Annotated in this window: 49 protein-coding genes, 1 pseudogene and 1 riboswitch (1 of these 51 running past the window's edge); of the genes and pseudogenes, 18 read left to right on the top strand and 32 right to left on the bottom strand. The window is 70.7% G+C overall.

What is annotated here, in order from left to right:
• The 4 genes from nhaA to AB0B72_RS35530 all read right to left on the bottom strand — a co-directional run.
• Positions 1–1695 carry the 5' portion of a Na+/H+ antiporter NhaA gene (gene nhaA / locus AB0B72_RS35545; protein WP_367743871.1) on the bottom strand. The gene continues 189 nt to the left of window position 1, outside the view, so 1695 of the gene's 1884 nt are visible here — the first part of the coding sequence; it begins with the start codon at positions 1693–1695; the stop codon falls past the left edge of the window.
• 43 nt (positions 1696–1738) lie between these two features.
• Positions 1739–2902, bottom strand: coding sequence for an FAD-dependent monooxygenase (locus AB0B72_RS35540; protein ID WP_367743869.1), 1164 nt, complete (start codon positions 2900–2902; stop codon positions 1739–1741).
• Positions 2903–2954: 52 nt separating this feature from the next.
• Positions 2955–6161, bottom strand: coding sequence for a BTAD domain-containing putative transcriptional regulator (locus AB0B72_RS35535; RefSeq protein ID WP_367743868.1), 3207 nt, complete (start codon positions 6159–6161; stop codon positions 2955–2957).
• A gap of 85 nt (positions 6162–6246) precedes the next feature.
• Positions 6247–6753, bottom strand: a complete 507-nt coding sequence (locus tag AB0B72_RS35530) for a DinB family protein (RefSeq protein ID WP_367743867.1) — start codon at positions 6751–6753, stop codon at positions 6247–6249.
• Positions 6754–6782: 29 nt separating this feature from the next.
• Between AB0B72_RS35530 and AB0B72_RS35525 the strand changes: the two genes are divergently transcribed.
• From AB0B72_RS35525 to AB0B72_RS35510, 4 genes are all read left to right on the top strand, one after another.
• Complete coding sequence (locus AB0B72_RS35525) at positions 6783–7613, top strand: aminoglycoside adenylyltransferase domain-containing protein (protein WP_367743866.1); 831 nt, start codon at positions 6783–6785, stop codon at positions 7611–7613.
• A 199-nt stretch (positions 7614–7812) separates the two neighbouring features.
• Positions 7813–9777, top strand: coding sequence for a GTP-binding protein (locus AB0B72_RS35520; RefSeq protein WP_367743865.1), 1965 nt, complete (start codon positions 7813–7815; stop codon positions 9775–9777).
• 3 nt (positions 9778–9780) lie between these two features.
• Complete coding sequence (locus AB0B72_RS35515; protein WP_367743864.1) at positions 9781–11547, top strand: ABC transporter ATP-binding protein; 1767 nt, start codon at positions 9781–9783, stop codon at positions 11545–11547.
• Positions 11544–13373, top strand: a complete 1830-nt coding sequence (locus AB0B72_RS35510; RefSeq protein ID WP_367743862.1) for an ATP-binding cassette domain-containing protein — start codon at positions 11544–11546, stop codon at positions 13371–13373. Before AB0B72_RS35515 ends, AB0B72_RS35510 begins: the two co-directional genes overlap by 4 nt.
• Before the next feature lie 87 nt (positions 13374–13460).
• On the opposite strand, the gene AB0B72_RS35505 is transcribed toward AB0B72_RS35510, so the two are convergent.
• From AB0B72_RS35505 to AB0B72_RS35480, 6 genes are all read right to left on the bottom strand, one after another.
• Positions 13461–14222, bottom strand: coding sequence for a MerR family transcriptional regulator (locus AB0B72_RS35505; RefSeq protein WP_367743861.1), 762 nt, complete (start codon positions 14220–14222; stop codon positions 13461–13463).
• Between the two features lie 139 nt (positions 14223–14361).
• Complete coding sequence (locus AB0B72_RS35500) at positions 14362–15177, bottom strand: hypothetical protein (protein ID WP_367743860.1); 816 nt, start codon at positions 15175–15177, stop codon at positions 14362–14364.
• Positions 15178–15242: 65 nt separating this feature from the next.
• On the bottom strand, positions 15243–16481 hold the full coding sequence (locus tag AB0B72_RS35495) for an RNA polymerase sigma factor (RefSeq protein ID WP_367743859.1): 1239 nt from the start codon (positions 16479–16481) through the stop codon (positions 15243–15245).
• Positions 16482–16489: 8 nt separating this feature from the next.
• Positions 16490–16843: a YciI family protein gene (locus AB0B72_RS35490; protein ID WP_367743857.1), complete on the bottom strand. Its 354-nt coding sequence runs from the start codon at positions 16841–16843 to the stop codon at positions 16490–16492.
• Positions 16843–17739, bottom strand: a complete 897-nt coding sequence (locus tag AB0B72_RS35485; protein ID WP_367743856.1) for an SMP-30/gluconolactonase/LRE family protein — start codon at positions 17737–17739, stop codon at positions 16843–16845. The genes AB0B72_RS35490 and AB0B72_RS35485 overlap by 1 nt, the downstream gene beginning before the upstream one ends.
• A 273-nt stretch (positions 17740–18012) precedes the next feature.
• Entirely contained in the window at positions 18013–20868 is a 2856-nt protein-coding gene (locus AB0B72_RS35480) for a CARDB domain-containing protein (RefSeq protein ID WP_367743855.1), read from the bottom strand.
• 313 nt (positions 20869–21181) lie between these two features.
• On the opposite strand from AB0B72_RS35480, the gene AB0B72_RS35475 reads away from it, so the two are divergent.
• Entirely contained in the window at positions 21182–23017 is a 1836-nt protein-coding gene (locus AB0B72_RS35475; protein WP_367743853.1) for a glycoside hydrolase family 6 protein, read from the top strand.
• 64 nt (positions 23018–23081) lie between these two features.
• Here AB0B72_RS35475 and AB0B72_RS35470 read toward each other — a convergent pair whose 3' ends face one another.
• The 3 genes from AB0B72_RS35470 to AB0B72_RS35460 form a co-directional block, all read right to left on the bottom strand.
• A complete protein-coding gene (locus tag AB0B72_RS35470) occupies positions 23082–23426 on the bottom strand; it encodes a hypothetical protein (protein WP_367743852.1) in 345 nt (114 codons plus the stop codon).
• A gap of 19 nt (positions 23427–23445) precedes the next feature.
• Positions 23446–24018, bottom strand: coding sequence for a DUF6232 family protein (locus AB0B72_RS35465; RefSeq protein ID WP_367743851.1), 573 nt, complete (start codon positions 24016–24018; stop codon positions 23446–23448).
• Between the two features lie 121 nt (positions 24019–24139).
• Positions 24140–24892, bottom strand: coding sequence for a helix-turn-helix domain-containing protein (locus AB0B72_RS35460; protein ID WP_367743850.1), 753 nt, complete (start codon positions 24890–24892; stop codon positions 24140–24142).
• Positions 24893–24963: 71 nt separating this feature from the next.
• On the opposite strand from AB0B72_RS35460, the gene AB0B72_RS35455 reads away from it, so the two are divergent.
• Positions 24964–25821, top strand: a complete 858-nt coding sequence (locus tag AB0B72_RS35455; RefSeq protein ID WP_367743849.1) for an SDR family oxidoreductase — start codon at positions 24964–24966, stop codon at positions 25819–25821.
• Positions 25822–25829: 8 nt separating this feature from the next.
• Here the strand turns inward: AB0B72_RS35455 and AB0B72_RS35450 are convergent, their stop codons facing one another.
• Together AB0B72_RS35450 and AB0B72_RS35445 are read right to left on the bottom strand one after the other, a co-directional pair.
• On the bottom strand, positions 25830–27296 hold the full coding sequence (locus tag AB0B72_RS35450; RefSeq protein WP_367743848.1) for an MFS transporter: 1467 nt from the start codon (positions 27294–27296) through the stop codon (positions 25830–25832).
• Between the two features lie 73 nt (positions 27297–27369).
• Positions 27370–27858 carry a MarR family winged helix-turn-helix transcriptional regulator gene (locus AB0B72_RS35445; RefSeq protein ID WP_367743847.1) on the bottom strand — a complete coding sequence of 163 codons (489 nt, stop codon included), beginning with the start codon at positions 27856–27858 and terminating at the stop codon, positions 27370–27372.
• A 201-nt stretch (positions 27859–28059) separates the two neighbouring features.
• Here AB0B72_RS35445 and AB0B72_RS35440 point away from each other — a divergent pair, with 201 nt between their 5' ends.
• Complete coding sequence (locus AB0B72_RS35440) at positions 28060–28797, top strand: hypothetical protein (RefSeq protein WP_367743846.1); 738 nt, start codon at positions 28060–28062, stop codon at positions 28795–28797.
• 107 nt (positions 28798–28904) lie between these two features.
• On the opposite strand, the gene AB0B72_RS35435 is transcribed toward AB0B72_RS35440, so the two are convergent.
• On the bottom strand, positions 28905–29354 hold the full coding sequence (locus tag AB0B72_RS35435; protein WP_367743845.1) for a MarR family winged helix-turn-helix transcriptional regulator: 450 nt from the start codon (positions 29352–29354) through the stop codon (positions 28905–28907).
• A gap of 87 nt (positions 29355–29441) precedes the next feature.
• Here AB0B72_RS35435 and AB0B72_RS35430 point away from each other — a divergent pair, with 87 nt between their 5' ends.
• Positions 29442–30107, top strand: coding sequence for a maleylpyruvate isomerase family mycothiol-dependent enzyme (locus AB0B72_RS35430; RefSeq protein WP_367743844.1), 666 nt, complete (start codon positions 29442–29444; stop codon positions 30105–30107).
• 78 nt (positions 30108–30185) lie between these two features.
• On the opposite strand, the gene AB0B72_RS35425 is transcribed toward AB0B72_RS35430, so the two are convergent.
• Positions 30186–30827, bottom strand: coding sequence for a class I SAM-dependent methyltransferase (locus AB0B72_RS35425; protein ID WP_367743843.1), 642 nt, complete (start codon positions 30825–30827; stop codon positions 30186–30188).
• A gap of 111 nt (positions 30828–30938) precedes the next feature.
• On the opposite strand from AB0B72_RS35425, the gene AB0B72_RS35420 reads away from it, so the two are divergent.
• Positions 30939–31334: an ACT domain-containing protein gene (locus AB0B72_RS35420; protein WP_367743842.1), complete on the top strand. Its 396-nt coding sequence runs from the start codon at positions 30939–30941 to the stop codon at positions 31332–31334.
• Positions 31335–31361: 27 nt separating this feature from the next.
• Here the strand turns inward: AB0B72_RS35420 and AB0B72_RS35415 are convergent, their stop codons facing one another.
• The gene (locus tag AB0B72_RS35415) at positions 31362–31550 is read right to left on the bottom strand and encodes a hypothetical protein (RefSeq protein WP_367743841.1); all 189 of its coding nucleotides are present in this window, start codon (positions 31548–31550) and stop codon (positions 31362–31364) included.
• A 431-nt stretch (positions 31551–31981) separates the two neighbouring features.
• Here AB0B72_RS35415 and AB0B72_RS35410 point away from each other — a divergent pair, with 431 nt between their 5' ends.
• Positions 31982–32524, top strand: a complete 543-nt coding sequence (locus tag AB0B72_RS35410) for a hypothetical protein (protein WP_367743840.1) — start codon at positions 31982–31984, stop codon at positions 32522–32524.
• 476 nt (positions 32525–33000) lie between these two features.
• Positions 33001–36525 carry a S8 family serine peptidase gene (locus tag AB0B72_RS35405; protein WP_367743839.1) on the top strand — a complete coding sequence of 1175 codons (3525 nt, stop codon included), beginning with the start codon at positions 33001–33003 and terminating at the stop codon, positions 36523–36525.
• 93 nt (positions 36526–36618) lie between these two features.
• Here the strand turns inward: AB0B72_RS35405 and AB0B72_RS35400 are convergent, their stop codons facing one another.
• From AB0B72_RS35400 to AB0B72_RS35380, 5 genes are read right to left on the bottom strand one after another with little or no spacing between them, the layout of a single operon-like run.
• Entirely contained in the window at positions 36619–37704 is a 1086-nt protein-coding gene (locus AB0B72_RS35400) for a transglycosylase SLT domain-containing protein (protein ID WP_367743838.1), read from the bottom strand.
• Positions 37705–37729: 25 nt separating this feature from the next.
• On the bottom strand, positions 37730–38371 hold the full coding sequence (locus AB0B72_RS35395) for a response regulator (protein WP_367743837.1): 642 nt from the start codon (positions 38369–38371) through the stop codon (positions 37730–37732).
• Positions 38364–39539: a sensor histidine kinase gene (locus tag AB0B72_RS35390; RefSeq protein ID WP_367743836.1), complete on the bottom strand. Its 1176-nt coding sequence runs from the start codon at positions 39537–39539 to the stop codon at positions 38364–38366. The genes AB0B72_RS35395 and AB0B72_RS35390 overlap by 8 nt, the downstream gene beginning before the upstream one ends.
• A gap of 3 nt (positions 39540–39542) precedes the next feature.
• Positions 39543–40247 carry an ABC transporter permease gene (locus AB0B72_RS35385; RefSeq protein ID WP_367743835.1) on the bottom strand — a complete coding sequence of 235 codons (705 nt, stop codon included), beginning with the start codon at positions 40245–40247 and terminating at the stop codon, positions 39543–39545.
• Between the two features lie 13 nt (positions 40248–40260).
• Positions 40261–41169, bottom strand: coding sequence for an ABC transporter ATP-binding protein (locus AB0B72_RS35380; RefSeq protein WP_367743833.1), 909 nt, complete (start codon positions 41167–41169; stop codon positions 40261–40263).
• Between the two features lie 310 nt (positions 41170–41479).
• Here AB0B72_RS35380 and AB0B72_RS35375 point away from each other — a divergent pair, with 310 nt between their 5' ends.
• Entirely contained in the window at positions 41480–42580 is a 1101-nt protein-coding gene (locus AB0B72_RS35375) for a hypothetical protein (RefSeq protein WP_367743832.1), read from the top strand.
• A 78-nt stretch (positions 42581–42658) separates the two neighbouring features.
• A complete protein-coding gene (locus AB0B72_RS35370; RefSeq protein WP_367743831.1) occupies positions 42659–43474 on the top strand; it encodes a cyclopropane-fatty-acyl-phospholipid synthase family protein in 816 nt (271 codons plus the stop codon).
• Positions 43475–43570: 96 nt separating this feature from the next.
• On the opposite strand, the gene AB0B72_RS35365 is transcribed toward AB0B72_RS35370, so the two are convergent.
• The 3 genes from AB0B72_RS35365 to AB0B72_RS35355 form a co-directional block, all read right to left on the bottom strand.
• Positions 43571–44302, bottom strand: a complete 732-nt coding sequence (locus tag AB0B72_RS35365) for a hypothetical protein (RefSeq protein WP_367743830.1) — start codon at positions 44300–44302, stop codon at positions 43571–43573.
• 97 nt (positions 44303–44399) lie between these two features.
• Positions 44400–45161: a GNAT family N-acetyltransferase gene (locus AB0B72_RS35360; RefSeq protein ID WP_367743829.1), complete on the bottom strand. Its 762-nt coding sequence runs from the start codon at positions 45159–45161 to the stop codon at positions 44400–44402.
• A gap of 144 nt (positions 45162–45305) precedes the next feature.
• Complete coding sequence (locus AB0B72_RS35355; RefSeq protein WP_367743828.1) at positions 45306–45830, bottom strand: MarR family winged helix-turn-helix transcriptional regulator; 525 nt, start codon at positions 45828–45830, stop codon at positions 45306–45308.
• A gap of 97 nt (positions 45831–45927) precedes the next feature.
• Here AB0B72_RS35355 and AB0B72_RS35350 point away from each other — a divergent pair, with 97 nt between their 5' ends.
• From AB0B72_RS35350 to AB0B72_RS35340, 3 genes are all read left to right on the top strand, one after another.
• On the top strand, positions 45928–46788 hold the full coding sequence (locus tag AB0B72_RS35350; RefSeq protein ID WP_367743827.1) for an alpha/beta fold hydrolase: 861 nt from the start codon (positions 45928–45930) through the stop codon (positions 46786–46788).
• A 109-nt stretch (positions 46789–46897) separates the two neighbouring features.
• Entirely contained in the window at positions 46898–47626 is a 729-nt protein-coding gene (locus tag AB0B72_RS35345) for a glyoxalase (protein ID WP_367743826.1), read from the top strand.
• Between the two features lie 431 nt (positions 47627–48057).
• Positions 48058–48215, top strand: a riboswitch (cyclic di-AMP (ydaO/yuaA leader).
• 226 nt (positions 48216–48441) lie between these two features.
• The gene (locus AB0B72_RS35340; RefSeq protein WP_367743824.1) at positions 48442–48861 is read left to right on the top strand and encodes a C40 family peptidase; all 420 of its coding nucleotides are present in this window, start codon (positions 48442–48444) and stop codon (positions 48859–48861) included.
• A gap of 104 nt (positions 48862–48965) precedes the next feature.
• Here AB0B72_RS35340 and AB0B72_RS35335 read toward each other — a convergent pair whose 3' ends face one another.
• Positions 48966–50078 (bottom strand): winged helix DNA-binding domain-containing protein, encoded by a 1113-nt coding sequence (locus AB0B72_RS35335; RefSeq protein ID WP_367743823.1) that lies wholly within the window; start codon positions 50076–50078, stop codon positions 48966–48968.
• Positions 50079–50900: 822 nt separating this feature from the next.
• On the opposite strand from AB0B72_RS35335, the gene AB0B72_RS35330 reads away from it, so the two are divergent.
• Positions 50901–51467: a hypothetical protein gene (locus tag AB0B72_RS35330; RefSeq protein ID WP_367743822.1), complete on the top strand. Its 567-nt coding sequence runs from the start codon at positions 50901–50903 to the stop codon at positions 51465–51467.
• 100 nt (positions 51468–51567) lie between these two features.
• On the opposite strand, the gene AB0B72_RS35325 is transcribed toward AB0B72_RS35330, so the two are convergent.
• Positions 51568–52506 (bottom strand): SDR family NAD(P)-dependent oxidoreductase, encoded by a 939-nt coding sequence (locus tag AB0B72_RS35325; RefSeq protein ID WP_367743821.1) that lies wholly within the window; start codon positions 52504–52506, stop codon positions 51568–51570.
• A gap of 56 nt (positions 52507–52562) precedes the next feature.
• Between AB0B72_RS35325 and AB0B72_RS35320 the strand changes: the two genes are divergently transcribed.
• A complete protein-coding gene (locus tag AB0B72_RS35320) occupies positions 52563–52958 on the top strand; it encodes a MerR family transcriptional regulator (protein WP_367743820.1) in 396 nt (131 codons plus the stop codon).
• Between the two features lie 65 nt (positions 52959–53023).
• On the opposite strand, the gene AB0B72_RS35315 is transcribed toward AB0B72_RS35320, so the two are convergent.
• The 4 genes and pseudogenes from AB0B72_RS35315 to AB0B72_RS35300 all read right to left on the bottom strand — a co-directional run.
• Entirely contained in the window at positions 53024–54040 is a 1017-nt protein-coding gene (locus tag AB0B72_RS35315; RefSeq protein WP_367743880.1) for a TolB family protein, read from the bottom strand.
• A gap of 5 nt (positions 54041–54045) precedes the next feature.
• Complete coding sequence (locus AB0B72_RS35310; protein WP_367743819.1) at positions 54046–55365, bottom strand: MFS transporter; 1320 nt, start codon at positions 55363–55365, stop codon at positions 54046–54048.
• A 2-nt stretch (positions 55366–55367) separates the two neighbouring features.
• Positions 55368–56249 carry an alkaline phosphatase family protein gene (locus tag AB0B72_RS35305; protein WP_367743818.1) on the bottom strand — a complete coding sequence of 294 codons (882 nt, stop codon included), beginning with the start codon at positions 56247–56249 and terminating at the stop codon, positions 55368–55370.
• Between the two features lie 368 nt (positions 56250–56617).
• A pseudogene (locus AB0B72_RS35300) lies at positions 56618–56786 on the bottom strand (IS5/IS1182 family transposase); the annotation flags it as partial.

Below are 56786 nucleotides of genomic sequence, written 5' to 3'. Positions count from 1 at the left end.
GAACCGATCCGCGTTCAGCCCGATCTGCTCGGCGTAGGCGACGAGGTCGGGGACCCGGAGGTCGCCCTGGTGCTCGAGCAGCATGTCGTGCATCTCCCAGAACGCCCCCTGCTCGGCCGCCGCCTCCGCCGCCTCCGCGGCGAGCTGGGCGTGGGGGTGGACGTCGTGCAGGGGAAGGTGCCGCCAGACGTAGCGGAGGTCGCCGAAGCCGGCGAGGAGCTCCCGTACGACCGGCTCGGCCTGGCCGCAGTAGGGGCATTCGAAGTCGCCGTACTCCACCAGGGTCACGAGCGCGCTCTCGGGGCCGCGCAGGTGGTCGCGGTCGGGGTCCACGGGGGCGGCCAGGTCGATGATGCTCTCCGCGGTGCCGAACAGCGCCCGCGCCCTGCGCTGCGGCGAGAGCACGCTGGTCACGCGTGCGACCACCCAGGTGAGGATCGACGCGCACACGGCGGCGGCCAGGATGCCGAACTTGGCCTCCTCCAGCTGCTGCCCGCGGAACGCGAGGGTGGCGATCAGCAGCGAGACGGTGAAGCCGATGCCGGCGATCGTGCCTCCTGCGGTGACCGCCCCCCAGCCGATGGGCGGCCGGACCCGCCCGCGGCTCAGCCGGGTGACCAGCCACGTCGCCCCGACGATGCCGATGGGCTTGCCGGCGACGTAGGCCAGCACGATGCCGAGGGTGATCGGCGAGGTGACCGCCCGCGCCAGGAAGTCGCCGTTGATCGCGATTCCCGCGTTCGACAGGGCGAACAGCGGCACGATCACGTAGCTGGTCCACGGGTGGTAGATCTGCAGGAGCCGGTGGTTGGGCGAGATGGCGCGGGCGAGCCCCACGCTGGCCGACCGGGCCAGCTCGGCCGTCGGCTGCTCCCGGAAGAGCCGGAAGAGATCGGTCGCCCGCTCCAGATCCCCGCGCGCCGCCGGGGACGCGTAGGTCAGCAACCCCAGGGCTAGGCCGATGACGACCGGTTCGACTCCGGACTTCAGCAGCGCGACCCAGGCCGCCGCCCCGAAGACCACGTAGACGAGGCCCTGCCGTACGCCGGCGGACTTGACCAGCAGGATCACCGCGAAGAACGCGGCGGCGGCCAGCAGGGCCGGGAACCTGACGTGCTCGCTGTAGAAGGCGGCGATGACGAGCAGTGCGACGAGGTCGTCGACCACGGTGACGGTCAGCATGTACGTGTGCACGCGGGACGGGAAGCGGGAGGCGATCAGGGCGAGCATCCCGAGGGCGAACGCCGTGTCCGTGGACATCGCGGCGCCCCAGCCTTTCGCCGACGGATCTCCCCCGTTGAGCAGCAGGTAGATCGCGATGGGCACGATCATGCCGCCGACGCCGGCCACGACCGGCAGCAGGAGCCTGCGCCGCTCCCGCAGCTCCCCCATGTCGAACTCGCGCCTCGCCTCCATCCCCACGACGAGGAAGAAGAACGTCATCAGCCCCGAGTTGACCCAGTGCCGCAGGTCCATGGCGACGCCTGAGTCGGCGAGCCGCACGGACAGCCGCGTTCCCCACAGGGCCTCGTACGACCGCAGGTCGACGTTGGCCCACACGAGCGCGGCGATCGTCGCCACGAGGAGGATCGCGGCGCTGCCGGTCTCCGTGCGCAGGAACTCACGAAGCGGCGTCTCGACGCGACGCGCCCAGGCGGTGCGTCCGGCGAAGGAGGAGTCGCGGGGTTCCGTCACGTCTCATGTGACATCGCGCGACGGTCTGGCATTCCCGCTTTCCTCAACGGGGCGTCGGGGCCGGATAGTCCTTGAGCGTGATGTTGGTCGCGAACCTGTCGGTCATCTTCAGCATCGCCCTCAGGATGAAGCCGTACCTGAACATGGCGTTGCGCGCCCGGATCCGGAGCCGCGTGCGCGGAGCGAGGAAGGGGCCCGCGTTGGCGTTCCTGGCGATCTTCGCGTACCCGCGGAACGCCTCCTCGTAGCGCTGGAACGCGACGCGATGGTCCCCGCCCGCCTCGGCGAGCTCTCCCGCCAGGACGTACGCGCCGACCACGGCCAGGCCGGTGCCGAAACCTCCCAGCGTGTTGCCGTACGCGGCGTCGCCGAGCAGCACGACGCGGCCGCTGGAGTAGCGATCGATCCGGACCTGGCTGATCGAGTCGAGGTAGAAGTCGTCCGCGTCACGGATCGCGTCGATGACGGCCTGGGTCTGCCAGCCCATCCCGGCGTACGCGTCGATCACGGCCTTCTTCATCCCCTCGGTGTCGTAGCGGTCGTAGTCGAGCGGCGGCGAGGCGAAGACGAAGAACGCGGAGGCCTTGGAGCCTCCGGCGGAGACCATCCTGCCGGGCTCGTTGTACATCTTCGCGACCTGCCAGAACGTCCCGGGGACGTCGGCGAGGGCGTAGTGGTAGCCGAGGAAGCGGACGTAGTCGGCCTCGGGGCCGAAGGCGAGGCGGCGGACGTTGGAGTGAATCCCGTCGGCGCCCACCACCAGGTCGAAGGTGCGGGGGGCGCCGCGCTCGAAGGTGACGTGCACGCCGCCCGCCGTCTCCGTGAGCGAGGTGATGGAGTCGCCGAAGACGTACTCGCATCCGGCGGCGGCGCTGCGGTCGTACAGCAGCCGGGCAAGGTCGCCGCGCAGGATCTCGATCTCCCCGCCGGTGAACTCGCCGGGGATCACCGTCAGCCTTCGGCCGCCGGCGTCGACGACCTCGATGTCGGTCCCCCCGGTCTGGAGCCGCCGGACGTCGTCGAGGATGCCCATGCGCCGCAGCACGGTGCGGTGGGTCTCGCCCTTGAAGTCGACGGCCTGCCCGCCCGGACGCAGGTGAGGGGCCTTCTCGACGACGGTCACGGCGAAGCCGTAGCGGGCGAGCCAGTAGGCGAGGGCCGGGCCGCCGATGCTCGCGCCGGAGATCAGGACGCTGGTGTTCTTCATGTCCACGAGCCTCGCCGGGGCCGCTGACAGGCCGTGGACAGCCGGCTGACAGTCAGAACAGCGCTGTCAGCGCCTCCTTCCGGCTCAGCGCGGCACCTGCGGCGTACGCCGCGGCGAAGCGCTCCGCGCCGATGAGCCGCGTGGCGTCGGCTGCGACCCGGGCGACGTCACGGTCACCGGTGACGGCCGTGCCGCGCAACGCCACCCCCACGCCGAGCAGGAACGCGGCCCGCTCCCCCTGGCCTTCGAGCATGGCCGGCCCGGCCTGCCCCTCCGCGACACCGGCGAGATCCATCGCCGTCGCCTCCGGCCTCCGGATCAGCGCGAGGGCCTCGCCGTGGTGGCGCCGCGCCTCGGAAAGGTCCCCTTCGGCTTCGGCCAGCCGTCCCAGCGCGGTGGACACGAGCGGCCTGATGCCGTCCGTCGCGTAGTCGCCGGGGAAGACGGCGTCCAGCGCCGCCATGTAGTGCTCGCGTGCCTCGCCGTGGTCGCCGCTCAGCCGGGCGAGCTCGCCCCTTCCCAGCTCGACCAGGGCCGATCGGTGCGACGCGCTCGTCCTGCGGGCCAGCTCGGCGGCACGGCGCAGGTCGGCCCGGGCGGCGGGAAGGTCGCCCTCGCACAGCAGCCCGCCGGCCCTGCGGCACAGCAGGTCGACCATCTCGTCCAGGGCGCCGAGCTCCTCGTGCAGGCCCAGGGACTGCCCCCACAGCCGCCTTGCCCGTGCCCAGTCGCCCCGCCAGCTGGAGAGCAATCCGAGCCATTCGAGAGCCTGCGCCGTCCCCCAGCGTTCCCCGACGGAGCGGAAGCTCGACAGTGTCGTCTCAAGCACCTGCTCGGCCTCGGCCGTCCTGCCGTCGAGCAGCAGCACCAGCGAGACCCCGAGCAGGGCGACCGCCTGACTCCACGAGTCCGCGCCGAGCAGCCGCCCCCGCTTGAGGGTGGATTCCCGATCCGAGGGCCCGGTGATCATTCCCCACATGACGATCGCGAAGGGATGCCGCATCTCCCCGTCCAGCGCCTCGACGATCTCCTCCGCCCTGGCCCGCTGCTCCGGGGTGACATGCGGGACGGCCTCCAGCACGCAGATGACGTACTCCTCCTCCAGCCCGGGGGGCGGCTCGCAGCCGTACCGTTCGAGCAGTGCGAGCGCCGATGAGACGGCCTGGACGCGCCGCCCGCTCAGCCACCAGTACGCCGCCAGGGCCGCGACCAGCCGCAGCCCCGTCTCCGGATCGTCCCGTACGGCGTGGCGTAACGCGGCCTGCAGGTTGCTGTGCTCGGCGGAGAGCCTGGCCAGCCATTCGAGCTGCTCGGCCCGCCGCAGCCACGGGTCGGCGCGTTGCGCCAGGCCGAGGAAGAAGGCGGCGTGCGCGTCGCGCACCCGCTCCTGCTCCCCCGCCTCGGCCAGCCGCTCCGCGCAGAACAGGCGGATCGTGTCGAGCATCCGGTAACGGCCGTCGCTCGCCTCGACGAGCGACTTGTCGACCAGGTCGGCCAGCACCTCGCCCGGTCCGCAGACCCGCTCGACCGCCTCCAGGGAGGCGCCGCCGGAGAACACGGACAGCCGTCTCGCGAGCGCCTGCTCCTGCGCGCTCAGCAGGCTCCAGCTCCAGTCCACCACCGCGCGCAGCGTCTGGTGCCGTGCCGCCGCGGTGCGGTCGCCGCGTGACAGCAGCGTGAACCGGCCGTGCTCCCCCAGCCTGGCCGCGATCTCCTCGGCGGTGAACGACCGCAGCCTCGCCGCGGCCAGCTCGATCGCCAGCGGCAGGCCGTCCAGCGCGGCGCAGATCTCGGCGATCCGCGGGCCCATCTGCGGGTCCATCGTGAACCCCGGGCGCACGGCGGCGGCCCGCTCGGCGAACAGCCGTACGGCCGGGTAGGCGAGCGCGTCGCCGGGGGCGGTGCCCGGCGGCGGGACGGCCAGCGGCGTCAGCGGGACGAGCATCTCACCGGTGAGCCCGAGCGGTTCCCGGCTCGTGGCGATGACGGCCAGCCGGGGACAGTCGCCGAGCAGCCGGCGGGCGAGCGCCGCGGCGGCGGCGATCACGTGCTCGCAGTTGTCCAGGACGAGCAGGAGCTCCCGGTCGGCGAGGGCGGCGACGAGCCGTTCCGTGGGGTCGGGCAGGTCGAGCGCCGGCGCCTGCAACGCCATCTCGCGCAGGCCGAGCGCGCCCAGCACCGCGAGGGGGACCTGGCCGCCGCCGTCAAGCGGGGAGCCGGGCGGGGACAGATCGAGCGGGGACAGGTCGACGAAGCAGGCCTCCCGCCCCCGCCGGCGGGCCGCCTCGATCGCCAGCCGGGTCTTACCGGTGCCGCCCGGCCCAGTCAGCGTGACCAGGCGGCGGTCGCGGAGCGCGTCGATCCGGGCCAGGTCGTCCTCGCGCCCCACGAAGCTGGTGAGCTGAGCGGGCAGCCGGTTCGGCGCCGTCCCTCCCCGCGTGGCCCCTCCTCGCGCCGTACCTCCCTGCGCCGTACCTCCCTGCGCCGTCCCTCCCTGCGCCGTCCCTCCCCACGCTGCGCCTCCCCGCGTCCCCTCACCGCGCAGGATCGCCAGGTGGAGCGCCGCCAGCTCCGGCGAGGGGTCGGCACCGAGCTCGTCCGCCAGCAGCCGTCTGACCTCCTCGAAGACGGCCAGCGCCGCCGCCTGCTGCCCCGAGGCGTGCAGTGCGCGCATGAGCTGGCCGCGCATTCGTTCCCGCAGCGGGTGCGCGGCCACCAGCCGCCGCAGCTCCGCCGTCGAGGTCCCTTCGGGAAGGGCCAGCTCGGCCTCCACCAGGTCCTCCCGGGCCGCCAGCCGTTCCTCTTCCAGCCGGGCCGCCTGCGCCGCCGCGAACGGCGCGTCCGCCACGTCGGCCAGGGCGGGCCCCCGCCACAGGTCCAGCGCTTCCTTGAGCGTCCCGGCGGCCCGCTCGTGCCGGCCCTCCGTCAGCAGCCTGCGCCCTTCGCGGGCGAGCCGTTCGAACCGGTACGCGTCGACGTCGCCGGGGTCGACGGCGAGCCGGTAGCCGGCCCCGTGAAACTCGATCAGATCGCCGGGCAGCACGCGGCGGAGCCGGGAGACGTGCGCCTGGATCGCGTTGGCCGCGCCGGCCGGAGGGTCATCGCCGTACTGCCCGTCGATCAGCCGGTCCACGGTGACGAGCCGTCCTGGGTCGAGCAGCAGCAGCGCGAGCAGCGCGCGCGGCCGGGGACCGCCGACGGGGACGGACCGCCCGTCGTCCGTCCACACCTCGACCGGGCCCAGGATGCCGAACCGCACGAGACCGATTGTGGCCCATGCCCTCCGCACGCGCGCCGCTCACCGCTTCCGGCCCGCGTACTCCCGTCTCGAGGGAGACGCCTTTTCAGGCGCCCACGGTGCCGTCGACTCCCTCGCGCAGGAAGTCGGCGTGCCCGTTGTGCCGGGCGTACTCCTGGATCATGTGCAGCATCACCAGCCGCAGCGACACGTCCTCTCCCCACCTGGGCTGGTGACCGACGACGTCGAGCGACTCGGCCTCCTGCTCGATGCGGCGCGAGTGCTCCACCTCCGCCTGCCAGGCGTCCAGCGCCTCCTGCCATGTGGCCGCGCTCGCGTCGTACGCCATCTGGTAGTCGCCCTCCGGCGACCACACGAACGGGACGTCCTCGGCGGCGATCACCCGGCGGAACCAGGTGCGCTCCACCTCGGCCATGTGCCGCACCAGGCCGAGCAGGGAGAGCGTCGAGGGAGGCATCGACTGCTTGCGCAGATCCACCGTCCCCAGGCCCTCGCACTTCATGAGGAGCGTCGCGCGGTGATAGTCGAGGAACGCGCGCATCATCTCGCGCTCGCCCCCGATCAAGGGCGGGCCGACTCGTTCGACGGTCACTTTCCGATCCTTTCGGGCAAGATGTCAGCATGCCGCACTCACAGGTCGCCGGCGCTGTGGCACGCTACCTGACCGTCGCCGACCGGATGCTCCCGGGGCGGATCTGCGGTTTCCACGTGGTCGGCTCGGCCGCGCTGGGCGCCTTCCGGCCGGGCAGGAGCGACATCGACTTCGTCGCCGTGACCGACGGCGACCTGGACGCCCGCGAGCTCCGCCGGCTGCGTCTCGTCCAGCTCGCCTCCAACGTCCCGTCGGCCATCGGGGCCCTGGCCCGCGGGCAGGTGACGCTGCCGGGCACCCTGAACGGCGTGTTCGTGCGCCGGGAGGATCTCGCGAAGCCGGTGACGCGCATCCGCCCGCAGGCGTCCCACGTCGGGGCGTCCTTCTCCGCCGGTAAGGGCTTCGACGTCAACCCGGTGATGTGGAAGGTGCTGCGGGAGCGTGGGATCACGTTCCGCGGGCCGGCGCCGGGCGAGCTCGGTCTCGACCCCGAGCCGGCGCGTCTACGGCCGTGGAACCACGACAACCTGCGGGAGTACTGGCAGCCGTGGGCCATGCGGGTGCTGTCACGCAGGCCTCCGCCGTCGCCGCCGGGGTTCAAGCGCTGGACGACCGCGTGGGGCGTCCTCGGGCCGCCACGTCTGCACCACACGATCGCGACGGGCGAGGTCGTGTCGAAGGAGGCCGCCGGCGAGTACGCGCTGGACGTCTTCCCGGCCCGGTGGCATCCGATCGTGCGAGAGGGACTCGCGTACTGGCGGGGCGAACCCGCCGACCCGGCCTTCTCCGACCACGACGTGCGGAGAAGGCGGACGGCGGAGTTCGTCCTCGAGGTCGTCGCCGACGCCGCCCGGCTCTGAGCCCGGCGAATCGCCGTCCATGACGGCCTTCCGGGTGCGGCGAGCCGGGGAGCGGCAAAATCGGTTGTCCGCCGGAGAGGCCGTCTGGTGTACTCCGGGCGACCGCCCATGCAGCGAGGGAGACGAGAGATGCGCCGAGCGTTCATGTCCAACCGGAAGGAAATCACCACTCGTCTAGAGGACATGACGCTCTGTGACAATGCTCAACCTTGGGATCGTGGCGCATGTAGACGCCGGTAAGACCAGCCTGACCGAGCGGCTGCTCCACGCCGCCGGTGTCATCGACGAGATCGGCAGCGTCGATGACGGCAGCACCCAGACCGACTCTCTCGCCCTGGAACGACGTCGCGGCATCACGATCAAGTCCGCCGTCGTGTCGTTCGCCGTCGGCGGCGTCACCGTCAACCTGATCGACACGCCCGGCCACCCGGACTTCATCGCCGAGGTGGAACGGGTGCTGAGCTTGCTCGACGGCGCCGTCCTGGTCGTCTCGGCGGTGGAGGGCGTGCAAGCGCAGACGCGCGTCCTGATGCGGACGCTGCGGCGGCTGCGGATCCCCACCCTCATCTTCGTCAACAAGATCGACCGTCCCGGTGCGGACGGCGAACGCGCCCTGCTGAGCATCGCCGACGCGCTGACGCCCTCTGTCATCGCGATGGGAGCGGTCCGCGACCCCGGCGAGCGCGGGGCCGAGTTCGTCCAGTACGGCGAGGCCGACGGCGCCTTCACCGCCGCGATGGCCGATCTGCTCACCGGCCACGACGACGCCATCCTGGCGGCGTACGTCCACGACGAGACGGCGGTCTCCCATCGCCTGCTCCGCGACGCGCTGGTGGCGCAGAGCAGGCGGGCACTGGTGCATCCGGTGTTCTTCGGCTCGGCCATCACCGGCGCGGGCGTGGACGCGCTGATCGCCGCAATCCCCGAGCTGCTGCCCCCGGCCGAGGGCGACGCCGGCGGACCGCTCTGCGGCACCGTGTTCAAGATCGAGCGCGGTCCGGCCAGGGAGAAGATCGCGTACGTCCGCATGTTCTCGGGGACCGTCCGGACGCGGGACCGGCTGCCGGCGCGTGGAGGCGAGGAGCGGAAGGTCACCGCGATCAGCGTCTTCGCCCGCGGGTCGGCCGTCAGGCGGCCGTCGCTCGCCGCGGGTGAGATCGGCAAGCTGTGGGGTCTCGCCGACGCCCGGATCGGCGACATGATCGGCGTGCCGCGGACCACCGGCGAGCCTCACCACTTCGCGCCGCCGACCCTGGAGACGGCCGTCACTCCTCGCAACCCGCGGGACATGGGCGCGCTGCACGCCGCGCTCTCCGAGCTCGCCGAGCAGGACCCGCTGATCAACCTGCGGCAGGACGACATCCGGCAGGAGCTGTTCCTCTCGCTCTACGGCGAGGTGCAGAAGGAGGTCATCGCCGAGACGCTGGCGACCGACTTCGGCGTCGCCGTCGACTTCCGCGAGACGACGGCGATCTGCGTCGAACGGCCGATCGGCACCGGTGCGGCCGTCGAGACGCTGGGCAAGGCGGCGAACCCGTTCGTCGCCACGGTCGGGCTGCGCGTCGATCCGGCCCCCGCCGGTTCCGGCGTGAGCGTGCGGCTCGACGTCAAGGTCGAGTCGATCCCGCTGTACGTGTACAAGGCGGTCGAGGAGTTCCGTACGGCGATCGAGCACACGGTGCGGGAGACGCTGCGCCAGGGCCTTCGGGGCTGGCAGGTCGTGGACTGCGCCGTCACGCTGACGCACTCCGGCTACGTGTCCCCCGTCTCCACCGCGAGAGACTTCCGCCTTCTGACGCCGCTGGTGCTGATGAGCGCGTTGCGGCAGGCCGGCACCGTGGTGTGCGAGCCGGTCCACCGCTTCCGCCTCGACGTGCCGGCGGACACGGCCGGGCAGTTCGCGCCCCTGCTGGCGCGGCTGCGCGCCGTCGCCCGGACCGAGGCGGTGCGCGGCTCGACGTGCACGCTGGAGGGCGACATCCCGGCGGCCCGGGTGCACGGGCTGCAGGAGCGGCTACGGGGGCTCACGCGCGGCGAAGGCGTCCTGGAGTTCGCCTTCGACCACTACGCGCCGGTCAGCGGAGCGATCCCGGTCAGGCCGCGTACGGATGACAACCCGCTCAGCCGCAAGGAGTACCTCCTGCATGTCCTGCGGAGGGTGTAGCCGATGACCACTCCGACGTCGGACGTCCTGCGCCGCCTTCTTCCCGGGCGCCGCTCCGCCCTGGCCCTGGCCGCCGCCACCACGGCCATGACGGTGCTGCCGCTGGCATCACCTCAGATCACCCGCCGCTTCGTCGACGACGCGATCGGCGGGGCGGGCACCCGTCACCTCGTGAGCGTCGCCTGCGGATATCTCGCGCTGGCCGTGGCCGGGCAGGGCGCCCGGTTGCTCACCGCCTGGCTCGCCGGCCTGCTGGCCTGGGACGGCACGAACCGGCTGCGTGAACGGCTCGCCGGGCACGCGCTCGGCCTCGACATGGCGTTCCACGGCAGGCGCACCCCCGGCGAGATGATCGAGCGGGTGGACGGCGACGTTGTCGCCGTCGCCGACTTCGTCGTCGCGTTCGTGCTGGACGTCGTCGCGGGCGTCCTGCTGCTCGCCGGCGTCCTGGTCGTCGTGCTCGTCACCGACCTGAGAGTCGGCGGCGTGCTGCTGGCCTACTGCGTGCTCACCGGGTACGGCATGGCCCGCGCGCAGAGGCTGGCCGTGCCCTCGTCGGCCCGCGCGCGGCAGGCGAGCGCCGCGGTCTTCGGCGCCGTCGAGGAGCGGCTGGCCGGGGTGGAGGACATCCGCGCCAACGGCGCCGGCGAGCACGCCGTGAACCGCTTCCACCACGTCAGCGGCGAGATGTACCGCGCGGAGCTGCGGGCCGACCGCGTCAGGAGCGGCCTGCTCGCGGGCACGACGGTGGCGTTCGCGGCGGGCACGGCACTCGTGCTCGGCCTGGCCGCGTGGAGCCGGCAGTCGGGGACGCTCACGGTGGGCACCGCCGTGCTGCTCTTCCAGTACACGCAGATGGTGCGCGCACCCCTCGAACGGCTGATCGACCAGCTCAAGCAGTACCAGACGGCGCTGGCCGGCGTCGCGCGCGTCGGCGACCTGCTGGCCGAGCGGCGCACGCTGCCCGAGCCCGCCCGCCCGCGGCCGCTGCCCGCCACCGGCCCGCTCGGCCTGCGCCTCGACCGGGTGACCTTCGCGTACGACGACGAAACAGCGCGGGACGGCAAGACAGCGCCGGACGGCACAACAGTGCTGTCGGACGTCACCGTCGCCCTCGCTCCTGGGGAGACGCTGGGCCTGGTGGGCCGTACGGGCAGCGGCAAGACGACGATCGCCCGGCTGGTGCTGCGCCTGTACGACCCGGTCGAGGGCGGCGTCCAGGTCGGCGGCCTGGACCTGAGGGAGGTCGATCCCGCGTCGGTGCGCCGCCGGATCTGCGCCGTGACGCAGGACGTGCAGCTCTTCGCCGCCAGCGTGCGGGACAACCTCACGCTCTTCCGGCCGCTCGCCGATGACCAGCGGTTGGCGGCCGTCCTCACCGATGTCGGCCTCGGCGACTGGCTGGCCGCCCTGCCCGACGGGCTCGACACCCAGCTTGGAGGCCGGGCGGCCGGCGTCTCGGCCGGTGAGGCGCAGCTGCTGGCGTTCGCGCGGGCGTTCCTGGCCGATCCCGGGCTGGTCGTGCTCGACGAGGCGTCCAGCCGGCTCGATCCGGCGACGGAGCGGCGGGTCGAGCGGAGCGTCGGCCGCCTGCTCGCCGGCCGGACCGGCGTGATCATCGCGCACCGGCTCTCGTCCCTGTCCCGGGTGGACAAGGTCGCCGTGATGGACGGCGGCGTGATCGTCGAGTACGGCCGCCGGGAGGACCTCGCGGCCGACCCGGGGAGCCGGTTCGCACGCCTGCTGGAGGCGGCGGGGGTGCCGCGATGAGGCCGGTGACGCTCGTGACCACCCGCCTCACCCGGATCGCGGGCCTGCCCCGTTATGTGATCGGCGCGCTCCTGTGGGCGCCGGTCAGCGTCCTCCCGCTCGTCGACGGGCTGGTGCTGCGCGAGCTGTTCGACCGGATCAGCGGGCACCGCGCCGCCGGTCTGGAGGAGTCGTTGTGGCTGTGCGCCGCGCTCGTGGGCATGGACGTGATCCGCGGCGTGATGCTCGTCGTCGCCTGGACGTACGGGACCTACTGGTGGGACGCGGCGGCGACCGTCCTGCGGGCGAACGTGCTGCGCTCGGTCCTCACCGCGCCGGGGCCCGCCGCCCGGCGCCTGCCGCGCTCCTCGGGCGAGGCCGTCGCCCGCCTGCGTGACGACGTGCACGACCTCGTCCAGCTGACCGACGACGCCGTGCCTCTGGCGGGCGCGGCGGTCTTCAGCACGGCCGCCTTGGTGATCATGGCGTCGATCGACCCTCTCATCACGCTCGTGCTCGTGATACCGACGGTGGCCGTCGGCGCGCTGACCACCCTGCTCAGCGGGGTGATCCGGCGCCTCCACCGGCGCGCCCGGATGCTCGGGGCGGCCGTGACTGCCCACATCGGCGACATGTTCGCCGGCGTGCTGGCGATCAAGACCGCCGGAGCCGAAGACGCGGCGCTGGAGCGCCTGCGCGAGCACAACCGGAGGCGGCGCGACGCCGCCGTCAAGGATCGGCTCGCCACCGACATGCTCGACACCGTGACGGGCACGACCATCGAGGTCGGCATCGGTCTCGTCCTGCTCCTCGCCGCCCCGGCGATGCGCGGCGGCGACTTCACGGTGGGCGATCTCGCCCTGTTCACCAGCTATGCCGGCTGGCTCACCGCGCTGCCGCGCACCGCGGGCTCCATGCTCTCCCGCCTGCCGCAGGCCGCCGTCGCCGTCGAACGGCTCGGCCGTCTGATGGCCCCGTACGAGGACGACCGCGACCTGTCACGCGGCACCGGCGTGTGGTTCAAGGGGGAGCCTCCGGCGGCGGCGACGCCCCCCGATCACGGCGACGCCCTGGAGGTCGTCGAGGCACGCGGGCTGACCGCGCGCCACGACGGCGGAGGCGGCGTGCACGCGGTGGACCTGCGGATCACGCGGGGATCGTTCACGGTGATCACCGGCGCCGTCGGCTCGGGCAAGACGACGCTGGTGCGCGCGCTGCTCGGCCTGATGCCCGCCGACGCCGGCACGATCACCTGGAACGGCCTGCCGGTGGAGGACCCGGGGACGTTCCTGGTGCCGGGCCGCGCGGCGTACGCGAGCCAGGTGCCCCGGCTGTTCTCCGAGACGCTGCGGGAGAACCTGCTGCTCGGATGGCCGGCAGGCGACGACCGGATCGGCCTGGCACTGGAGCTTGCCGCGCTCGAAGACGACGTCGCCCGGATGCCGGACGGCCTGGAGACGGTCGTCGGTCCCCACGGCGTACGGCTGTCCGGCGGCCAGGCGCAGCGGGCGACCGCCGCACGGGCTCTGGTCAGGGCGCCGGACCTCCTGGTCGTGGACGACCTGTCGTCCGCGCTGGACGTGGCGACCGAGAGGCTGCTGTGGAGCAGGATCGCCGGCGCCTCCCGGGACGGGCGCGGCCCTGGGACGCTGCTGGTCGTGTCGCACCGCCGGCCGGCGCTGGAGCGGGCCGATCAGATCATCGTGCTCGACCGTGGCCGGGTCGCCGGCCGCGGCACGCTGGGCGAGCTGCTTGAGGGTTGCCCGGAGATGCGCCGCCTGTGGAGCGAGGAGGCCACAGCCGAAGCCTGGGAGCAGGCGCGGGGACAGGCGCACCAGGGCGCGTAGTCATCTGGATGCGGAATGAGGGCCGGGAGTCTGCAGCCTCCCGGCGGGTGCCGGCGGTGGTCAGCTCAGCCGACGGTCAGCTCGGAGTCAGCTCAGCCGGGCGTCGGCGTAGACGGCCATCGCGTCGCGCTGGTAGTCGGCGAGCCCTTCTGCGATCTGGTCGTACATCGATCGCCACTGCGGGTCGTCGGCGTAGGTCCGGCCCAGGCCCTTGAACGCCGCCGCGTTCGGCGTCCAGAACCGGCAGACGCCCTGGTAGTGGGCTTCCACCTCGGCTTGCACGGCCGGGTCGGTGACCGGGGTGCCGCCGGCCATCAGCTCGGCCATACGGACCATCCGCGCGGTCGTCTCACGCTGCATCCGCTCCTGGTCCTCGGGCGTGAGCGTGCCGGCATACTGCTTGGACCGCTCCCACTCCTGCGGCCACCTCTCTCGCACCTCGGGCTCGTACCGGGAGGCGTCGAATCCCTCGAACAGGTTCTCCGGTCTGTTGATCTTCGTCATCTCGCTGCCTTCCTGCCCTTCCTGTAGTTCGGCGATGGTTCGGCTCACGGTGCGGGCCAGTGTGTCGAGCCGGTCGCGCTCCTTCAGCAGCCGCTGATGGTGCGCCCGGAGCGCCTCGACCTGATCGACCTGGTTGTCCAGGACGTCCCCGATCTGGCTCAGGCCCAGGCCCAGCTCCCGCATCAGCAGGATCTGCTGCAGCCGTAACAGCTCGGCCTCTTCGTAGTGGCGATGACCGTTGCCGCCGATCCATGCGGGCGGGAGCAGGCCGATCTCGTCGTAGTGCCGCAGGGTCCGGGACGTCACCCCGGACATCCGGGCTATGTCCGCGATCGACCAGGCCATCCTGCGTCTCCCCCCATCGCCAGGCCGGTCCGTCCGGCCACGAGAACAACGTAGAAGTTGACGTAACGGAAAGCGCAACCCGCATTCCCGGCGGGCGTCGGGGCTGATCACACGGCTCCGTGCCGGACCTCGCCGGGAGTCAGCACAAGAGGCATCTGGCGACCGGCCGGACCTGCCAGAGGCCGTCCATGCCCCGGAAGCGGTCGATCACCGCTGCGAGATCGCCGGGCTCTTTGAGTTTCAGCTGGTAAAAGGAGACCTTGGACGTGAGATCCCTGGCCGTCTGACTCCGCAGGTCCCTCGTCGCGTGCGCGGGATCTTCGAAGTAGAAGACCTCGACCTCGCTCGTGTCGCGGATGGCGCTCACGATGGCGTCCCGTTGCGCCGCCGTCAGAGGCGCCCGGCAGCCGTGCTCGTCATCCGGCTTCTCCGGGCACAGGCGAAGGGTCACGTCGGCCTTGCCGTACCAGAACCCGTCTCCCAGCGGGTAGACACCTTGGACGCCGGGCATGGCACCGATGTCGGCGTCAAGATCGGCCGACTTCGAGCGATCCAGCAGCGTACCGATCACCGAATCGTTCGTCAGGTGCTGGGTGTACGGGTACGGCCACTCGTGACCCCTGATCCAGATGAGCTTGGCGGACTCCTTGTCCTTCGCCCATTCCCGCTCCGCCGACTGGAAGGACACATCCCGCACATCGGGGCGAGCCTTCAGTGCGGCCATCACCGCCTCCCTCTCCTGGACCGTGGCCCAGTCCACTCCGACCGTGAATGTGCCGGTCGTGGGCCACGGCCCGGACGGCGGCGCCAGGGGCCCGCGCGGCGTCTCCCGCAGCACTCGTGGGACGCCCCACGCCGCGGCGGCCAGGAGGACCACGGCGCACACGGCGGCGACCGCCTTCCACGGCGCTCTCCCCCGCTCCGCGCCGGCAACGAGCAGCTCCTCGTCAGACATGGCTGCGAATATAGGGCTGCGAATACGGTGATCGACGCGCTATCCGGTCAAATCCCGCCGCGTCGTCAGACAGAGTCCAGCGCCTGGCGGGTGCGCCGCAGGAAGTCGCGCTCGGCCGCGTTCCCGGTCAGCGCGATCGCCGCGTCGTAGGCCCGCGCCGCCTCGGCGGTGCGGCGGAGGCGGCGGAGCAGGTCGGCGCGTACGGCGTGGAACACGTGATAGCCGCCCAGGTCGAGGGCGTCGACGAGGGCGAGCGCCGTGGCCGGCCCCTCCAGCTCGGCGACGGCGACCGCCCGGTTCAGCGCCGCCACCGGGCTCGGGGTCAGGGTCATGAGCTGGTCGTACAGCCGCACGATCTGCGACCAGTCGGTGCCGGCCGCGTCCGGCGCGTCGCTGTGAACGGCGTTGATCGCGGCCTGGATCTGGTACGGCCCCGGCCGGCCCCGTCGCAGGCATCGCCGGACGATGTCCCGGCCTTCGGCGGCGAGGTCCCGATCCCAGCGGGTGCGGTCCTGGTCGGCCAGCCGCACCAGGGCGCCGTCCGGGGTGGTCCGGGCGGCCCGGCGCGACTCGATGAGCAGCATGAGCGCGAGCAACCCCATGACCTCCGGCTCGTCGGGCATGAGCCCGGCCAGCAGCCGTCCCAGCCGGACGGCCTCCGCGCAGAGCTCGTCGCGGACGAGCCGGTCACCCGAGCTGGCCGCGTACCCCTCGTTGAAGACGAGGTAGACCACGGCGAGAACGGCCCGGAGCCGGTCCGGCAGGTCGGCCTCGGCCGGGACCCGGTACGGGATCCCCGCGTCGCGGATCTTGTTCTTGGCCCTGACCAGCCGCTGCGCCATGGTGGGCTCGGGCACCAGGAAGGCGTGTGCGATCTCCGCTGTGGACAGCCCTCCCAGCAGCCGCAGCGTCAGCGCCACCCGCGAGGCGGGGGCCAGCGCCGGGTGGCAGCAGGTGAAGATGAGGCGCAGCCGTTCGTCGCGCACGGGGCCCTCCTCGGCCGGTCGCTCGGGGGCGTGCAGCAGGGCGGCCTGGGCGTGCCGGTCGTCACGGGACGCCTCCCTGCGCAGATGGTCGACCGCCCGGTTGCGCGCGGTGGTGATGATCCAGCCCGCCGGGCTCGGCGGCGGCCCCGTCGACGGCCAGCGTCGCACCGCCTCCACGAAGGCGTCCTGGATCGCCTCCTCGGCGACACCGATGTCGCCGAAGGCGCGAACCAGGACGGACACCGCACGGCCGTACTCCTCACGGAACACCCGCTCGATCTCCGACGGGGTCATCTGTGACGGGAGAGGGGCCGGCATGCCGATCCTCAGCCGGCCTCGCCCGCGAAGGGCCGCACCTCGATCGGGAGGAGGCGGATCGCCCGCGCCATCCTGCCGCCCCATTCCAGCGCCGCGTCGAGGTCGGGCACCTGGATGACCGTGAAGCCGCCGAGGTGCTCCTTGCCCTCGGCGTACGGCCCGTCGGTCATGAGGACGTCGCCGTCCTGTGCCCGGAGCACCGTCGCCGTCGCCGGAGAGTGCAGAGCGCCGGTGAAGACCCACACGCCGGCCGCCTTCATCTCCGCGTTGAGCGTGTCGAGGTCCCGCATGACGGGCTCCAAGACCTCCGGCGGGGGCGGGTCCCCGTCCGGCTGGTACACGCTGAGCAGGTATTGCTTCATCAGACGTCCTTCCTTGTCGCAGTCCAGTCGCTTCGAGGCCAGCCCGCGGCCGGTGCCGGCGCCGGGGTGGTGAGCAGCCTGCCGGTCCGCGTCCCGCCTTCCATGCCCTCCACGCCGTGCCACTCGGCGGCCAGCATGAAGAGCGTCGTCCCGTCCGGCCCACCCAGCATGCACGCGAAGCACCCGCGGTCGAGGGTGACCGTGCTCAGCACCTCACCGCCCTCGCGGACGCGTACGCATCTGCGGTTGGGAACGTCGGCGTACCAGACGGCGCCCTCGGCGTCGAGACAGATGCCGTCCGGGCAGCCGTCGCCGAGGTCGGCCCACACGCGCCGGTCCGACAGGCTGCCGTCGCCGTCGATGTCGAACGCCGTGAGCCTCCTGCCGTAGGACTCCGCGACGATCAGTGTCGCGTTGTCGGGCGTGACGGCCATGCCGTTGCCGAACGCGATGCCGTCGGCGACCTTACGGGCCGTGCCACCGGGCGTGACGAGGGCGATGACGCCCGGCGCGAAGTCCTCCCCGGCCATCAGGTCGAAGCCGCCGCCGTCGACGTACGCGTTGCCGCGGCCGTCCACGACGATCTCGTTGTAGACCTCCTTCGATACACGGTCGACGCCGCTCAGATCGGCGTGAACGGCGAGCGACCCGTCCGGCTCCATGCGCAGGACGAGCGCCTCGGGCCCCGACACGACGAGCAGGCGCCCGTCGGGCAGCCAGTCGAACGAGTACGGAAGCGTGGTGGGCACGCGGACGACGACCTCGGCGCGACCGCCGGCGTCGACCGCGACGACCTCCCCCGTGCCCCAGTTGGACAGCCACAGGCGGCCCTCGTGCCACCGCGGCGACTCGCCGACCGCGAGCCCCGTCATGAGAGTGCGCACCTCAGGCGTCAACGGCTCCTCCTCCCTGGTCACGATAGGGGGCCGTCGTACCGGCGCCGGTCGTACGCGGCCTCGTGTCCGGGCGACCGCCGGGAAAGACGCTCATGTCCGTGCTCCCTTCTCTCACCCATTACACGAACGGCGTCCGCCCGGATCGACATCGGGCGATGGGAAAGCAGGTGGGGAACGGGGAGTGGGGAACGGACGGCGGGAAACGGGCGGCGGAGAACGCGGAACGCCTCCCGGGCTTCGCGTAGGCGGGCCCGGGAGGCGTTCGTGACGTGCTCAGTAGCGCTCCGCCACCCCCGCGTTGACCTCGGTGAGGACGACGGTGATGTCGGTGTAGCGCAGGACGTTGGACAGGCCCGGCGCCTGGGCCAAGGTGGCCTGGGCGTAGCGGACGGCGTCGCCGACCGTGTTCAGGCCCAGGCGGATGGTGGTGGGCGTGCGGACGGCGGTGCCCGCGTTGATCCTGCGAGTCGCGAGGTTGAAGGCGGTGGACAGCAGCTCCGCCCGCAGCTTGTTCGGCTGCAGCGCCGGGAGGAACAGGACGGCCGACGCCTCCTGCTGGGACAGCGCGCCGTTGGCGGCGGTGCCGTCCGCCCCGTCGAAACGGGTGTCGGTGGCCTGGACGCGGGCCAGCACCTCAGCGGTGCGCAGGTCCGTGCGCACACCCCAGAGGGCCGACAGCAGCGGGAGCCTGCTGGGCGGCACGGCGGTGATCGAGGTTTGCGCCGAGCCCGCCGCCGGGGTGAAGGCGCAGCCGTTGGCTCCGCCGTACGCCAGGGTCGCCGTGCCGGTCACCTTGGCGCCCGCCTCCAGCAGCAGGGAGGGCCGCGCGGTGAACGTGACGGTGCCCGACGCTCCGGCGGCGACCGTGCCGAGGCTCCAGGTCAGCGTCGTGGTGCCGTCGGCGTTCCTGGTCACGGTGGCCGGGCGGGGCCCGGCGCCCTGGTCGAGGGCCTGGCTGTAGTACACGCCTGCCGGCAGCGTGTACTTCAGCGTGGCCCCGGTCGCGGGCGAGCTTCCGGTGTTGCGGTGACCGACCGTGTAGGTGATCGCCTCACCCGCGTTGACGGAGGAGGTCGCCGTGGTGGTCACGGCGATCACGGGCGCGTGGACCTTCGTGGCGGCTGTGGCCGTGTTGTCGGCCAGCGACTCGTCCAGCTCGGGCTCCCCGGCGGCGTTCTTGCCGGTGACCTTGACCGTGCTGGTCAGCGTGCTGCCGTCGGCGGCCGTGCATGGCACCGTGTACGTGAACGTCTCGGTGGCCGTCTGACCGGTCGCCAGGTCGCTCAGCTGCCGGGTGACGGGGTCGCCGGCGGGCGGCGTGAACGTGACGGAGGTGGCGGTGGACTTGCTCGCCCCCTTGTTGCCGATGGTCACGGTGGCGGTCACCGTGTCGCCTCCCGCGGCGTCGGCCTTGTCGACGGTGACGCCCGCGGTCAGGTCGACGGCGTTCAGACGCAGGACGGCGTCGCCGGTGAGCTCGGGGACCACCGGGCCGTGCACGCCGTCGGAGAAGTAGCGGCTGTTGGTGAAGTCGTAGACCAGGCGGTCCCAGTCGGGGTTGCTGAGCAGCGTCTCGGTGTCGTCCGTGCTGCTGCACCCCGCGTCGAGGGCCGTGATGCGGTTGATGTTGGCCCTGGCGTGCGCCGAGAAGGGCGGGCCGTCGCCGGTCCAGTCGATCGGGTCGTCGGACGGGCCCTTGCGCACCATGCCGCCGACGCCGTAGATGACCGGCCGGTAGACGCCCGCGAGGCCCGGGTCCTTGATCTCGTCGAGGTCGTCCTCCTTCAGCATCTCCTTGCCGAATCGCTGGTAGTCGAGGGGCCGGTCGGGGTCGACGTTGGCGAACTGCCAGGAGTAGCTCATGACGCTCTGGTAGTTGGGCTTGCAGTTGATCTGGTCGACGGTTCCGTTGTTGTAGCGTCCGCCGTGCCCGAGACCGAACGTGTGGCCTATCTCGTGCAGCAGCGTCGCCTGCTCGGCGGCGGCGCGCCCGCCGACGTTGTCGAGCATCTTCGTGGTCCAGCGGCCGAGGGACACGACGAAGTCGTTGGAGCCCCGGTCGTCCAGCTCCGCGCGGCCCGAGGTGGTCCCGCTGCCGGTCAGGCCGTTGATGAAGATCCCGTAGCGGAAGTGCAGCCGCTTGAACAGCATGATCTTGTCGCACAGCGGGCTGGCCCTGTCGGCGTCGGTGCCGAAGTTGCCGGTGGCGTCCGGCCCGCATGCCTTGGCCGGGTTGCCCTGCTTCAGGTCGTCGAAGTCGTCGTACGCGCCCGGGGCGCGGTCGTCGCTGAAGTCGATCGCCTCGGCGTACGGAAGCTCCTCGTCGGGGAGGAAGTGGAGCGCCAGGCCGTCCGCCTCGGTCTGGGGATTGGTCACGAGGGCGTTGGAGAACACCTGCTCCACCCTGGACAGCACGCCGTCCTGCGGCTTCTCGCCGCGCATCCAGTCGATCTCGGTGTACAGGTCGCGCCGCGTGGGGTCGGCGCCGGCCAGCGGCAGGTCGACCACGTTGTCGTCGTCGAAGTCGACGCCGCGATACTCCTGGTAGTCGGTGTAGCCGTCGCCGTCGGAGTCGCTGGCGCTGTTCGGAGTGATCTCCAGGCACACCTCCACGGCGGGCTGTGGATCGCTGCCGAAGATCCCGCCGCCCGGCTCGCCGTTTCCTGTGACGCACTGTACGGACGACGTCATGTCGCCGGAGACGGTGCCGTGGATCATGTTGACCTTGAACCGGGTGACGGCGTCACCCGACCGGGGCGAAGTGTCGGCCCAGTCGTCGCCCGACGTCGAGTCGTGGTCCTTGATCAGGACGGAGATGTCCTGGTCGATCACGGTGGTCGGGACCTGCTGGGTCACCGTCCAGAACGGCGCCACCTGCACCTGGTCCTCGGCCGCCCTGGGGGTGGTGACGGTGGGGAAGCCGGCGAAGGTGATCTCACCGTAGAAGTCGGGGGCGCTCTCCCCGGCGTCTTCGAGTCCTTCGTTCCGGCAGGGGGCGACGCAGCTCACGAGGAGGACGCGCACGGTGAGCGGCTGGGTGCTCGCCGCTCTCGCAGGTGTGGTGATGATGGTCAGGCCCAGGACGACCAGGAGAAGGGCGAGGGCCGCGCGTAAGACACCGGTAGGCATACCGCGACTATTGGGTTATCTGGACCGATCCATCATGAGTACCCCCATACTCATCGCGGGCCATGAGCGTGAACCTTTCAACGGGGTTCCGCGGGCACGGCGACGGCCGCGTACGGCGTTTCCGGAGGTCCCGAGCCCTTCCGGCCGCCAAGCCCACGCACCGGCTCCAGCACGGAGGCGGATCGGCCGCCTCGTCCTGTACACCTCCCGCAAACATGCCGAACCTGGGAGTTCGAGATCGGGACGGGCGTCGGACGGCCGTCACGGCGGGGACGGCACAGCTCGGTCAGCCTCAGCTTGGAGATGATCTTTCGTGAGACTCGGTACGGGCCGGTTACAGCGCAAGATCCTGACAGCCGTCACAGCCGTGGCACTGGCCGCGGCCGGGCTCGTCCTGGGCACGGCCACCGCCTCCAGCGCGGCGCTGACCTGCGAGGTGACGTACACCACCTACGAGTGGGGAACGGGCTCGGGCGGCTTCACGGCGAGCGTCACGATGAAGAACACCGGCGACCCCGTGACGAACTGGACGCTGATGTTCACGTTCCCGGGCACCCAGCGGCTCACGCAGGGCTGGTCGGCCCAGTGGAGCCAGTCCGGCGCCCGCGTCACCGCCAGGAGCCCGGCGTGGGGCGGCACGATCGCGACCGGCGGGTCCGTCGCCATCGGCTTCAACGGCGCGTGGACGGGAAGCAACCCGCCGCCGACGGACTTCACGCTCAACGGCGTGCCCTGCAAGGTGATCCTGGTGCCCAGCCCCTCGCCGAGCCCATCCCCCAGCCCTTCCCCATCCCCCAGCCCTTCCCCTTCGCCCAGTCCTTCCCCCAGTCCTTCACCCAGTCCCTCCCCCAGTCCTTCGCCCAGCCCGACGCCGACCGGGGACGTCCCGGTGGACAACCCGTTCACAGGCGTCACCGGCTACGTCAACCCCGACTGGTCGGCCGCCGTCGAGGGATCCGCCGTGGCGGCGGGCGGCACGACGGCGGAGAAGATGCGCAGGGTGAGAAACGTCTCCACCGCGGTCTGGCTGGACCGGATCGCGAAGGTCACCGGCGGCGCCGGCGTCACCCGCGGCCTGGAGGCCCACCTCGACGGGGCGCTGGAGCAGCACGCCGGCTACATCACCCTGGTGCTGTACGACCTGCCGGACCGGGACTGCTGGTCGCTCGTCTCGACCGCTGAGCTGCACTACTCCGAGAACGGCCTGGCCCGGTACAAGACCGAGTACATCGACGCGATCGCCGCGATCGTCGGCAAGCCCAAGTACCGGAACCTGCGCATCGCCACGATCGTCGAGCCCCACTCCCTGTCCGACCTCGTGATCGGCAGGAACACCGTGTCGTGCGTGCAGGTAGGCCAATCAGGGGTCTATGTCTCCGGCATCCGGTACGCCCTCGACAAGCTGTCGCCGCTCCCCAACGTCTACCCGTACATGGACGTCGCCCACTCCGGCCTGATGGGCTGGGATGTCAACGTCGACGCCATGGCGACCCTCGTCACCTCCACCGTCCAGGGCGCCGCCCGAGGTCTCACCAGTGTCGCCGGCATCGCGGCCGACGTCGCCGACTACGTCCCCACGGAGGAGCCGTACCTGCCGGATCTCAACCTCACCGTCAGCGGCAGCCCGATCAGGTCGAGCACGTTCTTCGACTGGAACCTGTACGGCGACGAGCGTGACTACGTCACGGCGATGCGGAACGCACTCATCGCCAAGGGATTCCCCAGCTCCATCGGCGCCGTCATCGACACGTCCCGCAACGGCTGGGGCGGCCCCGCCCGGCCGGCCAGGGTCAGCACCTCGTCCGACCTGAACACCTACGTCGATGAGAGCCGCGTCGACCGGCGCCCCTACCGGTACAGCCCGTGCAACCAGAAGGGCGCCGGGCTCGGCGCCCGGCCCGTCGCCAACCCGCTGCCCGGCGTCGACGCCTACCTGTGGATCAAGCCCCCCGGCGAGTCGGACGGCGCCGGCGGCCCCCTCCTGCCGCCGGACACCGACAGGCTCGTCGACCCGATGTGCGATCCCACCGCCAAGAACCGGATCTACTCGGCGCTGCCGACCAACGCCCTGCCCAACGCCCCCGACGCCGGAAACTGGCACCCCGAGCAGTTCGCGATGCTGGTGGACAACGCCTATCCCCCGCTCTGACCCCGTTTCCCGGCCGGGCGCGCCGATGAGTGCCCGGCCGTCCACGAGACCGGCGTGTACGGCGTCACATCCGCCCGACGAGGGCGACGATCAGGGCGGCCACGCCGTCCTTGACCACGGACAGGACGGCGTCCTTGGCGCCTCCGGCGATCGCGCCGCCGAGCGCCTTGAGCCGTCCGGGGTGCGACTCCACCGCCGCGACGACGGCGCCGGGGTCGGTGACGCTGCCGTCGGGCGCGACCACGCCGGCACGGGTCAGCTGGGCGACGAACGCGCGCAGCTCCGCGACGGCGGCGTCCACCTCGGCGCGGGACACCTCGCCGGAGTTGGTGACCGTGAACGTGTTGTGGTGACCGCTCTGGCTGTACTTGTCACGGCCGACCTTGTCCCCGAACACGTAATCCGCCATGTGACCACTCCTTCGACGGCTATCTGGTGGACGTCATCGTGTTGCCGATCCCGCTCTGCTGGTGCTTGTCCCTGCCTACCTTGTCGCCCATCACCAGATCGCCGCTGATCTGCACGATCCGTTCGTGAGAGGGCGGGTCCTCGATCGCGTCGACGATCTCGCCCTCGATCCGGTGGATCTCGGCCCGGTCGGTGCCGGACAGCGCGGTGTACTGCGTGCCCGCCGTCTCGACGACCAGCGCGTAGCGAGGCCGCCTGATCAGCAGCCGGTAGAGCAGCACGGCCATCAGCCAGGCCGTCCGGACCCCGGCCAGAGCGGCGGCGATGGTGGCGAACTGCTGCGCCATGCCTTCGACGTCGAAATCGGCGCGGATGTCGAGCTCCGGGAGCACGGCCACGGCCGCCGCGTAGATCGCCCCGACCACCAGCACGAGGACGGCGATCTCGCGAAGCGGGTAGAACGTCGCGAGTTTGCCGCCCCAGACCACCCGCAGAGTCTGCACCCGCGAGATGTTCGCCAGCGGATAGACCTCATGCCCGATCCGGACGATGCGCTTGCTGATGCGGATCTCGCCGACTTTTTCCTTCGCCATGCCGTCCGCCCCTTTCGGCCGCCTGGAGCACGGGTTCGCTCTGACGTCCTGATGGTCATGCGGATCGGAGGCGGCGCAGTAGAGTACCCCCCTACTCACCTCCCGGCCTCCCGCGCTCCGCTCAGCAGGGTTGGAGCGCCGGGAGTCTGCCCGCGAAGAACGCTCCGGGAGACACGCCCATCATGCTGCGGAACTCGGCGGTCATGTGGGACTGGTCGTAGTAGCCGGCCATCGCGGCGAGTTGTGCCAGTCGTGCGGAGCGGGCCCGGCCGCAGGTGAGCGCGTGGCGAAGGCGGGCGGTGCGGGCGAAGGACTTGGGCGGCAGCCCGGTACCCTCGGTCAGCAGGTGCCGCAGGTGGCGTTCGCTGACGGCCAGACGGCGCGCGAGGTCGGGCAGGCGCGCCGGCCGCCGGGCCGACAACGCCGTGGCGGCGGTACGGACGAGGCGACCACAGGCCAGATCGTCGCGTGGCAGCATGCCGATGCGGGCTTGCAGAGCCGTTCCGAGGTGCTTGAGGATGAGATCGCAGTCACCGTCGAGGTCGGCCAGCCGCCGCTCAAGGCGGACCGCCGAGTCGCCCCACAGGTCGGCGAGCGGCGTCACCCGATCCACCAGCTCGCTGATCGGCAGACCCAGCAGAGGCCGGGCGGTGCCTGGCGTCAGCCGGATCTTGAGGCAGACCGGCAGGTCCTTGCCGGCGTGATAGGAGGCCCGGGTGCGGGGGCCGACCACGAGTAGGTCGCTGTGACCGGCCGCCGTCGTGCGGAACACCAGGGCGGTGGCGGTGTCCGGCACATGGACGAGTTCGTCGCCGGTCGCACCGCTCAGGTCGTGGATCTTCTCGATCAGCACGGGCGGGGTCCCAGCGGTCATGACCACACATTACTGGCGGACGTGCCGATTTTTCCTATAGGCGGCGGCCGGGCGCTGCCAGCCTGGACTTCATGATCCTTGTTACGGGTGCCACCGGCACCATCGGCCGAGAGGTGGTCCGGCTGCTGGCGGCCGGCGGGGAACGGGTGCGCGCGATGACGCGGAATCCCGCGAAGACCGCCGCGTCGTTTCCCTCCGGAGTCGAGGTCGTACGGGCAGACTTCGCCGATACAGAATCGCTGGTGGCCGCGGCGGAGGGAGCTGAGGCCGTGTTCATGCTCAGCGCGCCGGGGCCGTGGGTGATTCAGCACGACCAGGCGATGCTCGCGGCGGCGCGTTCGGCCGGCGTACGGAAGACGGTCAAGCTCTCGGCGATCGGCACGGGCGGCGGATCCGACGTCAAGGTCGGGGACTGGCACCTTCCGGGAGAGCGGGCGGTGCGGTCCAGCGGCTTGGCCTGGACGGTGTTACGGCCCTCCAGCTTCGCCTCCAATGCCCTGCGCTGGGCTGCGGCGATCCGGGCCGGCGCGCCGATCCCGAACCCGATGGGAACGGGCGCCCAAGGCGTCGTTCACCCCACGGACGTGGCCGAGGTGGCGGCGCGGACGCTGACCTCGCCCGGCCACGACGGGCACGTCTACACCTTGACCGGTCCGGAACCGCTGAGCGTCCCTGACATGGCCGAGCAGCTGGGCCGCGCCCTCGGCCGCACCGTCGAGACCGTCGACATGCCCCTGGATGACTACCGCGACCAGCTGAGCGCCGCCGGACTGGACCCCGCCTTCATCGAGACCGCCGTCAACGGCGCGCGCCTCATCGCGCAGGGCGGCAACGCCACTGTGACCGGTGACATCGAACGTGTGCTGGGCAGGCCGCCCCGCACTTTCGCCGCCTGGGCCCACGACCATCGCGCCGCCTTCACCGGCTGATCGCCGCGCTAGACGGCTTCGTGGTGAGCCGGGGCGGACATCGTGTCATCGGCGGCGGGGGCCGCGCCAGGCTGTCGCAGGACGAGCAGCGCGACCGCGAAGGCGGCCACGAGCAGAGCGGCCGCGACGCCGAAGGCCAGGCGATAGCCGCCGGTCAGCGCGGCGGCGTCGCTCGCCCCGGCGGACAGCAGCCCCTCGGTGCGCGACGCGGCCAGCGTGGACAGCACCGCGACCCCGACGGCCATGCCGATCTGCTGGGTGGTGTTGAACAACCCCGACGCCAGGCCCGCGTCGTCGGCCTTGGCGCCGGACATGCCGAGCGAGGTCAGCCCCGGAAGCACCAGGCCACCACCCGCGATGAGCAGCATCACCGGGAGGAGGTCGGGGACGTAGTGGCCCTGCACCGGTACGCGGGCGAGCCAGGCCATCGCCGCGAACAGGAGCGCCAGGCCCGCCAGCAGGACGGCGCGCTCACCGAACCGGGTGTTGAGCCGGGCGGAGAGGAACAGGGACACGCCGCCGATGGCCGCCGCCGCGGGAAGCATGGCCAGCCCGGTGCCGAGCGCGCCGTAGCCCAGGACCTTCTGCATGTAGAGGGCGACGATGACCTGGAAGGCGAACATGGCCGACAGGGCGAGCATCTGCACCACGTTGGCTCCCGACACGTTGCGGGAGCGGAAGATCCGCAGGGGCATCAGCGGGGTCCGGGCAGTCGCCTGCCGGGCCACGAAGGCGCCGAGCAGAGCGAGCGACACGGCGCCGAGGCCGAGGGTGTGCGCGGCGAGCCAGCCGTACCGTTCGATCTCGACCACGGTGTAGATGCCCAGCATCAGCCCGCCGGTGACCAGCACGGCGCCGATGACGTCGGCCCCGGCGGCGAGCCCGGCCCCGCGCTCCCCCGGGACCACCCGGACGGCCAGCGCGATGGTGGCCAGCCCGATCGGCAGGTTGATGAAGAAGATCCAGTGCCAGCCGACCGCATCGGTGAGGACTCCGCCCAGGACCGCCCCGATCGAGGCTCCGGCGGCGCCGGTGAAGCTGAAGACGCCGATCGCCTTCGCGCGCTCCTCCGCCTCGGTGAACGTCGTCACCAGGATGCCCAGCACGACCGAGGAGGCCATGGCGCTCCCGACGCCCTGGCCGAACCGGGCCGCGATCAGCGTGCCGGGGCCGGTCGCCGCCCCGGCCAGGAGCGAGGTCACGGTGAAGACCGCGTTCCCCGCGAGGAGCATCGTCTTGCGTCCGGCGAGGTCGCCCAGCCGGCCCGCGAGGAGCAGCAGCCCTCCGAAGGCGATGAGGTACGCGTTGACGGTCCAGCTCAGGCCGGCGGGCGAGAAGCCGAGATCCCGCTGGATCGCCGGCATCGCCACGGTGACGATGCTGCCGTCGAGAATGGTCATCAGCATGGTGGCCGACAGCACGGCGAGCACCGCCCAGCGGCGGCCCGCCTGTGCGGAGGGTGCGGGGTGCGACACGGTCGTCTCCTGTCCAGATGGGAACAAGAGAGACCGTAACAGATAGTTTTGTTACAGACCATCCATGTCGGACCTATTTGGCCTGCTGCCGTGCCCGCCGGATCACCTGTGGCGCCTCGACGGGAGCGGCCAGATGCCCCACCGCCAGGTGGTTCAGGGCCCGCACGAGCACCTCGGCCTCATCCTCGGACAGCGCATTCAGAGCCGCGCTGTGGACGCCGTCGACGATCGCCTGGCTCCGCCTCGCGACCTCCGCGCCCTTCTCGGTGACCGCGATGATCCGGGCCCGCCGGTCCGTGCTGGACGGGCGGCGCTCGGCGAGCCCCGCCTTCTCCAGGGCGTCGATCGTGACGACCATCGTCGTCTTGTCCATGTCGCCGAGCTCGGCGAGCTGGATCTGCGTACGCTCCTCCTCCAGGGCGTGAACCAGCACGCAGTGCATGCGCGCCGTCAGCCCGATCTCCGCGAGCGCCGCCGCCATCTGCGTTCTCAGGACGTGGCTCGTGTGGTCCAGCAGGAACGACAGGTCAGGCTCGCCGCGAGCGGGCGCCATGGCGGTCATACTCGCAGCGTACCAAGTGGTCTGACTCCGGATTATCTACAACAAACGCTCGGACCGATCCCGGCGTCCCACCGGACGCGAACGCGACGCGCAGCCGTACGGCGGATTCCGCTGTCCGCATGTGTCCACACCAGGACACTGTCATTGTCACGGTCCATTCGCGGTGAGACCCTGAGCTGCCCCGCCGAGAGGAGATCGACGATGGCTCAACCGATGCCGACCAAGCTCGCCGTCATGACGCGAGTGAACGCGGCCTTGCTGCAGACCGACCTGAGCACCGCGCAGGTCTGGAATCCGTTCACCTCCATCACCGAAGGCGGTGACCCGAGCGGGTTCCTGGGAACGCCGGGCACGGATCCCCGGGTGCCGCAGGTGATCGACGACGCCACGACGTTCGCGAGTCTTTCGACCATCAAGAAGAGCACCTGGGAGGCGACGGCCAGGCACAACAACCTGATCAGCAAGGACGCCGGCCCCGAGGCCTTCGACCAGCCCGTCTTCGAGAAGCTCCGCCTCGTCCTCAAGCTGAGTTACCTCAAGCGAGGCGCGGAATCCGTCCGGAAGTTCCCCGGCGGCAACTGCACCATGTTCACCTGCGCGGCCATCGGCTTCCTGGCCGAGAACCTCGGCCTTCTCGCGCCGGGCACGCGGATCGAGCTGTTCCGCTACACCGACGGCCAGTCGGGCCACGCATTCGCGGTGGCCGACCGCGTCCCCGGCGACGCGAACGTGACCGCCGGCTGGGGTGCCAGCTGCTACGTGATCGACCCCTGGTACGCCCGGCATCGCCTGCAAGCACCCGGGACCAATCCCGTCAAGGACCTGACCGCGGGCACCGCCTTCTACGAGCAGGCCTACGTGAAGTTCCTCAACGACGCGAAGTCGCGGATCAGCCAGGTCACCTTCACCTACGACGAGCTCCGCGACGCCTTCTCCTGAGGTGATCGCAGCGCCCGCCTCGCCGATCGCCAGGCGGGCGCCACCGGCCAGGCGCGCACTCGCCGCTCGCCCTGTCGGCCGGTTCAGGCCGGCGCCAACGCCGGCCGTCATTGGTAGGGGTCGGTTATCTCGCGGAGCCGGGTGAGAGCGCGGCGAAGATGACCGGCGTCCCGCTTACCGAGATGCCGTATCCACTCGGCCTCGACCTCCGCCTCGACCACTCTGGCGACCGCGACACCCGCGTGGCCGCGAGCGGCGATCCGGACCAGCCGGGCCCGCGCATCGGTCGGGTCGGGCACCCGTTCCACGTATCCGGCCCGCTCAAGCTGGTCGACGAGGAAGGTGGCCGTCTGCTTGCTGATCCTGGCCTGCTCCGCCAGGTCGGTCACCCGCGTGCCCTCCCGGCCGATCCGCTGGAAGACCCGGCTCTGCGCGAGGGTGATGTCGTCGAAACCAGCCTCGGCCAGGGCCTTCATCACTCTGGCCTCCATGGCGCGGTAGGGGAAGAAGCAGAGCAGGCCGAGGTTCGGCTGCTCCCGAGCGGATTCCTCGCCCACGCGACCCCCTTGACGAAAGACAGATTCTCGAACCAATATGGTTCGAGAATCATACTAGATTCGGGGCGGCGACGGCTGGAGACCCAGATGAACCGCGATGAGGTATGGCAGACGATCGACCTCGAACGGTCCACCCTCGCGGACCTCTTCGACGAACTGTCCGACCAGGAGTGGGCGACCCCCTCCCTGTGCGCCGGGTGGCGCGTGCGCGACGTCGCCGCCCACCTGACCCTTTCCCAGACGGGTCTGCTGACAGCGGCCTACTGGCTGCTGAAGGCCCGCGGAGACCTGAACCGCATGATTCACGACAGCGCGATCCAGCAGGCCGAGCTGCCCGTACGGAATTACGGCGCCATGCTGCGGGGCATGGTGGGGTCGCGCAAGAAGGCACCCGGCATCACCGACCTGGAGCCGCTCCTGGACGTTCTCGTGCACGGGCAGGACATCGCGGTCCCTCTGGGACGAACCCGGCCCATGCCGACGCCGGCGGCGGCCGCCGTGGCGACGCGCGTCTGGACCATGGGACGGCCCTTCTGGGCGCAGCGAAGGCTGACCGGACTGGAACTCGTCGCCACCGACTGCTCCTGGTCCGCCGGGAGGGGCCGGCGAGTCGAGGGGCCCATCGCGGCGATCCTGCTGTTGCTCACGGGCCGAGACGCCGCCCTGTCGCGACTGTCCGGCGACGGGACGGCCGAACTCCAGGGCCGCCTGTCCTCCCCGCCCACGACCTCCGCACGCCACGATCATCCGTAGCCTGTCTTCGAGGCGAGCCTCGGCACAGGCGCGCCGGTCGCGGCGGATGGGCGGGCAGCCGGTCGTGCGCCCGCCGGTTCAGGTCCGCCGGGCCAGCAGGTAGGCCCGGCGCGTATCGACCTCATGCGGGTGGTGCGCGCGCTCCATCCGGATCTCCACGGCGAATCCCGCGTCCTCCAGCACGCCCACGACATGCGAGGTCTCGAAGAAGCGGAAGTCGACGTCGACCTCGTGGCCGAACCACTCATCCATGTGCCGCACCTGCGCGCCGATGTGGAAGGCGACGAGGAGGAGACCGGATGGACGCAGCACCCGGCGCGCCTCCTCGAAGGCATGCCGCAGCTCCGAGGGGGCGAGATGGATGATCGAGTAGAACGCGACGGCCGATCCGAACTCACCGTCCGCGGCGGGCAGCGCCAGCAGATCCCCCTCGCGGAACTCCACCGCCGGATGCTCCCGCCGGCCGACGGCCACCATGGCGGCGGACAGATCGATGCCGACGACGCTCGCGCCGTGCCCGGCGAGCCAGGCCGCGACGTGCCCCGGGCCGCACCCGAGGTCGGCGATCGGCGCCCCGGCCTCCGTCTGCTCGATGAGGCGTGCCAGCAGAGCCCGGTCGAGCGGCTTGCGGGTGAGCTCGTCACGGAAACCGGCCGCGTACTTCTCGGCGACCGTGTCGTAGCTCCGGCGAACGGAGTCATGGCTTTCGTGCTCCACCATGGCGGACACGATCGCACACGCCCGAAGCAGCCGAGCCGCCCTTGAGGGCACCACGTCGGCCGTTCTCCGGTGCCGGGACCAGCCGCGCGGCGTCTCTGGTACACACGTTCCATGAACTCATCCGCTGCCCGGCGTCTGGGCGTCGTGCCGTCCGTGTTCGCCATCGAGCACCTGCCGCAGGCGACGTTCCCCGAAGACGACGAGTGGGTCGCGCTGGTCCGCGCCCCCGAGGGCCTCACCGTCGTCCGCGAGACCTGGCCCACAGGCTCCGGCGAACGGTGGATCGGCCTGTACGGCGGAGGGAGCGGCCACCGCCAGGACGTTCCCGGCATGCTGACGGCGATCCTGGGACCGTTGGCCGACGCGTCGATCCCCGTGTTCGTCGCCTCGACCTTCCACGGCGATCTGGTTCTCGTGCCCGAGCCGAGGGCCAAGGAGGCCGTCACAGCTCTGGAGGAGGCGGGGCATCGGGTCGACACCGGCCATCTGCGATCCGCCGGCGTCTAACCGCATGTATCGGTAATCGCTCGACGCCTATCGCCGCCCCTGGCTGGAGGCCTTTCTCCTGATCGAGCCGCCGATTATGGCGAAGACCAGGGCGGCACATCCGGGAGCGATGGCCTTGCCGGCGCCGTCCTGGAAGAGCAGGACGATTACCGCGGCGGCGACGCACAACACCGTCGCCAGCCAGATGACGGTCTCCGTCGCGCTGTTCGGCTTCACGACGTCCCCCCGCGCGTATGCGTCTCGACACTCATGTCGATCAGGACGACGCTACCCGGCGCCGCTTCCAGCATGCCGATCAACCGCGGACGGGCTGTTCGCCGAGCTGGTCCCGCACTCGGGCGCCCCTCTCCTCGCCAGGTGGTGCGGCACTGGCGCATCACGCCTCACCGAGCCGCCTGCCGCGTATCTTCACTCAACTTCGCCCATAAGTCTGGAATGTACTCAATTGCTGGCGCTCGCTTACCTATTAGGCACCTGGTTCATCACAACCGACAGATCGTCTCCGCCGCGAACATAGTCACCGTGACATAACGATCGATACCTCCGGCCATCCGGCGACGGCGCCTGAACATCCTGAATTCGAGGCCATATTCAGCCATCGAGATTCAGCCTTCGAGATTCAGCCGCCGAGCGCAGGAGAATCAGTTATGACAAAGACGGATAGAAGTGGATTTGTCGCCATTGTCGTGGCCGTGATCGGCGCGGGGGGCGTCGTCGCGGCCGCCGCGATCAGTGCGGCCCTCACGTCCAGCGATGAGCCATCCCGCCCCACTCCTTCCCAGGTCACCGGTTCGCCACCATCCGACTGCCACCCCAAGATAAAGATCAAGACGCGGCCGGGGCAGAAGATCTCCGGGCCCGACGGCATACGTCTCACAGGAACGGCGTGCGGCCTCGGCGACGAGTACGGCTGGCTGTTCGACTTCGACCCATATGACGGTTACTACTATCGAGCAGGCGAGGGCCCCGTCGTGACGGAGAACGGCCCGTGGTCATTCCATGACGCACCCATCGGCGATCCCGGAGACCGCGGAAAGCTCTATTCGCTGACCCTCGTCCGGGCGTCCAAGGAGTGCAGCGACGCAATTCTCCGCCAGTCTCCAGACGGCGCCGGAAACGTCAAATACCGGGCATTTCCCAAAGGCTGCAGCATCGACGCGTCGATAACCGTGTTCGAGACATGGGCGTAGTCACGAGGGAGCGCGCCCCGGCGCTCTAGACGTCCGGCGCCCTGGACGTCCGGCGCCCTGGACGTCCGGCGCTCTGGACGTCCGGCGCGAACGCGTCTCCGAACGCTTCGCCCGGGTCGACGCCTGCCGCCGCCGCAGAGGCGCCAGCCCCGGCCTGACATCGCCTGCACCCACCGCCGGCGTCCATCACCCCTTGCCCATCCCCGGCACCCACAACGGCACCCTCCACGGGGAGGACGCCCTCCGGCCGCGGGGCACGCTCGCGCTCCGGCTCCCCCTCGCCCGTACGCGGCGGACGAGCTCATGTGCAGGTGAGGGACCCCGCACGGTCGAATGTTAATTCTTTTGACATCGTTTGTGCCGCTATTGCGCCTTGAAGCAGGGTTCCTCCATGATTCTCCCCGTACTTCGCAAAGATCCTTTGCGTCCGCTTTGCTGCACCCCGCGGGCACTCTCCTGCCCGTGAAGGAGATCGTGTGTTCACATCCCCCCGACGGCTGGTGGCCCTGATCGGGACCACCGCCGCCCTGGCTTTGCTCATCCCCCAAGGCGTGGCGTACAGCGCCACGCAGGCCGACCCCGGATCCGACAAGGTGGATCGCGTGGTCCAGGCCGACCTCTCCAAGGACGACAAGGCGACCTTCTTCGTACGCCTGAAGGACGACGCCGACCTGCGCACGGCACGTGCGGCGAAGACCAAGACCGAGAAGGGCAAGCAGGTCTACCGGCTGAAGACGGAGACCGCGGCATCTTCCCAGGCGAATCTGCGCAAGCTTCTCAAGGCCGCGCACGCCGACTTCACCTCGTTCTGGATCGTCAACACGGTCAAGGTGACCGGCGACGCCAAGCTGGCGGCCGAGATCGCCAAGCTTCCCGAGGTGGAGCGGATCGAGCCGTCCAAGGTCGTCCAGCTGCCGGACCCGGCGCCGGGCAAGGCCGAGGCGACGGTCGACTCGGTCGAGTGGAACGTCGACCGCATCAACGCCCCCAAGGTGTGGGACGAGCTCGGCGACCACGGCGAGGGCATCGTCGTCGCCAGCATCGACACCGGCGTCCAGTGGGACCACCCCGCGCTGATCAGCCACTATCGCGGCACTAAGCCCGGCGGCGGCGTCGACCACAACTACAACTGGTTCGACGGCACCGGCGCATGCCCGGCCGGCGCGCCGTGCGACGACCGCGGCCACGGCACCCACACCATGGGCACCATGGTCGGCGGGGACGGCGGGGCCAACACCATCGGCGTCGCTCCCGGAGCCAAATGGATCACGGCGAAGGGATGCGACCCCAGCGGGTGCCCGGACTACGCGCTGCTGGCCGCCGGGCAGTGGCTCCTCGCGCCCACCGACCTGAACGGCCAGAACCCGCGCACCGACCTCGCGCCCGACATCATCAACAACTCGTGGGGCGGCACGGGCATCGACCTCTGGTACAAGGACATGGTCGAGGCGTGGGTCGCCGCGGGCATCTTCCCCGCCTTCTCGAACGGGAACGCGGGCCCGGGGTGCGACACCACCGGCACTCCCGGCGGGTACGTCGCCAGCTACAGCGCCGGAGCGTTCGACTCCAGCGGCCACATCGCGCCGTTCTCCTCGGGCGGCGCCGGCGAGAACGGTGAGATCAAGCCGAACATCGCGGCGCCCGGCGTCGACATCCGCTCATCGGTGCCCGGCAACGGGTACGCCCTCAAATCGGGCACCTCGATGGCCAGCCCCCACGTCGCCGCGACCGTGGCGCTGATGTGGTCGGCGTCCCCGTACCTCAAGAACGACGTCGAGAACACGCGGGCGCTGCTCGACGGGACCGCGGCCGACGTCGACGACACGGGCTGCGGCGGCACCGCCGCGGACAACTACGTCTGGGGCGAGGGCATGCTGGACGCCTACGCCGCGGTCAAGGCGACCCCCGCCGGTGAGCTCGGAACGTTGACCGGAACGGTCACCTCGGGCGGCTCACCGCTGGCCGGCGCGACCGTCAGGATCACCGGCCCGCTGGACCGGACGGTGCCCACCGCGCAGGACGGGTCGTACTCGCTGCCCCGCCTGCTGAACGGCGACTACCAGATCACCGTCAAGAAGTTCGCCTACGACGACGCCACCGCGACCGTCACCGTCACCACCGGCCAGACGGCCACCAAGGACCTGTCCTTGACGGCGCAGGCCATGAGCACAGTGTCGGGAACGGTCACCACCGTGGGCCTGCCCGAGGCGGGCGCCACGGTGAGCGCGGCGGGCACGCCGGCTCGCGCGGTGACCGACGCCCAGGGCCGGTACCGGCTTCAGCTGCCCCACCAGACCTACGACCTGAACGTCACGGCGTCCTCGCTGTGCACGCAGGACGCCACCGTGCCCGTCACGGTGGGCGGTGACATGACCAACGACATCGAGCTGGTGAGCCACACCGACTCCTTCGGCTACACCTGCAGGAGCGGCACCGAGCCGTACGTCGAGGGCACCACCCTCCAGCCGCTCTCCGGCGACGACGAGTCCCAGATGATCACACTGCCGTTCGCCTTCCCGTTCTACGGCTCGTCCTACACCACCGGGTCGATCGCCACCAACGGGTTCATGAGCTTCGGCGCCAACCACTACGGATTCGCGAGCAACGAGGCCCTGCCCACGGGCGACGATCCCAACGCGGGCATCTATCCGTACTGGGACGACCTGGCGATCTGGGACGGAAGCGGGGTCTACACCGCCACCGTCGGGACCGCGCCGAACCGCACCTTCGTCGTCGAATGGCGCAACGTGCAGTTCTACAACACCGACGAGCACTTCTCGTTCGAGGCGCTGCTCGGCGAGGACGGCTCCATCGGATACCGCTACCGGGGGATCGACACCGCCCACGAGGCGGGCACGGGCGCCACGGTCGGCATCGAGAACGCCGACGGCACGACCGCGCTGCAGTACTCCTTCAACACCGCCGCCATCGCCGACGGCCAGAGCCTGGCCTTCGCCGCCCGGGGACACGGGCTGGTGACCGGCACCGTCACCGACGCCAACGACGGCGAGCCCCTGGCGGGCGCGACGGTGAAGGTGGGCGACGTGGCCGCCCTCACCACCGGCGCCGACGGCACCTTCTCCGGGCAGGTCCTCGCCGGCGACTACACAGTGGAGGTCTCGGCGGACCACTACGGCACCACCACCAAGGAGGTCACCATCACGGCCGGTGCGCGCAACACGCTCGACACCGCACTGGCCACCGGACGGGTGACGGCGTCGACCGGCGAGGTCACGCTCGTGATGCCGGCGTCCTCCACGAGGAAGGCCACGGTCGTCCTGTCCAACCTCGGGGACGACACGACGTACACCGTCGAGGCCGTCCCCGGCCAGAGCTGGCTGAGCGTGGCTCCGGCCGGCGGGCAGATCGCGGCGGGCAAGTCCGTGACGCTCGAGGTCACCGCGTCCAGCGCGGGTGTCCGGGCCGGCACCGTCCGCACCGGCACGATGATCGTGCGCTCGGCGAGCGGCCGCAACCCGGAGTTCCCGATCACCGTGTCCGTCGTGGTGCCCAAGCTCCAGGTCGCCGTCGAGGCCGGTGGCACCAAGAAGGTGGTCGACGCGGCCGGCGACACCTGGGCGGCCGACCGCAAGTTCACCCCCGGCGGCTACGGCTACATGGGCGGCGACAGCCAGGCGAGCACGTCCACCGAGCCGGTCGCGGGCACCACCGAGCAGGCGCTCTACCGGAGCGCCCGCGAGGGCATGCGCGAGTACCGGTTCGACAACGTGCCCGACGGCGTCTACACCATCGAGCTGGGCTTCGCCGAGACCCGGCACAAGGCGCCGGGCAAGCGGGTCTTCGACGTCAGCGCCGAAGGCCGGCTCCTGGTCCAGACGCTGGACGTCGCCAAGACGGCCGGGCAGAACACCGCGGTCAGCCGCCAGTACACGGTGAAGGTCACCGACGGGCGGCTCGACGTGAGGTTCACCCCGCGGACCGGCGACGCCATCGTCAACGCCATCCGCATCACCGAGCGTCCCGACAAGGCCGCTCAGTAGCCGCGCTCACTCAGTGAAATCGGCCACCGCCTGAAATCGGCCCGCCCCGCCCAGTGGGGCGGGCCGTCCCGGAGACCGCAGCCGCCCTCGCCGTCACAGGCCCGGCCCGGTGAGACGCCGATCGCCACGGGTCGTGATGACGTACACCTGCCAGTTGTAGTAGTCGTAGTAGTTCCTGATGTCCTGCTTCATCTGCCGCGCGTGCAGCAGCACCGCGTCGACGTACGCCTGGGAGTGGTTGTAGGCGTACAGCGCGCGCCGGTAGTCGCGCGGCGCTCCGGTCGCGTGCAGGTAGTTGGCCGCCGCGAGCAGCGCGTCCCCGGTGTCCTGGATGTCGCCGCCCATGCCGTACGCCTTCCACGTCCCCGGCATGAACTGCATGGGGCCCTTGGCGCCCGTGTAGCTCGGCGACCTCACCCGGCCGAACTTCGTCTCGACGAACATCACCGCAGCGAGCACCTCCCACTCGACGCCGAACCGGCGCTCGGCCCTCCGGAGGTCGCCGAGCAGCACGCCGGCCGGTTTCGGCGCCTGGACGCGGAACCTGGCCGCCCCCTTGATCGGCCGGGCGAGGGAGAGCAGGTTGCGGATGGCTGTCACGTTGTCCTTCGCCCGCGCGGCCAGGGTCTTCGGCAGCCTGGCGTACGTGCGGGACGCGACCTTCGGCTCGCGGGCCAGATACCTGTAGACGCGCTGCTCGCGCAGGGCCAGCAGCACCACGGGCTCGGGAGCCTGTCCTCCGGCGGGGTCTCCATCGCGCGTCCAGTCGTCCGTGGCGCGCCGAAGGTCCGCCACGGTGCCGGCCAGCGAATCGGCCAGGCGCGACGGATCGGTGGGGATCGCGGCGTCCGGAGCGGGCAGGACGGGGGCCTGACCTGAGGAGTCCTTCGCCGGCTGCCCGGAATCCGGCCGCGTCGCCGCCTGGCGGGACGCGGCCGGCGAGGCGGCATCCTGTGAGCCCGCGCCTTGCGAGGCGGCACCCTGCGAGCCGGCGCCCTGCGAGCCGGCGCAGCCAGACGCCAGGACGGCCAGGCCGACGAGCGAGGCGACCAGCCGCCTGCCGCGTGACAGGCCGATGAGCCCGGCCTGTGGCCGACCGGCCGGGACATGCCCGGGCGTCCCCCCGCTGCGCCGGTGACGGCTCCATGGCCGCGCGATCTCCGTGTGCTTCTCGTCCATCGGTCCCCACCGTATGCCCAGCGGGTCAGTCGTTCTCCACGTCGAGCAGCCCGCGCCGGAAGGCGACGGCGACGGCGGCCGCGCGGTCGTTGACGCCGAGTTTCGTGTAGATGTGCAGCAGGTGACTCTTCACCGTGGCCTCGCTGATGAACAGGCGTGCGGCCACTTCGCGGTTGGTGGTGCCCTGAGCGATGAGGTCCAGGACCTCAAGCTCCCGCGCGCTCAGCGGGTCGGCTGGAGCACGCACCTGCCCCAGGAGGCGGGTGGCGACCGAGGGCGAAAGGACGGCTTCGCCCCGCGCCGCCGTACGGACGGCCCGGATGAGATCGTCGCGCTGGGTGTCCTTGAGGAGATAGCCGGTGGCCCCGGCTTCGATGGCGGGCAGGACGTCCTTGTCGGTGTCGTAGGTGGTGAGGACCAGCACGCGTGCCGTGATCTCCAGCCTGGCGAGCTCCTTGATCGCCGTGACGCCGTCCATCCTCGGCATGCGGAGGTCCATGAGGATCACGTCCGGGTTCAGCGCCCGTGCGAGCTCGACCGCCTGTGCGCCGTCTCCGGCTTCACCGAGCACCACGAAGTCCGGAGCGCCGGCGAACATGCCGCGGATGCCGTCGCGGACGATGGGGTGATCGTCGGCTATCAGCAACCGGATGGGCACCTCAGACACGTCCGCCCTCCCATGCGACGGCGGGCACGCTCGCGGAGATCGCGGTGCCGCCGCCGGGCTCCGACTCGATCTCCAAGGTGCCCGCCAGACGGCTGACGCGCTTGCGCATCGACGTCAGGCCGAAACCACCGCCGCCCCGGACGCGCTCGGGATCGAATCCGGCGCCGTCGTCGCGCACGTCCAAAGTGACCACATCCTCCATGTACGACACGGTCACGCCGACTCGGGATGCACCGGCGTGCTTGGCCGTGTTGGCAAGGGCCTCCTGTGTCGTGCGGAGCAATGTCTCCTCCACCTCGGGGTGCATGGGCCGGACCGTACCAGTGGTGGTGAAATCAGCACGCACCCCGTTGATCTCACCCCATCGGCCCACGACCTCCCGCAGCGCCTCAGGCAGCGGCGCCGCCTCCAACTGGCCGGGCCCGACCGCGTGCACCGAGCGCCGCGCCTCGGCGAGGCTCTCCCGCGCCAGCCGTACGGCATTGTCCACGTGACGCCGCCACTCCTCGGCCTGCTGTGCCGCCTGGAGCTGGGTGATGATGCCGGTCAGGCCTTGGGCGAGGGTGTCGTGGATCTCCGCCGCCATGCGCTGCCGCTCGTCGAGCACACCCGCCTCTCTCGCCTGCACCAGCAGCTGAGCGTGGAGGCCGGCGTTCTCCCTCATCGCCTTCTCCAGCCGCGCCACCATCTGTTTCCGTTCAGCGCTGCGCTCGGCCGTGATCTCGCCGACGAAGCTGAACAGGCTGACCCCGGCGACGATGGCGGCGGTGAAGAAGAGGTACGCGAAGATCGCGGACGGGGTGCGGTCGGGCGGCCCGCCGCCGTAGGCGGCGACGCTGATCGCCGCCGTGGCGGCGACCCCGGCGAACCGCCACTTGCCTTTCAGGTACTGCCACGAGTGGAGGTATCCGGTGAAGCCGAAGAAACTGGCGAACCATACTCCCTGCGTGCAGAGCACCCCGATGAGAACCACGAGCCCCGCCACGTAGACCGCGCCTCGCGGCACCAGCCACATCCAGGCGGCGGCCGGCGCGGCCAGCGCGACCGTCAGCCACGAGCGCCCATCCCCGAGGAGGGAGAGCACCGCGGAGATCGCCAGCAGGACGTACGGCACAGCCGCCATCTGGCGCTCCAGAAGCCTTTCCCGCCGGTCGAGCTGCCCGGTCATATCTCACTCCCAGCGGAAGAACCTGGCGGCGGCGATGCTGACGACCAGCGCGTACACGGCCATGACCGCCAGCGGCAGCGGATCAGGGACGCCACCCGCCCAGACGTCCTGCAAGCTCTGCCGGAAAGCACCCAGAGGGGTGTATTCGCCGACGCGGGCCAAGATAACCGGCATTTGATCCGCCGGCTGCATCAGCCCGGCGAGGAAGGCCATCGGGAAGTACAGCAGGACACCCACCCCGTTGGCCGCCCGCCCGTTCCGCGCCAGGGCCGCGATGAGCAGCCCGATGGCGAACATCGCGGCCGTGCCCAGCAGGAGGGTCACCGCGATCAGCAACCCCCGGGAGGGCAGGTGAGCGCCCAGTACGGTGCCCGCGACGGCCAGCAGCAGGCCACAGGTGACCACCACGAGGACCGACTGGAGGATCAGCTGCACCACCAGCATGTTCACCGGACGTAGAGGCGTGGTCGAGAGCCTGCGCAATATGCCCCTTTCCCGGTAGGTGGCCAGGGTGGTGGGCAGCATGTACAGCCCCACGAGCCCTACGGCGATCGCCAGCGCCATCGGCAGGAGCACGGTGTCACCCGGCTCGATGGAGCTTCCGAAGACCACCAGGATGAACAGCGGGATGAGGACCGTGAACACCGACCCGGGCTCCCTGACGAGCAGCTTCAGTTCTACAGAGGTGAGTTTGGCAAGCGCGGTCATGGTGTGGTCTCCGTCAGCTGGAAGTGAACGAGCGGCCGGTGAGAGCGAGGAACGCGTCGTCGAGAGTGCGCTTGTCGATCCGCAGATCACCGACCAGGATGTGATGCCGGGCGAGCTGCGCGACGACAACCGTGGCGAAATCACCCTTTCCTGTGACGACCACCCGGTTTCCGTCCCTGCTCACCGTGGTCACCCCGGGCAGCTCACCCAGCTCGACCAGGTCCCCGCTCATCAGCGTGAACCTCATCTGGTGCTCGGCGTCGATCCCGTCGATCAGCCCGGCCGGAGTGTCGATCGCGACGATTGTGCCGTGGTCGAAGACGGCGACCCGGTCGCAGAGCTCCTCCACCTCGTCCATGAAATGGCTGACCAGGACCACCGTCACGCCACTCGCGCGGACCCGCTTGATCAGCTCCCAGGTGGTACGGCGAGCCTGCGGGTCAAGCCCGGTGGTGAGCTCGTCGAGAAAGGCCACCCGCGGCTTGCCCACCAGTGCCAGCGCGATGAACAGCCGCTGCTTCTGACCACCGGACAACTTCCCGAAGCGGACATCGCGCTTGTCGCCCAGCCCCCACTCGTCCAGGAGTTGTCGCCAGTCGCGCGGGCCGGCGTAGAAGGAGGCATAGAGGTCGAGCGCCTCCCAGACCTTGATGTTCTCCGGCAACTGCGTGTGCTGGAGCTGCACCCCGATCTGCTCGCGCAGCTCGCGCCCATCCTTGGCCGGGTCCAGCCCGAGCACCCTGATCGATCCGCCGTCGGGCTGCCGCAGCCCCTCCACACACTCCACGGTTGTGGTCTTGCCGGTGCCGTTGGGCCCGAGAATGCCGAAGATCTCGCCTTCCTCCACGGAGAAGGACACCCCGTCGAGAACGGTCAGATCCGCGTACCTCTTGCGGAGGTCGGTGACTTCGATGACTGCCATGGCACAAGCATCTTTCGCCTGCGCCTGCGGGGAATCGGCCTGCCGGCCACGATCTTCCCCGGATGAGGCTGGCCGGAAAACCAGCCGATCGGTTGATGCACGCACAGACACCGGCGTGCCAGGCGCACCGGCCGGCGTCGAGTGGATCCGAGCGCTATGGGTGCATCGGCGGGCGTCGACCCGCGCACAGTGGCCGCGCACAGGGGCCGCGCACATCGTCGCGGCCCTCCGGAGGGAGACACCGAACCCGTCTTTCCGTGAACGAATGTTCTCCAGCACGCGTCGTACCAGTGAACGAAAGGGAGGCATCATGCGCACCGTATTCGTCTCAATCTCCGGGGTGGCGATGCTCGGGCTGGCGTGCGTGCCGGCTGCGCCGGCATCCGGCGCCGTTCAGCACGAGAGCCACCGGGCCGAGGAGGCCGCGCCGGCGTGGAAGCTGGTCAGGGTGAACACGCTCCCCCGGGACGACGTTCTGGGCGATGTGACGGTCCTCGGAAACGGGTCGGTGTGGGCGGCCGGTCACCGGGTCGTGGACGGAAAGCAGCGGGGCCTGGTCCAGTCGTTCACCGGCGGGTCGTGGAAGGTGATCCCGAACAGTCCGCCGTACGAGCTGACGGCCGTGACGGCCACCTCGGGCAACAACGTGTGGGTCTTCGGCGGGGGCAGGGCCGCGCGGTGGAACGGCCACGCGTGGACCACCAAGTCGCTGGGCAGCGGATTCTTCGCGACGGACGCCGACGGGACGGCCGCGAAGGACATCTGGGCGGTCGCCCAGTCCTCCGCCTCGGCGAGGCACTGGAACGGGTCCTCCTGGAAGAGCGTCGCGCTGCCGGCCCACGCCGCCGCCGTCGACGCGTACAAGGCCGGTGAGGTCTGGGCGGCGGGGGCCAAGGGCAGCCGTCCCGCGGTCATGCGGTGGAACGGCAGGTCCTGGAAGCTCCTGTCCACGCCCAAGCTCACCCTCCCCGCCCGCGACGCCGAGGCGGCCGTCCAGGACATCGCCGTGCTTGGCCCGAAGAACGTGTGGGCCGTCGGCGGCGTCACGTGGGAAGGCGCCAACGACGAGGGCGACGATGTGACCTTCAACCGCACCCTGGTGATGCGCTGGAACGGCCGTTCGTGGACCGCCTCGATCGGCGACGCCAACGCCCAGCCGTACACAGAGGTGGAGCCCGACGGCAAGGGCGGCGTGTGGGTCGTGCAGGGCGGCTGGAACGCCACGCTGTGGAACGTCACGGGCTCGACGTGGAAGAGCACCCCGCTCCCCCGGAAGGCTGGCACGGACGCCGTCCTGTCCTCGATCGCGCGCAGGCCCGGGACGGCGACGGTGTGGGGCGCGGGCTTCACCGTGCCGCAGGGCGACCCCGACGACCCCTCGGCCAACGGCACGTTCTGGCGCACACGGTGACCAACCGATCGAGGGACCGCCGCGCCGGTCCGCGCTCGACGACCGGCGCGGTCCATGGGAGACGGGACAATCGGTTCCATGGATCGCCAGTTCATCAGCCATCTCGCTCATCGTGATCATCCCATCGCCGCCCCGGTCTCCGGCGCGCACGTGACCCGGCTGCTGCGCCGGGCCCGGCTGCCCGAGGGGGCGAGGATCCTCGATCTCGGCTGCGGAGAGGCCGCCTGGACGCTGCGTGCGCTGGCGCTCTACGAGGACGCGACCGCCGACGGCGTCGACATCTCGGCCGACGCGCTCAAGGCGGCCGAGGGGTACGCGGAGACGCAGGGGGCCTGGGAGCGCATCCGGCTGCATGAACGGCCGGCCGCCGACTTCCCTGTGGCCGAGCGATACGACCTGGTCCTCTGCGTCGGGGCCACGCACGCGTTCGGCGGCCTCGGCCCCACCGTCGACCGCGTACGGCGCTACCTGCGGCCGAACGGGCTGGCATTGATCGGCGAGGGGTTCTGGGAGCGGGAGCCGACGCCGGAGGCGCTCACCCTGCTGGGGGCCGAGCCGTCGGAGTACCTCGACCTGCCGGGCACCGTCGCCGCAGCCGAGTCCGCCGGGTTCGACACGGTCTACGCGTACACCAGCGATCTGTCGGAATGGGACGAGTACGAATGGTCCTGGACGGGGACGCTTCTGCGCTGGGCCAATGAGAACCCCGGGCCGGACGCCGACGCGGTCCGCGCGGCCGCCCTGGAGCACCGCGACATGTGGCTGCACGGCTACCGCGGGATCCTCGGCTTCGTCACCCTGCTCCTCCAGCGGGCAGACAGAACGGCCCCTGCCGACGACACGGACTCCATCGACACGGACCCCGGCGACCAGGCCCTTCCCGCGTCACCGTGAAGCGTGGGGGCCGCCACCTACTCCCTCCGGTCCGGACAGGCGTCATCGCCGGACGCGAGGGTCTCCCGGCCAGTCGGCAGGCTGTCGCGTCGGTGTCTATCGCCGTCGATCGTCGGCGAATGCCGCGCGCGGGTCGAGGAGCCGGCCTCGGGCGTACTCCTCCTGGAAGGCGGCCGGGCCGAGCGCCTCGACGGCGGCGGCGCGAACCTTGGCGAGGTCGGCCGCGTCGTCGGGATCCGGCACCTGGCCGAGCGACGCGAACGCGGCATCCGCGACTCCGGTCAGCCGCGCCGCCCGCGCGTGATCACCCTCGGCCGAGGAGAGCGCGGCGCCCGCCACGCAGACGTACGGCACGAAGCCGGCCCAGCCGTTGCCGAAGACCCGCTCACGGCCCTCGGCGAACAGCGTCCTCGCCACGTCGAGATCGCCCAGGCCCAGCTCGCAGAACGCGAGGTTGTGATACTCGGAGTTGACCGTCTCGGGGCGGCCGAGCGCCTCGTTGAGGGCGATGCTCTCCCGGTACAGATCCCGAGCGTGGAGCAGGTCGCCCGACATGCGCGCCACGGCGGCCAGCACGTGCCTCGGCCGTTCCTCAAGGCTGCGGTCACCGGAGCGCAGTGCGACCGCGAGCGCCTCCTGGGCCTGGGCCTCCCCACCCGGCAGGTCACCGTCGCGGATGGCGACCCGGGCCAGGCTGTACCGGGCCTCCACCTCGCCCGCCGGGTCGCCGACCGCCCGGGCCCGCTCGATCTCGGCCTCGCTCATGCGCACCACGACGTCGCTCTCACCACGCCGGAAGGCCGAGCGCACGGTCTCACTGAAGTTCATGGATCCTCTCCTACAGATGTGGCACGGTCGGGTAGGTCCGCCGCTTTGAAGCGGCGACCCCGCCTCTATCGAGATCGGTGAGCACCGGCGGCGTCCGTCACCGTGCTTCGAAGGCCGTCCACTTCTCCACGAGGCGAAAGCCCATCGACTCGTAGAGCGGCCGGCCCATCGCGCTGGTGTGCAGGTAGGCCGCCTCGGCTCCGGCCGCGACGGCGTCCAGCAGCACGGTCTCGGTGATCGCCCGGCCCAACCCACGACCCCGTACGGCCGGAACGACGGCGATGTTGAACACGCCGACCACACCGGAGGTCCGCATCCCGAGCCCGGTGCCGGCGGGCCGGCCGGACTCCTCGGCCAGATACCCGGTGATGGCGTCGGCGTCGAGCACACCACCGCCCATCAACGAGCCGAAGGCACCTTCGGGAGCTTCAAAGCCCTGGGTGAGAACCTCGGTGTAGAGGTCGCTCGCCGCCGCGCCGACCTGACGCACCAGCTTCCGCTGGACCGCGTCGCCCCGGAACACGATGTCGCCCGCGGCGCAGGCCAGCAACGACAACTCCTCGCGTTCGACCAGCCCGTGCCGGGCCGCGAGGCCGGCGACCTCGTCGCCCGCCTCGCCACGCACCATGATCGACCATGGCGCGACCCGCCTGCCGACCTCGGCCGCCATCTCGTCGAGCGATCCGAGATCCGGCTCCGGAGCCGTGTCGTAGGCCACGTTCAACGACGCGGCTCTCGCGTGGGTCACCGCCGCGCGGGCGGTGCCCCGCTCGGCGTACCAGCCCATCGGCGTCACCCCGCAGAGGACCTTGACGGCGTCGAAGTACGCCGCCGCCATCCGATCAGCGGTGATGTGCATGGCCGTCTCCCCCGTTCCCCCATAGCGGGCGACTCGCACCTCGCTGAAGAGGGACGATACTGCCCGCTGCTCAGGTGACCTCTCACGCACCCGTTCAGGGAGGGGCTCGGCGACCTCGCGCCAACCGCTGTCGATGCCTCCCGATCAAACGGGAGGGGATTCCGGATGAACGTGAACGACGGAGGCGCTCGCGGCCGGGTGCGGGCGCTCCTCCGGGCCGGCCGGCCCCTGGGCGACGGCCTCGTGGACGTCGTTGAGGAAGCGCTCGATGATCGCCTGGTCCGCCTCGTCGAAGCGCCCCATGATCGTGACGATCTCGTGGATGAGCGGCCCGAAGAAGCTCCATCCGAGCGCGACGGCGCTCTCTTCGACCGTCAGCAACACACGCCGGCGGTCGCCGCTGTCGCGCTCACGGCGCACATGGCCGAGTCTCTCCAGCCGGTCGATCACCGCTGTCGTGCCCGCCGAGTTGAGGCCGAGTCGCGCCCCCAGCATTCCGGGGGTGGCCGGCAGGCCCGCGCGGGCGGCGTCCAGGAGGCAGATGAGCGCACGCACATCGGTTGGATGAAGAGCGTGCAGGCCGGCGAACCTCTCGCCGATTCGATCGAGCTCCACGGTGATGGCCCTCAGCAGGTGCACCACCTTCATCCCGGTGTCCTGCTCGTCCACGTCGTCCGCCGCCTTTCCTCACGCGCCTCGCTCCCATAGTATCAATTTATCTCGCTGGGCGAGATACTTGCTGAGCGAGAGATTACGGGGGTGAACCATGGCTGACGGCGGATACAGCACGGCCTTCCTCGCGGCCTACGACGCGGTCCTGGAGCGCTGGCCGGTCCAGGTCGAGACGGTCGACCTGCCGTCGGCGTACGGCACGACGCGGGTGAACGTGTGCGGGCCCGCGGACGGTCCGCCGTTGATCCTGCTGCACGGCGGTGGCACCACGGCGGCGACGTGGTTCGCCAACGCCGCCGAGCTCGCGCGCCGGCATCGGTTGTACGCCGTGGACCGCATCGGCGAGCCTGGACGGAGCGTCCGGGGAGAGCGGCCTCCCCGGACCGTCCGCGACTTACTCGGCTGGCTGGACGGGGTGCTCGACGGGCTCGGGCTCGGGAGCGCCGCCGTCTGCGGTCACTCCTACGGTGGATGGATCGCCCTGACGTACGGCGTCCATGCGCCCCAGCGGGTCCGGCAGCTCGTGCTCCTCGATCCGACGCAGTGCTTCGCGGGGTTCCGGGCCGGGTATCTGCTGCGCGCGCTGCCGACCCTCATCACGCCGACCCCCTCGCGCGCGCGAGCTTTCCTGAGGTGGGAGACCGACGGCGCTCATGCCGACCCGGCTTGGCTGCGGCTGTACGAGCTGGCCGCGCAGTTCCCCGGCGCGAGAGTCGTCACCGGGAAACGTCCGAGGCCAGACCTGTTGCGTGCGCTCCCGACGCCGGCTCTGGTGCTCCTCGCCGGACGCAGCAGGGCTCACGTCCCTCATCGCGTCGCATCCGCCGTCAGGCGCGTCATGCCGCACGCGGAGATCGCGGTGATACCGGGTGTGTCCCATCACGCGATGCCATGGCACGAGGCCGCCGAGATCAACGCTCGCATCGCCGGCTTTCTCGGCAGGACCGCGGCCTGAAGACGGCGCCCGCCGGCACAAGCCGTGCCCCCATGGGGTTGGCACGATCCATGTGCGGGGTTCGCCGCGGGGTGCGAGCATCGCCGGACGACTTGGAAGGTGGGATGCCGTGAGTGAGATTGCGGTCCGGCCGAACGAGACGACGGTGCCGCTGATGCCGTGCGCGTCGGTGGAGGAGACCTTGGCGTTCTACGAAGCGCTGGGGTTCGAGGCGACCTACAGGCAGAGCAAGCCCTATGTGTATCTGGCGCTGCGATGGAGCGGATTCCAACTGCACTTCGGCCCGGCGCCCAAAGGGCTGGATCCGGCCCGGGAGGAGTCCGGAGGCTGCCTGGTCATGGTCGACGCCGTGGCGCCGTATCACGCGGCGATCGTCGCGGCGATGCGCCGGGTTTACGGCAAGGTGCTGAGCTCAGGCCTGCCGCGGATCACCCGCTACCGGACGGGCGCGTCCCGGTTCACGCTGATCGACCCGTCCGGGAACTCGATCATATTCATCCAGCGTGACGAGCCGGCCGACCTGGAGTACGGCGGCTCGAAGAAGCTGACAGGCCTGGCCAAGGCGCTCGACAACGCCCGGATTCTGCGCGAGTTCAAACTCGACGACCTGCAGGCTTTCCGCGCGCTCAAATCCGGGGTGCGCAGGCATGGCGCGGATGCCCTCGCGGTCGAGCGGGCCATCGGTCTGTGCCACCTCATCGACCTGGCCATGGTCCTCGGCGAGCCGACCGATCCGTGGATCTCCGATCTGCGCGGTCTGGAACTCACCTCCAGCGACAGGCAGCGCATCGAGTCGGAGCTCGGGCATCTGGAGGGACTTCAGGAGTGGCTTCCCTGAAAGGGGGAGGCGCCACTCACGGCAATCGGTCCCTGCGCAGCTCAGCGAGGCGCCGACATACGGCAGGATGCGGGCGCCCACCCCATAAGTACGAGCTCGGTGGACATAGAAGGCCGCGATCACCGCGTACGCCAGGACCAAGGCGGAGATCCAGTAGACGCCGGCAGGCCCGCCGGACGCCGAACCGCCCCCTGTGACGCGCATCACATTCGCCGACTACAGGCACCCTGACCTGCGGTTTCATGTTTTTGATCCGCTTTATGCGATCTTTATGCCTTTTGTCCCCTTTGCGGCAATATGGGACTGCTTGGTAGTTTCCTTGCCCTACGGCGGCGTCACCGTGGCACCGCCATTGCGAACCCGGCCAGGCCGCGTTCGAAAGCCAACATCCAACTGTCACCGCCGCTCTGCCCTCTCCGCCCCCCTGGAGCGTCGGTGACCTGCCGAATCCGTGCAGCAAGGAGGCACGGAACCGGGGAACCAGCGACCTTCGACGAAGGTCTGGGGTGAATCGGCGCGCCATGCGCCGTAGGGCGACTTCCCCGCCCGAATCCGTCAGCTAACCCGGTAGGCGCAAGCGGAAGACCCTAGGAGAGTTCCCCCTGTCTGCCAACTCCACCACTCTGCTCCGCGCTGCCTGCGTCACTTTGAGTAGCGTCGCGCTCACCGCCTCCGTAGGGGCCTTCAGCGCACTGCCCGCGGCCGCCGCTTCCGGGACGGTGACAGCCCCACCCCCGGCCCTGACGGTCATCCCACTCCAGCCCGTCGCACCACCTCCCGTTGCCGGGGCCGTCCCGTACATCGGCGCGGCTCCCATGGCACCCACGGAGGAGGCCTCCGCGGACAAGAAGCTCACCAAGTCCGCCCTCCAGCAGGAGAAGGCCCAGCGCGCCATCACCGTGGCGAAAAGACACCTCGGCGATCCCTATGTGTGGGGTGCCACGGGGCCACGGGCGTTCGACTGCTCCGGGCTGGTCCAGTTCGCCTGGCGCAAGGCCGGCGTCAGGCTCCCGCGCACGACGTGGTCCATGCTCAACGCGGTGAGGAAGAAGGTCTCCCTGGCGCACCTCAAGCCTGGCGACCTCATCTTCACCAACGGCGGCGGCCACGTGGGCATGTACCTGGGACACAAGAGGGTGATCGCCGCCCCCCATTCCGGCGCGGTGGTCAGCATCGACAGATTCAAGGGCTACTGGAGGAGCAGCTTCGTCACCGCCGTGCGCCCCGGAGTCTGATCCTGGGCGGACATCCTCGGCGGAGATGTCCTGACGCGTGTCAGGGCGTCTCCGCCGAGGGACGACCAGGTGCGCGCCGGCCGGCGACGTGGAGCCCGGTGCCGCTATGGGGCTTCGCCGTAAGACAGCTCGCTCGCTCCCACGAACGGCAGCATGCGTTCGGCCTCCTCCATCACCGCGCGCACGCCGGCCGCCGGCAGTGACCGGAAAGGAGCGATGTGCAGACACACGCCCTTGAGTGACCAGGTGCCGTGGACGAATCCGTCCACGAGGAAGGTCGGCAGCACCACCGCTCTGCCCGGCATCACCCGCTTGCGGTCGGCGTCGCCGATCACCCGGGCCCGGTCGGCGTGACCGAGCAACACGTTGTCGTAGGCGGGCAGGAACCGCACAGGTACAGGCGTGTCAGGATCGGGCAACTCCTGTGAGGACGCCAGATCGAAAAGTTCCCTTCCCTCGGTGTCACGATACTCGCGCAGCTCACCGCGCATCTCGTGAATCACCTCGCGCAGCCGGGTCAGTCCCGACCACGCCTGCACATCCATGACCCCCGCGGGCCCGAACGCCGCCAGGTAGCGGCGTACGAGATCCTCGGCGGGGGCGGGTTCCATGGAGGCGCCGAGCCATTCCTCGGCGCGGGTCACCGAGACGGCGCTCCTGGTGCCCCAGCCGCCCCATGCTCCGGTCTCGGGCGTGTGGACCAGTGGGGTCCTGAGCTCCACCTCCCCTGCCAGGACCCTCCCGTCGCGGCCGGGGTAACGCGACGCCAGCAGCCTGCCCAACTCCCGCCGGGGCAGCGTGCCGACGGCCAGGATCTCCGCCCCGGCCGCGATCAGCGAATCGGTGTCGATACCCGCGCCCGCTCGGGCGAAGTGCGACGCGCGGGCCGTACGGTCGAAAACCGGTTGCAGCACCGGCCGCAGCCGGCGAAAGTCGTCGGCCGCGGTCAGGTGCTGGGTGCCGCGCAGCAGGGCCGAGCGGACCACTGCCCGCTTCTCCAGCAGCGTGTGCAGATGGCCGTGCTCGAACCCGGCGATCCTGCTCCACAGTCCTACATACGGCCAGTTGGGCTCCTGCGCCTGCATCGCGACCAAGTGTGTGATCACTTCAAGGGGAGTGCGGCCCGTGCGCTCCGCCAGGAACTGCCGGTGCAGCAGTGCCCGGTTGAGTGCACGCCGCGAGAGCCTGCTCACGCGAGCCGTACCGTGGACGCTCATTGCCTGCTCCCTTTCTCGGCGCTTCGACATCCCACGCTAGAGAGGCGTCCGGCCACTTCCTGACCGGAAATCCGGCAATCCGGAACGAACCCGAGTTCGGCCCTGCGACCCACCGCCGCCGGCCGGGCGCCGAGCGGCGCAGGCACTCGGGAAGGCCTGACCAAAGTCAGGGGTGAGCCGTGTCCTTCGGGTCCTGTGACAGTAGGACGCGGTACCTAGCGTTGCCGTCGTCAACGAGACGACGGGAGCGCGTTGTGAGGAAGAGCAGGAGACGGTGGCCGGCCCTTGCGGCGGCCGCCGGGCTGGTGGTGCTGTCAGCGGACCCGGGGTTCGCGGCCACGACGCCGGACAAGGCGGCCGTGCGACGCGTCGTGTCCGGCTTCGCCGCGCCAGGTCGGGGATGTCTTCCATCTCTCCCGTCGTCACGGCGATGACCAGCCTTTCGGCCGCGTCCACGTCCCGATACTCCAGGACCTCCCCGTTGTCCTCCAGGAAGGCGACGGCCGCCGCCTTCTGCCACAGATCCGGGTAGGCGTCGTCACCGAACACGGTGGTCCGCGGTCCGCCCGTAGTGGCACTCGTCCGATGTTGATCCGGACGCGGAAGACCTTCCCGAATCGTGCCGTGACTGCGTGGAAATCGTCGATTCCCGGGCCCTCCGAGGTGTTTCGATAAGGGTGCGCCCCTGGCTCGCGAGAAAGAAAATCCAGGGTCAACAAATCTCGCGGCAGCGGCCATAATGACGGTGTCGTCGCGAGTGGCGCCCTCTCGACGCGGACCGCATTTCCTTTGGTTTCGGGGTCGAGACGTGGGAGTTCACACATGCGTTCAGCATTATCGCGTGCGTTGATGGCGGTGGTCATCGCCGTCGGGGCGGTTCTCGTGCCGGCGGGGCCCGCGTCCGCAGGGGTCTGGCAGCTCACCGACGGATTCGAGCCGTCGACGAATCCGGCGTCCAGATGGACGTTCACCGCGAACGGGGGATGCAGCGGCCCCGTGTTCAGCGCCGCGTCCAACACGCCGCGTACGGGGAGCGGCATGGCCGCCATGTCGGCCTTCACAAAGGGCGACTGGTGCGCGCTCGGGCGGACCATCAACCTCACGCCGGTGAGCGTCCATCCGGGGGCACGATGCACCGCCGGCGTCTGGACGGACCTGTGGGGCGAGATGGCCCAGTTCAACCTTGAGGTGATCGACCCGGACACGTGGACGTACATCGCGCTGAAGTCCATCACCCAGGACTGGGTCCACGGCTGGGAGCAGCAGACGGTGAGCTGGACGGCGCAACGCTCCGACGTCGTGCTGCGGTTCGCCGTCGTGCAGCGGAACCCGTACTGGCACGCCGCGGAAATCGACCTCGACGACGTCGTGGTGCAGTGCGCCTACTGATCGACCGGCCGATAGGGCGTCGCGGCGGCGTTCGCCGCCGGCGACGACCCCGGCTGTACGCGGCGCACCAGACCTGAGGCCGAAGGGCCGCCGGTGAAGATCAACTGTTTCGCCGCGAATCAGGAGCGGCGACGTCCAGGCCGGTGAGACGGGCCGAGAGCGCCCACAGGCGGGCCGCCTCGTCGCTGTCCGGCGGGCCGTTCGGCGAGATACGGCAGTCGGCGCAGTAGTCACCGCCGTGCTCGTCGAGCAGGGGTGAGGTCGCGGCCCAGACCAGGGACGCCGCCCCCTGCTCGGCTGTTCTGAACAAACCGGGAGCCGGGTTGCCGTCGGCGTCGATCCAGCCGGCGGCGACCATTTCGCCGGCCGTGAGGTGCCGCTGCAGAGGAGTGCGGATCCAGCCGGGATAAACCGAGAAGGCGTGAACCCCGCGCATTCTTCCGACCTTGTCGAGGTGGCGGGCGAACAGAATGTTCGCGAGCTTGGACTGACCATAAGCGGCCCACTTGTCATAGCCGCGCTCGAATGACACGTCGTCCCAGCGAATGCCCCAGTTCTGGTCGTACCCGGAGGAGACCGAGACGACCCGGGCCCTTCCGGCGGCCGTCAGAGCGGGCCACAGCAGGCTCGTCAGCGCGTAGTGGCCCAGGTGGTTGACGGCGAACTGCGCCTCCCAGCCCGGCCCCACCCGCGTCTCCGGACAGGCCATGATCGCGGCGTTGGCGATCAGGATGTCGAGGGCCCTGTGGTCGCGGCGGAACCGCTCCGCGAACATCCGTACGGAGCCGAGGTCAGCGAGGTCAAGCCACTCGACCTCGGCCCCTTCCACGTCGGCGAGCTCCCGCCGCGCCACATCCGGCCGCCGGGCCGGCACGACGATCCGCGCGCCGGCCCTGGCGAGCGCACGGGTCGCCGCCAGCCCAACACCCGAGTAACCGCCCGTGACGACCACGGTCCTGCCGCCAAGATCGGCGCCGGCCAGAACGTCATCGGCGGTGCTCGCGGCACCGAAGTCGCCGGTGGTCGTGTGATCCGTCATGCCGGGGAGGCTAGATGCTAGACCGAGGTCTAGGTCAACCGCCTATGATCGGAAAGATGGGAACCACGGGTATGAGCATCGGCGAGGTGGCGCGCCGTACCGGGTTGAGCGTGCACACCCTGCGGCTGTATGAGCGTGAGGGGTTGCTGGCCGGCGAGGTGCGGCGTGACGAGAAGGGCCGGCGACTGTACAGCGAATGGGATGTCGAGTGGCTGGGCAACTGCGTGAAGTTCCGCGCCTCCGGCATGCCTCTGGCGACGATCAGCCGGCTGGCCGAGCTCGTCCGGAAGGGCAGCGGGAACGAGGCGGAACGGCTTGAACTCCTGTGCGAGCACCAGGACCGCATCGCGGAACAGCTCGCACAGTTGCACGCCTGTCTCGACCTCGTCAACGACAAGGTGGCCGCATACCGGCGGCACCTCGCCGCCGGCGCTTCTGGAGATCCCTGGTAACGGCGACGCACCAGGCGCCGGTGCCGCGGTAGCCGTTCCAGCCACGGAAGCAGGAGCTGCCGCCGTCAGCCGGCGAACGCCGGATTGAGCGCGGCGACGGCCACCCTCACCGGCCTGCCGGTCCCGTCGGCGGGCACCGACCACAGGTCGTCTCCGAAGTCGCCGGCCAGGCCGTACAGCACGGTGCCGTCGTCCGCCCAGACCACCTGGTCGTCGACGCTGCGCGACTCGGCCAGCGGCGTCTCCCGCATGGTCCGCAGGTCCAGCGCGTACAGCCGCCACGGGGCGTCCGGGCTGAGGCCGGGAACGCGCTTCTTGAACACGAGGCGGGTCCCGTCGGGTGCCAGCGACGGGCATTCGACGTTCGGCCGCACCGTGGTCATCGTGCGTGCGGCGACGTCGCCGCGGACGAGGTGGGTCTGGCCCTTCGTGGCCATGGTCGCGTAGAAATGCTCGTCGTCGGCGAAGGTGACGCCCCAGAAGTTCATGTCGGCCGCATGGTAGGGCCTGCCGTCCTTGACGATCGTGTACGTCTCCAGGCTGGGCGTAAGCGTCCAGGTCCGGAGGTCGAGGATGGAGGTCCGCGTGGAGAACTGACTCCCCGCGTAGGAGTCCCCGCCGACGAAGACCGTCCAGGCGGCCAGGTGGCCGGACGGCGCGACCCGCGCCCGCGAGGGGATGCCTGCGACCGGATACTCGCGCAGCGTGCGCAACCGGCTGTCGAGGATCGCGGCGTAGTAGCTCTCCCCCAGGGCGCCGTCCACCTTGCCGAGGCAGACCCCGGTGCCGGCCGCGGCGTAGAACCGCAGGCAGCGCACCGGCGCGGCGGTGCGCGCCCCACCGGGGTCGGTGACGGAGACGGAGACCAGATCGTCCCGATACGGCCCCCAGGCCATGTTGCGGAAGATCATCTGCTTACCGCCGTCGAGAGTGACCGTTCCCTGAGCGATCGACGGGCCGCCCGGCTGCGACCGGTCACGCTCCCCGGCTCGCTTGGAGGCGTGCAGCACCGACGCGAACCCGACGCAGCCCAGCACCGCCACGGCGGCCAGCAGGACGATCAGGCGCGTGCGGGAGGTCATCGTGGTCACCGGGCCTCCTGGCCGGCGTCCGGCAGGCCCTCGCGTCCACGCCCCTGCCCGCGCAGCGCGTACGCGGCCCAGCCGGCGGACAGGACGAGGCCCCCCGCGGCGACGGCGAGCGTCGCCCGGTCGCCGATCACAGTCCACGCCGCCCCGACGGCGAGGGAGCAGCAGAAGCGGGCGAGGGCCTGCCCGCTTCCGATCAGGGCGAGCCCACTCGCACGGAGGTCGTCGGGGATGGCCCCGGCCGCGGCGGCGGGAAGCACGCCGTCGGTCGCGGCGTAGAACGTCCCATGCAGCGCGAGCACGATGAACGCGAGGCCGTCGGCGTGGAACGGCGCGAGCAGCAGGCCGTATGCCGCGAGCAGGGCGACGTGCCCGCCGAGGAACACCCGCCGGCGACCGACGCGGTCGGCCAGCGCGCCCAGCGGCAGGGCGAGGAGGAGGAATCCGGCGGCGGTGCCGAGCGGCAGCAGCGGGAACCAGCGCTCGGCGATCCCGAGCCGGTGCTGCAGCAGGAGGTAGACGAAGGCGTCGCTCACCGTCGTCAGGCCGAGCAGCGTCGCGCAGACGGTCAGCCGCCGCAGGTCCGGCCGCCGCAGCAGCGCCACAGCCGACCGCACCGTGACCAGAGGAGCGTCGCTTCCGCCCCGCTCCACCTGGGGACGGCCTCCGGGAACGAACAGCAGGAGGGCCAGGACGCCCAGCACGGCGACGCAGAAGCTCACGGTGAAGACGGCGTCGTACCCGTCGGCGGCGGCGCCCAGCACGAGGAACGCGGCAAGCGGACCGAGCAGCGCCCCGCCAGTGTCCATGGCGCGGTGCACGCCGAAGGCCCGCCCCCTGATCTCCGGAGGCGCGGCGAGCGAGATCAACGCGTCGCGGGGCGCGGTCCTGATGCCCTTTCCCGTTCTGTCGACGGCCAGCACCGCGCCGATCAGCGGCAGCGTGTGGGCGAGGAGCAGCAGCGGCTTGCACAGGGCCGACAGGCCGTAACCGATCGTCGCGACCGTCTTGTGGCGCCGTCCCCGGTCGGCGATGTGGCCGCCGAACAGGCGCACCAGCCCGCTGACACCGTTGTAGACGCCGTCGAGCAACCCGAACCCGAGCGGGCTGAGCCCCAGCCCGGCCACCACGTACAGCGGCAGCACGGCGGTCACCATCTCCGACGAGATGTCCGTGATGAGACTGACCGTCCCTAGCGCGAGGACGGTGCCGGGGATGGCCCGCAGGGCCCGGCCCGGCTGAGCGGCCCGGTCGGCCCGTTCCTGGCGCGTGCCGGCCGGTGGGGTGGCGGGTGCCGGGCCGCGTTCAGCCAGGTACAAGCTCAGCTCCAGATTCCGGTGATGTCCGCGGCGGAGGCGGCGTTGCCCGCGTGGGCCGTCAGGCCGGCCATGTCCTCCAGGGTCCGGAGCAGGTTGTAGTGGTTGTAGGTGGTGCCGGAGCTGCTGCCCGGCGTCACGTGCGCGCCGTACACGACGGTGGCGATGCGGTTGCCGCTGAGGCGGTTGTCCTCGTCGAAGGTCACGATGAGGAGGCTGTTGTTGGACTTCGCCCAGGTGGCGTAGGCGCCGAGCTTGTTCTTCAGCCACGTGTCGCCGGTCGAGACCGAGCAGTCGTGCATGTCGTTGCAGAGGTTGGGGACCACGAAGGAGACCTTCGGCAGCTTTGTGTAGTCGGTCGGGAACTGGGCGAACGTGTACGCCGTGGACGTCGGCACGTTGCTGAACCCGAACCAGGGGTTGTGCTTCTGGGCGTACTTGTTGGAGCTGTTGCTGCAGACGGTCGAGCCCTGGCTGGGGAGGCCCTCGTTGTAGCTGGCCCACGTCTTGCCGGCCGCGATCAGCTCCGAGCCGAGGTTGGCGGCGGAGCTGAAGCCGATCTTCACGCAACTGTCGTCGGTGATGCCCTGGGTCTTGCCGGAGAACATCGCGTAGTAGTTGGGCTGGCTGGGGTGCGTCTCACCGTAGAACTGCGTGAGGTTCGCGCCGCCGGTGCGCAGCGAGTTGATGTACGGCGCGCCGGAGCTGCCGATGATCTGGGAGTAGGCGTGGTTCTCGAGGACCACGACGACGACGTGGGCGGGCGCGGGAAGCGTGGCGGCCGAGCTCGCCCCGGCCCCGGCGACAAGGCCGAGCGCGGTGGTCACGCCGAGGGCGGAGGCGATGGCGAGGAGGGTCCTGCGGGAGCGTGCTCTTGCAGCGGACACGACCATGACTGTCCTTTTTCAGGGGGTTGAGAAGCGACGTCAGAGTAGATCTCCCTGATCGACCGGCCTGGATAGATCTCGGATAGATCAGGTGAACGCCGCTGTAACAGTGCGTGTGGTCCCCACGCCCCTGTCCTGCCGGCACGCGACGGGCCTCCGGGAGAGCGGATGCCGATCCGATCATGCCCGAGCTGCTCAGGGCCTACGCCTCGCTCCGCCTCGGCTCCTCCCCTCGCTGCATACGCTGCCTTCCTTCGCACTCCTTCTGTCCATGGACAGGATCAGGGGTGCAGCCAATAGCGGGGTCAAGGAGACCACCCGATGGGACATCGTCAAGACGTCCTAGGGCCTGTACGGACTTCGGATCTTTAGACGGGTTGAAGGCTTCGGATCCACAAGACGGCTCCGCGTAGATGAAGACCGGCGAGGTAGCTTTCGGGGGTCTTGTCGAAGCGGAAGGCCAGCCCGCGCCATTCCTTGATCCGATTGATGCAGCGTTCCGCCGTGTTGCGCTGCTTGTAGAGATCTGGATCATGG

The sequence above is a fragment of the Microbispora sp. NPDC049125 genome, from assembly GCF_040802045.1.
Classification (GTDB): domain Bacteria; phylum Actinomycetota; class Actinomycetes; order Streptosporangiales; family Streptosporangiaceae; genus Microbispora.
Note: the sequence above shows the minus strand (reverse complement) of the source record. Positions and strands in the feature narration are given on the sequence as shown.

Bases quoted from the DNA above. Each gene is read 5' to 3' on its own strand.
- AB0B72_RS35540 (WP_367743869.1), bottom strand. From the start codon at position 2,902: ATGAAGAACACCAGCGTCCTGATCTCCGGCGCGAGCATCGGCGGCCCG.
- AB0B72_RS35525 (WP_367743866.1), top strand. From the start codon at position 6,783: ATGCCGCACTCACAGGTCGCCGGCGCTGTGGCACGCTACCTGACCGTC.
- AB0B72_RS35520 (WP_367743865.1), top strand. From the start codon at position 7,813: ATGCTCAACCTTGGGATCGTGGCGCATGTAGACGCCGGTAAGACCAGC.
- AB0B72_RS35515 (WP_367743864.1), top strand. From the start codon at position 9,781: ATGACCACTCCGACGTCGGACGTCCTGCGCCGCCTTCTTCCCGGGCGC.
- AB0B72_RS35510 (WP_367743862.1), top strand. From the start codon at position 11,544: ATGAGGCCGGTGACGCTCGTGACCACCCGCCTCACCCGGATCGCGGGC.
- AB0B72_RS35505 (WP_367743861.1), bottom strand. From the start codon at position 14,222: ATGGCCTGGTCGATCGCGGACATAGCCCGGATGTCCGGGGTGACGTCC.
- AB0B72_RS35500 (WP_367743860.1), bottom strand. From the start codon at position 15,177: ATGTCTGACGAGGAGCTGCTCGTTGCCGGCGCGGAGCGGGGGAGAGCG.
- AB0B72_RS35495 (WP_367743859.1), bottom strand. From the start codon at position 16,481: ATGCCGGCCCCTCTCCCGTCACAGATGACCCCGTCGGAGATCGAGCGG.
- AB0B72_RS35490 (WP_367743857.1), bottom strand. From the start codon at position 16,843: ATGAAGCAATACCTGCTCAGCGTGTACCAGCCGGACGGGGACCCGCCC.
- AB0B72_RS35480 (WP_367743855.1), bottom strand. From the start codon at position 20,868: ATGCCTACCGGTGTCTTACGCGCGGCCCTCGCCCTTCTCCTGGTCGTC.
- AB0B72_RS35470 (WP_367743852.1), bottom strand. From the start codon at position 23,426: ATGGCGGATTACGTGTTCGGGGACAAGGTCGGCCGTGACAAGTACAGC.
- AB0B72_RS35465 (WP_367743851.1), bottom strand. From the start codon at position 24,018: ATGGCGAAGGAAAAAGTCGGCGAGATCCGCATCAGCAAGCGCATCGTC.
- AB0B72_RS35460 (WP_367743850.1), bottom strand. From the start codon at position 24,892: ATGACCGCTGGGACCCCGCCCGTGCTGATCGAGAAGATCCACGACCTG.
- AB0B72_RS35455 (WP_367743849.1), top strand. From the start codon at position 24,964: ATGATCCTTGTTACGGGTGCCACCGGCACCATCGGCCGAGAGGTGGTC.
- AB0B72_RS35445 (WP_367743847.1), bottom strand. From the start codon at position 27,858: ATGACCGCCATGGCGCCCGCTCGCGGCGAGCCTGACCTGTCGTTCCTG.
- AB0B72_RS35440 (WP_367743846.1), top strand. From the start codon at position 28,060: ATGGCTCAACCGATGCCGACCAAGCTCGCCGTCATGACGCGAGTGAAC.
- AB0B72_RS35430 (WP_367743844.1), top strand. From the start codon at position 29,442: ATGAACCGCGATGAGGTATGGCAGACGATCGACCTCGAACGGTCCACC.
- AB0B72_RS35425 (WP_367743843.1), bottom strand. From the start codon at position 30,827: ATGGTGGAGCACGAAAGCCATGACTCCGTTCGCCGGAGCTACGACACG.
- AB0B72_RS35420 (WP_367743842.1), top strand. From the start codon at position 30,939: ATGAACTCATCCGCTGCCCGGCGTCTGGGCGTCGTGCCGTCCGTGTTC.
- AB0B72_RS35410 (WP_367743840.1), top strand. From the start codon at position 31,982: ATGACAAAGACGGATAGAAGTGGATTTGTCGCCATTGTCGTGGCCGTG.
- AB0B72_RS35400 (WP_367743838.1), bottom strand. From the start codon at position 37,704: ATGGACGAGAAGCACACGGAGATCGCGCGGCCATGGAGCCGTCACCGG.
- AB0B72_RS35390 (WP_367743836.1), bottom strand. From the start codon at position 39,539: ATGACCGGGCAGCTCGACCGGCGGGAAAGGCTTCTGGAGCGCCAGATG.
- AB0B72_RS35385 (WP_367743835.1), bottom strand. From the start codon at position 40,247: ATGACCGCGCTTGCCAAACTCACCTCTGTAGAACTGAAGCTGCTCGTC.
- AB0B72_RS35380 (WP_367743833.1), bottom strand. From the start codon at position 41,169: ATGGCAGTCATCGAAGTCACCGACCTCCGCAAGAGGTACGCGGATCTG.
- AB0B72_RS35375 (WP_367743832.1), top strand. From the start codon at position 41,480: ATGCGCACCGTATTCGTCTCAATCTCCGGGGTGGCGATGCTCGGGCTG.
- AB0B72_RS35370 (WP_367743831.1), top strand. From the start codon at position 42,659: ATGGATCGCCAGTTCATCAGCCATCTCGCTCATCGTGATCATCCCATC.
- AB0B72_RS35365 (WP_367743830.1), bottom strand. From the start codon at position 44,302: ATGAACTTCAGTGAGACCGTGCGCTCGGCCTTCCGGCGTGGTGAGAGC.
- AB0B72_RS35360 (WP_367743829.1), bottom strand. From the start codon at position 45,161: ATGCACATCACCGCTGATCGGATGGCGGCGGCGTACTTCGACGCCGTC.
- AB0B72_RS35350 (WP_367743827.1), top strand. From the start codon at position 45,928: ATGGCTGACGGCGGATACAGCACGGCCTTCCTCGCGGCCTACGACGCG.
- AB0B72_RS35340 (WP_367743824.1), top strand. From the start codon at position 48,442: ATGGCACCCACGGAGGAGGCCTCCGCGGACAAGAAGCTCACCAAGTCC.
- AB0B72_RS35335 (WP_367743823.1), bottom strand. From the start codon at position 50,078: ATGAGCGTCCACGGTACGGCTCGCGTGAGCAGGCTCTCGCGGCGTGCA.
- AB0B72_RS35330 (WP_367743822.1), top strand. From the start codon at position 50,901: ATGCGTTCAGCATTATCGCGTGCGTTGATGGCGGTGGTCATCGCCGTC.
- AB0B72_RS35325 (WP_367743821.1), bottom strand. From the start codon at position 52,506: ATGACGGATCACACGACCACCGGCGACTTCGGTGCCGCGAGCACCGCC.
- AB0B72_RS35320 (WP_367743820.1), top strand. From the start codon at position 52,563: ATGGGAACCACGGGTATGAGCATCGGCGAGGTGGCGCGCCGTACCGGG.
- AB0B72_RS35315 (WP_367743880.1), bottom strand. From the start codon at position 54,040: ATGACCTCCCGCACGCGCCTGATCGTCCTGCTGGCCGCCGTGGCGGTG.